Genomic DNA, 46352 nt, shown 5'->3' with positions numbered 1-46352 from the left:
AGCATATCGAACTCGGTAAAACCTAAACGAGGTTCGATTTCTGAGATTTTTTGTATCTTTACCATGTGTTTTTATTTTAGATTACCCCCGTTTTGGCCGTCAAACCGTTTTTTGGGGGGAATGCTTAAAGATACAAAAAAGGCAACTAACTCGCAATGAATTAGTTGCCTTAAATTTTCCTATCTCAGGAATATCCCTAATTAATATGGAACGCGAAGAGCAAGTTTTTATTTTCCATTGAAACTTGCTCTTTTATTAGCTATAAAAACGACAATTACGAACATTATCCAAGTATACCCTATATACGATTGTCCATAAATCGAATTCTGTACCATTACATATCTATTGAAAAGACAACATAGTATTTGTCTTAAAATAATCCATTCGAAGAAGAATATCCGACAGTATCCAACACCTTTCCCGTTGGGTCTTCACCGAATCCGGAATATTAACTCCACCTGCGGAAATCCCTGTTCTATAAGTTGCAAAATCACTAATTTCATTACTAAAGACACTTTCTCCCAAACCTGTAAATGAATAATCTGTACATCCCATCAAATCCAACAAAGAAGGGTATATATCCACTTGACCAATAACCTTATTAGTATGTTCCGAAGTTAATGGAGAATTCAAAATGATAAAAGGCACAAAACAATCTTCTCCTCTTAGCTCTTCACGCCCCTCATATTCATTATAAGGAAGAGCATCATGATCACCTGTTATCACAATAATACTATTATCATATATCCCCCTTTCTTTCAGCTGTAGTACAAATTTCCATATACATTCATCAACATACTGCAATATTATCATATAATTTTTTACATCTTCATTCTTTATTTCCAAATCATCAAGAAGGGTTTTCATATGTGGTGATCTAATCCATGGATGATGAGAGGACATAGTAACGATCTGTGCATAAAATGGCTGTGGCAGGTTTACCAAAAGAGGAAGTGTCTTTTCAAACAACTGTTCGTCAGCCTGCTCAAATTTCTCAGAATCTCGTAGCCGATCATATAAACGTTCAAAATGATAAGCATGAGACATCGCCTCTTGATTCCAATAGTTTTTGTCATCCCACAAAAAGGAAGCAGTCATATAACCTTTTTCTCGCAAAGCCGCAGGAAGAGAAGGAAATGTATTTGCAGCACAGCAAGCAGATGCAGCCCCTGTAAGCAATGGTAGAATTCCTGTATTAATGATCAACTGCGCATCACTAGATCTCCCATCCTTTACCTGAGGCATCTCTTTGGGAAAGTAAACTGTCTTATTTTGCTTTAATAAGAAATTTATATGCGGAGTAATTTCAACCCCATCAATGCACATCCCAATTGGCCACGAATGCAAAGATTCGACCAATATCAAAATTAAATTCCGGCCGCTTTCAACTTTCTTTTTTGCGCAATTATTCCCATTTTCTAAACTACGCATAACCTCCCTCGCGTATTCCTTTTCCTTTTCAGAAACACCTTGAAAAATTCCAATCTGATAAATCCAATAATGAACGAAACCAAACTCCTTAAATGCCCGTACGGGTTCTATCGTATGAAGTCCATTCAACGATTCATAACCGGGAGCTGGATTTTGTTTACAAGCATAATATGTTATAATTCCACCAAATAATAATAAGCCAAACAATGATGTTCTAACCCTTGTCCATAAAAGAAAATTTATCTTTTTATATACAAAACAATAATATATACCCCAAAAAACAGAAGGAAAAACTACAAATATATCCCTAAACCTAGCAAGTCGAAAAATGCTAAGAGATAGTCCATCTAAGTTATAAACCATCAAATAAGATGACAAAGGCATTATTGTAGAATAAACACGATAGTACCAAACAATAGACAGAAAATATAAATTAATCAACAATAAATAAGGGAAAGCAAGAATCTTTTTTCGTACAAATAACAAAGGAAAAGCTATTAACATTGCATCCCCCCATCTACGGAACAGCACATAATCTTTGATATAATGTATTTGAATATTATGGTACACTTCTCCCATACTCAAATAAAGTAACATCACTAATATCAAATAGATAACAGTTCTGTCATACAAAAGAAATAATAATTTTTTTTCTGGAATATTATTCATTATTGTTTATCATAAATTATCTACATATCCCATAGCCGTATCTCCATAAATAAATTTCCGTTAAAAATAACCGAAATATTTCACTGAGCAAAATGCTATTCCTTAATTATCAACATTTCAATATTCTTTTCAAAAATATCCATTGTGAAATTCTCATCATATATTTTTCTGGCAGCCTTCCCCAATATTGGCAACTTCTCCTTATATAATACCATTTTTTCTATAGCTTCTGCCAACGCTACCGGATCACCAGCGGGAACCTTATACCCATTTTTCCCATTCTCAATAAAACTTGCCGTACCAGTATTCTCACTCACAATCACCCCTTTTTCCAAGGCCATTGCCTCTGTACAAACAATGGGCATCGGGTCATCCAATGAAGGAGACAATGCTATATCCACATTAGCAAACAATTGCAATAACTGTTCATGTTCCAATTCGCCGACATACTTTACACATGAATAACGACAATGTTTAATTGCCTTTTCTACTTTCTTCTCTATTGCAGCCCCTGCAATATATATTTCTATCTGTTCACGAACTTTTTTAGATAAAAAGTCCAAAGCCTGCAATAAAATAAGTTGACCTTTTCTATCAGAAAGTGTTCCTGGCAATAAGAACTTAATCTTACTATTATCTAAAGTTTTATTTGCTACCTTCATCTCAACATCAGGTATTCCATACAACAAAATACCCAATTTGCGTTTATCGAAAATATAAGGATCAGCAAAAGATTTAGAATACTCACCTACAGCATAAATTTTATCAAATTTGGAAAATAACATCGACAAGTCTTTAAATCTCGTCCATCCCATATAAGAGTAACGTCCTTCATGCAACCAACAAATTTTTCTTGCCTCAATCTCTGAAAAATGTTCAATAAGCCATACAGTCTCTAATGTATTAAACACTACGACATCAAAAACAGACAAAAAGCGGAAAAGAGCCCTATGTCTTAAACCACAATTCATCATTAGAAAAGGTTCTACCAATAATTTAATATCCAAATCGGCAATTTCCTTTTCCATTGGTCCATGTTTCAAAGAAAGAATTACAGGTTTTATTCCTGATTTTTTTAGCATTATAGCCATATTCACCAAAGCACGTGGCGCCCCCGTCAAAGACAACTCATGACTTATAAGCAAGACCGTTTTAGTATCTTTCTTCCATTCTTTAACAATCTCAATATCTGATTCCTGTACTTCTAAGAGTTCTTCCGTTCCCACAGGAAAGGCTTTCAATTTTTGCTTCTTCCCATAACGCTCATAATGAATCAAAGGATTAACATTATTCAACCACACATCCACATAATTGCTCAAATAAGCATTATTATTAAAAGAAGCCGACGGATTACATCCTTTTTTCCAACCTACTAACAAATAATGTATCATGGGATCGATGCCATTAAGTAAACCAGCATACTTCTCACTGTAGTAAGTAGAGTCAAATAGAAGCGATTTCTTCAAAATCTTTAAATTCTTCAAAATTCGCCGCGACACTTTAAAGCCATTCACCAAATCATTCATGTAAATAAACCAATCGCGTTCAGCTGCATACTTGTCTACATTACTTATACCATTAAATGAGTTGTGCTGTCTCCAATACGTAAGTTTATCTGCTGTATAAAACAAAAGTTCACTTTTCAGCATTTGTCGATATAGCCAAAAATCAATCCAAGCAGGAATTGGCGTATTATAATCTAAATTCTGAAAAACATCTTTTCTGGTCATAACAGCAGAAAGTGTGGGAATATAATTCATTTCCTTATGAGCACCAAGATCAAGCTTATTTCCTCCTACGGATAAAAAAGCATTTAAATCTTCCACATATTTTTTACGGGCATTGACTGCTTTTTCTTCACCGAACAAAGCCACATTATTAGATATAATTTTTACATCTTGATAACGATTTATTATATCCACTTTCTTCTCTAAATGATGTGACTCCCAAATATCATCACTTTCACAAAATGCGATAAATTCTCCTTGCGATTTTGCTAACCCTAACCGTATTGTTTCAGGTAGTCCTTTATTGACATTTCCCGGGTGAGTATAAAGCTTTATATTATTATTTTCAGACAAATACCTTTTTATAATATCTATAGATCCGTCAGTTGAACCATCATCAACAATTACAATTTCAAAATTAGTATAGGTCTGCGACAATAGAGAATCAAGAGTTTGAGGCAAAAATTCCGCGTAATTATAACTTGCTACAATAACACTAATCAATGGCCTAGCATCCGTTTTTTTAGTTTTCTCAATGCCAATCTGACCGACATTAAAACACAACCGACCTCTTTTCTTTCCATGAAATAAATAATGCTCAAGAGGATTCATATTCCTGTATTGTACGTCTGGATAAGCATATAAATATTTACTCGTGGAAAATTTCTCAGATGGATTTTTTCCTTCCAACCATCCTTTTTTCAAATAATGTTTAACAGGATTAACTTTACCAATTTCCGGATATTGACTCAAATACCACTTTTTATCAAAAAGGCGAGAATTAGAAATACTATAATATACAACCTTCTTAACAAAAGACTTTTTTATCTTCTTAAATATTTTCATATATAGTTTAGGAATAAATTAACATCTACTTACAAGCTCTGCATGTCATTTAGTTTCTTATAATATCCGTTTAATGCAATAAGTTCTTCGTGTTTTCCTCGTTCTACAATTTCACCTTCATAAAGCACACATATTTCATCAGCATTCTTTATAGTACTAAGACGATGAGCGATAGCGATAGTTGTACGCGATTTCATCAATCGTTCCAAAGCTTCCTGAACCAAACGTTCAGATTCTGTATCCAATGCAGACGTTGCTTCGTCAAGAATCAATATCGGCGGATTTTTTAAGATCGCACGAGCTATGCTGACACGTTGCCGTTGACCACCAGACAGACGACCACCTCGATCTCCAATCATCGTATCATACCCCTTTTCTGTCTCCATGATAAAATCATGGGCATTTGCAATTTTTGCCGCTTCAATAACCTGCTCCATAGTAGCGTTCTCTACGCCGAATGTAATATTATTATAGAAAGAATCATTGAAAAGAATAGCCTCCTGATTTACATTTCCAATTAATGAACGCAAGCTATGTATTGACACAGAATTTACATTTTTTCCGTCAATCAACAGTTCACCTTCCCCCACATTATGGTATCGAGGTATCAAATCAACCAATGTCGACTTTCCAGATCCGGATTGCCCTACCAAAGCTACTGTTTTACCTTTTGCTACTTCCAAATTGATATGCTTCAACACAGGTCTTCCCTCAACATAGCTGAAGCTGACATTTTTAAAACTTAATTTATCCTCGAAGTTATCCAAAGGCAAAGGACTAACAGGATCTTTAATGTGACTTTCAGCTTTAAGTATCATATCAATACGATCCATGCTAGCAAGTCCTAAAGGTATGTTGTAAAAAGCTTTGGAGAATTCTTTCAAAGGATTAATTATACTATAAAGAATAACCAAATAAAAAATAAAAGTTGCGGCATCCATAGGAGCGTAAGAATTATTTAAGATCAATGCGCCGCCAAACCATAGTACAATGATAATCACACACGTACCCAAGAATTCACTCATAGGATGAGCTGAACTTTGACGTATCACCATTTCATTCATTGCGTCCCTGAATTCATTATTTGTTTTAGTGAAACGAGCTAACATTTTACTTTCAGCTATAAAAGCTTTTATAACCCGTAGCCCTCCCAATGTTTCATCTAATTGAGACATAATATCCCCCCATTGAGATTGAGCAGTAGCCGACTGCCGTTTCAGTTTACGACTGACAACTCCCATAACCCATCCTGCCAAAGGCAATATGACAATTACAAACAATGTCATCTGCCAACTTACCGAAAACAGAGTAATAAAACATACAACCAACGCTATCGGATTACGAATAAGCATATCAATAGAGCTCGTCAAAGAATTTTCAACAGCGGTAACATCCGCACTCATACGAGCGATAATATCACCTTTCCGTTCTTCTGAGAAAAAGCTAAGAGGTAAGCTTAACACCTTGGCATACACCTGAATACGAATATCGCGTACGATACCGGTACGCAGCGGAACCATTATGGCAGAAGATGCAAAATAACCGGCCGTTTTCAAAAGAGTTGCTACGATTAATATACACCCCATGACAATGAGTACAATAAATGCACCATGAGATTCTATAGATTGATTTATCCAATAGGAAGCATTATTCATTAGTACATCCTTATTCAAATGTGCTAAATCCATCGGCTGATATTCATAAACCTTAGTATCAATTTTGAATAATATATTCAAAATTGGGATTATAGCTAAAAAAGAAAACACATTAAGCCATTGGGACAAGAAGTTCAATATCAAAGAGCCCACAAGATATTTACGATATGGTTCAATATATCGCTTCATTAAAGTAAAGAACTGTTTCAGCATAAATTTAGTTATTATATATAGGGTGCAAAATTAACCATTTCTAATTACTCAGCAAAAAAGAATAAGAAAGAAAGATATAAATAGTGTTTTTTTAGCAATCAGACTAATCATATTCACCATTTTAGCAGAGATTTACAGTTAATATATGCCCCCAGAATCATATATTTATAATATCCTGCAAGAAAAGAATTTCTTTTGATACAGTCACTATATATTTAAACCATTTTTATGCAGACATGTACAATTTGACTCTCGATATCAAGACCGACCTCTGAATTTTCTTAATGTATCACGAAAAGCTCTGCACCAACGCCTATACCACTTGTTTCTATATCTATTTATTTTCTGTTTATAATACCCTAGCTCCAAATCGTATTGCTCTCTAAAACTTTTTAGCCTCGATTCAAAATCTTCTGTAGTACATTCTTGTTCCAAATCATAGTGCTCTAATCTGCGTAATCCACTAATTGTTCCGCCATAATACATGAAATATTTATCATGATGTTTCATATAAATATACTCTTCCAGTTCCTCCCTTCTTTTATCGGCCTCAGTAATCATCGAAACCGCTTTTGTTCTATAATAGAACAAGACCTGAGGTATTTTATGCACTACACTACTCTCATCCAAAAAACGTATAAGAAATTCCCAATCTTCATACCCGAAAAGCATTCGCTCATCATAACCACCAATTTGCAAAGCATCTTTTTTCCTATAAATAACTGAACAAAATAAAGAATTTTTAATCAAAAGAGATTTATATCCCTTGTATGACAAGTTCCATAATCCGGTTCTTTCACCAAAAAACTGCCCTAGGCAATATACCAGTTTAGTGTCCGGATTCTTTTGAAATGCATTCACTGCCTCCTCCAAATATTCTGGTTGTATAATATCATCTGCATCCAACGGTAATATAAACTCACCAACAGCCAAACTTATTCCTTTGTTTCTAGCAGAAGAAAGACCGCCATTAGGCTTGTATACATATTTAAAACGTGAATCCTTCTCAACATATTCTAAAGCAACCTGCTTGGTATTATCCGGAGAACCATCATCAACAACAATCCCTTCCCACAAATTATATTTTTGCTTCAACAACGAATCTAATGTTTCAGACAAATAGACAGCCTGATTATAACATGGTATAACAATTGAAACAAGTCCTTCTTTACATTCCATAATCATAGATTATTTATATAATAAATTAACAAACGTCAATTTTACCAAATGCCATCAATAAAATTCATCAATCCACCTGAATAGAAGGCATTTTACAGTATATTTAATTAATGCTTAATCTAAATGTAATTCAACGGAATCACACAGAACAAAAGGTCTAGGACTATTCTTTATAAATACAAAATTAATTATTTCAAACTATTTAGCAAAAAAATGATAGAAAAACAAACTATTAACAATCACATCCATAGGCAGGTTCTCTACTTGCAATATTTAACTTTCAGAATCGGAATAACACCTAATAATTTATAATTCCATTTTCCGTTAAAGCATGTAACATTCAGAATATCAAATATTCCGAATAAACTATAAGTATAAGTATTCTTTTGAAACGACACTTGAAATACAGGGATAAAACCAAATAAATAATACCTTTTCTTCTCCGGTTGCTTTCCACCAAACGGATTACGTTTTTTCAGTTCCGCATATACATAGTCTCGCCCAAACTCCTCCGGAACTTTATGAACAAGCGCCAACTGTTCTTTATACGTTTGCTCGGTAATAAACTTCAGTTGCCAGAGCTGAAAACAATCATCTTCACTCAAGCCTATATGACAACCTATATGATGAAAGAAAGAAGTAGAATGATCCTTACGGGACTGAGCATCATAATGAAAAGAATATCCACCATATCTGTATGTTACAAAGCAATGTGGAACATACTGATGTTTATATCCCAAAGCATAAAGGCGAATCATCAGATCTGAATCTGCAGAAACACGATAAGACAAATCGAAGCCACCCATATCTCTTAAAACTTCCGTTTTAACCAACATGGTCTGGTGGCAATAATGTTCTCCAACAAGTAACTTTGACAAATCTCCTTTCCACTGAAATTTCCGGCCCGACTTCTTAAGAACACGAGCATCCGCATAAGAATAATCAGCATCACTCTCTTCCAACAGTTTAACACTGATTGCAATTCCTTCTGGATCGTGAAAAAAATCATCTGAATTTAGAATACTAATATACTTACCACTAGCCTTTAAAATTCCCTTATTCATGGCATCGTATATACCTGCATCCGGTTCGGAAAATAATTTTATCCAACCTTGACTCTCATATTCTCTAAGTAGTGATAAAGTACCATCATTAGATGCCCCATCAATGACGATATGTTCAATATTTGAGTAATGCTGATTATGTACACTCCCCAAACATTGAATAATAAATTTTGCCCTCTTATTTTCAATCAGGTTATAAGTTGCAGTAATAACTGTAACCAAGGGGGTACTTTCATTCTTCTGCTCCATATGTTTAAGCATATCTCATATATTTTATAATGGCGGAAATACAATTTGTCAAATGCCTCCATGAAAAAGGACGACACAAAAACATCTTAAAAATTTTCCTTTTAAACATAATATCACAGTCTGATTTTAATACCTGTCTCAAAAAATCATAAGATGCCAACTCCTCACATTTACGGATCTTTCTTTCAGATATATTAAGATCTGATGTCTTTATTGGCAATAAATGCTTCCATTTTTTATGTAAGCGTAAAGTTGTGGAGAACCAATTTATATCACTAAAATTTCCTTGTGAAAAATGCTCTATCAACATCTGATTGGAGCAACACACATAATTTTTATAATTTGCAGTTGCTATTTGTAAAGAGAAATCAATATCATAACAATGAAATCCAGTTAACAACTCCTCATCAAACGGATATTTTTCCCAAATATCCTTTCTTACCCAAAAGCCTAGACCATCTAACGTTATTACCTCTTGAAATGGCTGATTCAAATCAGCATTCTCTACCAGAAATAAAGTCTTCCCTTCTTTTATTCTTTGATAGAAATAACTCACTTTACTCATATCGCAAAATTGATACCAACCACTACAACACGAGAATCTTGCCTTGTCTCCAACAAAACCTATAACTCCACATTCGGGTTCGGCTAACTTAGGAATTATAAATTCTCCCCACTTATCAGATAACAGCCTTGTGTCTTCATGCACAAAAAACAAATATGGATATTTTGCTTGCTGTGCCCCATAATTATATGCTTTTGCTATAGGCCAGCGTTTTTCACGATTGTCAATTGCAATAATTTCATATTCCACACCTATAGTTTGTGCTATATTTTGTTTCAAATCTTCTAAAAGCAAAGGAGAAACAGAGCAAATAATAATTGATACCATACTTTCAATATAATAATTATACAGAATCGTTATAATCTATATTATAACTAACCCACAAGGCACATGACAGAGCGTCAATCCTTTTTTATCAAACGAGACCAAAATGGATAATACTCTTTATGATACCAAGCATGACAACCAAAAGGAAGTTGCCGTTTATTATAATTAAACGCCCATTCTGCGCCTACTTCCATTGAAAATTGCAGCGCTTTGTCATATCGAGGAGTTCGCAAACGATACTGTTTCTTCCTAATTTCAACAAAAAGCAAAACATCCTCCGGATAGAAAGGCTTTTCATCATCCAACCATTGAGCAATTTTACTTTTATATTCACGCGTAATTGCTATCATTTTAGATATATTCCGCAATGAAAAGCCACCATTTCCGACTTCATATGTAAAATATTTCCATCGTCTCAATTTTGGACTTCCTATCAACCTATAAAAAAAGCGCTTCAACAAAATACATTTACTATTTCCCATTTTACCTTCCATTTGTTCCGGTAACCACGGAGCACCGATATAATCATACCCTTGTCTCGCCCAATCCAATAATTCATCACGAAACACATACGCATCCAACTGAAAGATAAGCATATACTGATAATTGGCAAACCTCTGATAAAAATCCTCTTCAAGAACCAGTTTATTATAAGCCCTCAAATCTGCGAAACAACTGTTAGAAAAGTTTTCAACTTTCAGCAGCGAATACCGCAACAATAAAGCATTAATATCTAAGCTTACCGGCTTAACTACCACCAAAGGATAATCTGCCAAAACCTTCACACACTGATTTAGAGACATTTCCTCATACTTTGTTAAAGTAGCCTTATAAATAGGAATAACTACAACTATATCCTTTTTTTCCATCATTTCAACAGCCTACTTATACTGATTCGATTGCCTTTTTTAACCGCTCCATTATTACACTCCACGAATAATATGTTTCCACATATACCTTCCCTTTCTTTCCCATCTCCCTACAAAGCTCACTTGAGGTCTCCAAACTTGCCAATTTAGATATAAAATCATTCTTATTCCAATAGGCAAGAGCCGCCTTTTCACTCTTACTACAATGTTCTTTCAAAACTTCGCATTTTCCATTCACCAACATTGGTTTACCAAGTTGCATCCCCTCTAAAAGAATTAACGATAAACTTTCAAATTTTGAAGGATTTACCATAATCTTTGCATGACGAATGATTGCATATTTCTCATTTTCACTAACAAATCCTGTATAAATCAAGTCTGAATGTGAAACTGGTGCAGAGAATAATCCACCAACTAATACAAATTTAAGTTTAGAATTCGCGTATCTTGCTTTATAATGAAGGAAATATTGAACAATATGGTTCAATTTACCTTTATCTATCCTGCCAACATAAAGCAAATATTCTTCGGGCAAATTATATTTTCTTTTAACATCAACCCAATCAGCATCTGCAACCACATTAATGCCAACACTTATAAGTCCATGAGGGGACATTCTCCTACCAAAGATATTTTCTGCAAGGCGTTGTTCTGAAACTGTATTAAATCCAATATAGGCCACACTCGTAAACACCTCAGTATAAATAGCTCGAAATGTAGAACTTTCATAATGCATAGTAGGAACCAAAATCGTTTTATCCGGAGCACACAATGACGTATAATAAGCTAAGGGATAAGATATATTTATAGGAATAATCGCCTTATACTCATTTTTGCACTTTTGTATATGGGCTATTAAACGAGGGGAGTAAAACATATAACTTTGCATCACTCGCTGTTCTATCTCATTCATCTGTCGCCAAATAGGATATACATCAGCTATAAAGCGTAAAATATTCAATTGATAAAGTATCTTTCTAAATTTCCGGATCCATTTGGACTTACGTACATAAAAACGATGTAGCTCCGGATGAATAGGTTCCGCCATAAACCGCCGCACAAGCACCCCATTTATCCATTCGTCTCCAGCAGGTATTTCATTTTCTCCTTTGACATAATTTTGCACACATGTCGACAAGACTTCAACATCATAGTCCGTAACGAGTCGTTCCGCCAGCATTTTACAATGCTGTTCAACGCCACCATTCACTTTTTCTCCATATCCTGTGACAACAAATACAACCTTTGCTTTCATGACAGCTTAGCGGTTTGCTCATCCTTCACTATTCCATTTTCACACCATACAGTTTTTTCCTCGATAACCTTTTTCAGAACTTGTTCATGATATTCTAAATTTTCTCTAGAAGCAAAATTATGATAAAGGTGAAATTGCACCCCCCCCATCTTCAATTGTTTCTTTTGAATGCCAGCATGAATCAATCGATATGAAATTTCCACATCTTCCTGTCCCCACATCTCCAAAGATTCATTATATCCGTTTACACGAAATAAATCTTCTTTCCAAAATGCCATATTACAACCTCTTATCCGCAACATAGTATGTTTTGCATATCGATTAGACAAATAACGTCGAAGTATTCGAGAACGAAAAGCGTTTAACACAAACCTAAGATTCTGTTTTAGAAGAGCCGGATATTTCTCAATTCCTTTTAAAAGACGAGTTGTAGACATCTTTCCCAAAAGCACACGACTACCACAAACAAAATATCCTTTCTCGGCCAACTCTAAATGGTCCGCAATGAAATGCCTGTCCAAGATTATATCTCCATCAATCTGGATAATATAATCCCCCTTCGCCTTTTCTATGGAACGATTGCGAATCGCAGAAAGACGAAAGCCCTTATCCTCATGCCACACATGCACAATAGGAATATCTGTTTTTGCACGCATTTCATCAATCAACTGTCGTGTGTCCTCACGCGAGCCATCGTCTGCAATCAGTATCTCAGCAGGTTTCACTGTTTGCGCAAAAGCACTATAAAGACAAAGAGACAGGGCCTCTTTCCAATTATATGTGGATATTAATAATGAGACTAACATTTCAATAAGATTTAAATTCTACTTTCATTACTTTTTTTCATCTTCCGGCCAGTTATAATCCAACTCAGCCTCCCGTTGCAGCGCAGCCGCAATAATCTCATTTGTACTCTCTATAATTCTCTTCTTAATACCCGTTGTACTAACACCGGGAGTATACGGAAAATATACTACTCTCTTCCCGGGTTGCTGCTTTATCCATTCCAATCCTTCCAAATATTTGTCTTTCCAATCATCTCCTATAGTTACAATATCAATATTTTCTCTCTCTAATTGAGCAATCTCTGTCAATTTCACCTGCTTCACCACTTTTGTCACGCATTTGATAGAGGAAACAATCCGCATACGTTGCTCAAAAGGAATAATCGGCGGCATTCCTTTATAGTGTTGTATCAGTTCATCCGTACTTACCCCTACTATCAATTCATCACCCAATAAGGCTGACTTCTCCAAGATATTCAAATGACCAATATGGAACAAGTCAAAACTGCCGGATGTAAATACTCTAACTTTCTTTTCTTTCATAACTATATAGATTTATCGGTTTTCTATTTCTTTAATTCTCCTTGCCAAATCATCCAGATCTTCATTAGTCTGAACACCCAGATGGGACACACGGAAATAGTTCGGAGTTCCGCCGGGCATAATAAAAATCTCCTGTTTCAGCAATTCCTTAAAAAGAATATCACCATTTCTCCGAACAAAGAATCCTGTTATGCAATTTGAAGGAACTTCGGCCGGTACTTCCCAATTATTCTGTTTACATAGTTCACGAAAATAAAGAGCTTTCGCCCGTACGGATGCAATGATATTGTCCACACCTATCTTCATATCGCTCTGCAAACGTGCATGTAACTGAAGGAATAAGGTAGTAGCAGGACTATAAGGAGTTTGACCACGTTCTAAATTCTTCAGATTCTCTTCAAAATCAAAATAATAAGATTTATGCGAGAAAACTGTCTGAAGCACTCGGGGAGAAAGAAACAAGAATGACAATCCCGGAGCTATGTTCAAACCTTTCTGACTGCTTGTGATACAGATATCAATCCCCCAACCGGACATATCCAAGGTATCAGATAAGAAAGAACTGATGGCATCTACCACCAAAGATACCTCATACTTCTTACAGATAGCAGAAATCTTCTCCATATCATAAAGTTGTCCGGTAGAGGTCTCGTGATGTTGACATAAAAAGACATCAGGACGAGATGCACGTACCCGCTCTTCCAATTGCACATAGTCTATATCACGGGCAAAAGGAACCTCAAATATTTCGTTCGGACAGTGATAATAATCACAAAGATTCTTCCAACGGTGTCCGAACGATCCGCCTACCAGAATAAAAGCTTTCTCACATTGAGAGACATAATTAGCCACCACAGCATCCATCGCTCCCGTTCCTGAGGCCGTATAAAATATCACACGTCCCTCCGGACAGTTTATCAAATGCAACAACATTCTCTCCGAGTCTTTCACAAGCTCAGAGAATTGCGCTGTGCGCATATAAGGAAAAGGCTTCCCTCCTATTTGGAGGATCGAGTCTTCTATATTTCCAGGAAAAACATATGACTTCATATTTCGCTCAATTAAAATTCAACATTTATTCTCTCACCTCTTCTTTATTCTCCCAAATTTCTTTATGCTTGTATACTTCCGCCACAAGTTAAGCTTACGCTTTTCGGGTACTCCATGACGATGAATATAATCGGCTACTGCATCCAGCATTCGCCTGCAAACTTTCCCATCCAAATAAGGATCGTAATTATCTACAATCCAACGACGTTTGGCGATGTCTTCTTCATTATATTGTGCTCTTTCAAACGCTTCCATCAACTGAGTGACATCGGTTATATCAGTCCAATAAATATCTTTTGCAATAGTACGATAGGTAATGACCGGTCGTCCTAGAAGAAGAAATTCATAAACGGTGGAAGAGGTGTCACTTATCATCACATCTGACATCAACTGATACTTCGTGACGTTAAAACCATCCACCCATACAATATGTTCTTCTTGTTCAGCCAGTTGCTTGTATTCATCAATCCATTCCTTCCGTGTCAACGGATGAAATTTCAGAAGCAATACAATATCCCTCATCTTTACTAAATGCAACAAAGCTTCTTTTAATGCAGGAAGAGATGTTAAAGATGGTGAAAACGTCGGTGCATACAACACTATCTGCTTTTTACCATGCTCTCTCAATAGCTTCTCCCGTTCCTGATCAAAATCATGCCAATGGGTTTTAATCCAATCCTGTTTGGGCCATCCTGTCTCCACCACTTCAAAATCACCATACTTTACCGCCAGTTCTTTAAACTTCTTAGTAAAGAAAGGACCTTGCGTAAAATAGGTATCAAAATACCGGCGGATCACCCAATGATCTTTCTTCTCTGCAGCATATCCGTGAAACACCTGCACCTTCACTCCAGGCAAATAATATGGAACAATATTGCCCGGAACAAATATTGCTTCCGGAGAGAAATCATAAACTTCCTGTATAGAATGCGTATAGGTAACTTCTTTCTGCAAAGGGAATACCGGAATCTTCGGAAGATGAATATACCACAACAGTTGGTTATCTTCTGATTTCAATGCTTCCTGATAAATGGGATACAATATATCAATAGCATATTTGTTTTCACAAAACAGAACAATACGCATAATTCTATAGTTCCAATTTATATTTTACCATGTGTTTCTTCGCAAAATAAGTCCAGAATTTCTTCCGACATGCCAAAACACGTTCCACACAATGAGCTTCGTCAGCATGACGGGCTTTCGCATATTCTTTGGCAAGCATTTCGAAAAAAGCTTTCTGTCCCCACAACCGGGCAAAATTAGCGCAACCCATATCGACACTGATCTCTCCAAAAGTCATTCTATTAATATCGACCAACATAAAATGGTATTCTCCGTCGATCTGATCAAACAGGATGTTACCCGGTGAGTAATCGCGATGCATAATACCCGCCTGATGTAAATTGGCCGTGTATTGTGCAAATGCTATAATGAGATCTTTACAACGTTCGACATCTGCATTTCCAAATTCATAGAAATTCCGTTGATAGGGTGACTGCATACTAATAAAGTAAGAGTAATTTATCAACCCGCATTTCCGTTCTTCAATATAAGCAATTGGAGCCGGTGTTTCAACACCTTTCTGAAGCAGCATTTGAGGATATTCAAAAGCACGTTTCCCCTTTGGAGTACGAAAAAAAGAATAGACGATACGGTTAGCCAAAGCCGGAATTCCATAGCGTTTCACATTTATCTCTATCCCGTCGACTTCCATCACTTTTATCAGATTCCTTCCGGAGTAGATGATCCGTCCTTCCCGTTCAAAAGTATCAGGAACACTCTCTATAAACTTGCGCAAATGCTCGTATGTAGGATTCACTACTATTTTCATACCTCATCTTTTATTTTTTATCTCCTGTTCTACCATGAGCAAAGTAATCACAACTTATAATTAAATCTGAAACTCTCCATGCATCCTTTGCATGTTGAATCTCTGCTGTAGAAACACCGACTGTATCACCTATGATTTCCATTTGGGGAGAAATAGCAAAAGCTTTCTTCCCCGAAGACAGTATACTCTCTCCCAACCCTCTCCATGGATAATCATCTGCCCCAAGCAAATCCAACAAAGTAGGATACAAATCGACTTGTCCCATGACTTTCTCGTAACGTAAATGTACTGGGGAATTTAATACAATCAGTGGTGTGAAACGCTCAGGGGATATAATATCTTTTCCTAAAGCATGTTCATAAAGTGGTTTTCTAGTCAAACCAAATCCTTCATGATCACCGGTTATTACAATCATCGTGTTCTCAAATTTCTTCTGAGAACGCAAAAAAGTTATAAATTGACCTATTGCATAATCTGTATAGTTGGCCACAACCATATAATTCCTTAATCGTTCCGGCAGCTTATCCGAAAAACTTATCCGTTTGCTTTCTTCCGGAATAATAAACGGGGAATGGCCTGAGTAGGTAACACACTGCACCAACGTGTGACCACCGGTCGGGAACAATTCTTCCGTAGCTAGCTTTTCTCCGCACTGTCTAAGAAAAGAGACATCTCCCAAACGATGACGTGGTCCCGTCTTTTCATCCAGTACAAAATAGGGTTTGTCCAGAAGTTTATCGTAACCAAAGTCTTGTGCAACAATGGCAACATTCCATACAACTTTCTTATCTACCGTCATGCAGCAGGTTCCGCCTCCTTCATATTTTTCTTTAAAAGCTTTATCTATACTATAATAAGTATGATGAGGAAAGCGAGCACTATAAGCACCATAGTTTATGGGTAGAAGACCGGTATGCAACAGTAATTGCCCATCAATGGAGCGGCTTCCTTTGACCTGTGTCTGGACGTAAGGAGCATATAATACATTCTCTTCTTTCAGCATGCGGTTCAGATTAGGAGTGATTTCTTTTCCTTCCACATTCTTCTCAAGCACCCAACTCTCAAAAGATTCCGCCAAAATAATGATACAATTATCGCGTGCTTCTATCTGAAAGGGAAGTGGCTGCCGTCGGGGATGTTTACTCAACCAATCTTCAATTTCTTTCTTTATCTGTGGGGTGTACTCTATTTTATCTTGTACATGTTCATAATAAAGAGAACCAAAAATAGTGTATATGGGAGTCCCGCATGTCTGATAATCAGTCAAAAGTGCTTCATAAGTTTTTTTGTACCCGCCATAATAAGCTATAATTCCGCCAAGAGCCAGCGATGGAACGCAGATACATCCCGCCAACAGTCTCAAGCTTTTTCTTCTCTGTTCCTTAAGAGTAACCTTTAGGTTTTGTTTGCGGGTTAAGACAAGGAACAGCACCGTCAATAGCGGAAAACCCAGATCTGACCAACGCAAAGAATCAAAAACACTTGCAGTAAAGTCGGAAAGATTGCCGGCAAGGAAATAGCTGTCCCAAGGAATAGAAGTATAATATGTACGAAAATACATCAGATTAACAATTAACAGAAGGTCAATCAATGTACCGACTGTAATCAGATACCATCTGGAGCGTATATAAAGAAACGGAACTGCCAACAGGGAAGCCAGCAGAAACTTCGTCAAATAGGTTTGCGGAAAAGAAAATGATGAGAATGTGGTATTCAGGCTCCAGTCCAAGTCAAACAATATGAACTTAAAGAAAAGACAACCAATGAACAACCATAAGATTTTACGCGATTGCATATGTTTTATCATTTATAGTGCAACATTTATGACAGACTGGCAAAAAGCTTATCGAAATAAGATACATAAGCTTCTACGCTAAACTCATTAATAATACGCTCACGGGATGCCTTAGCCAGTTTCTGCAATTTTGTACGATCATCCATCAATGAGCGCATGGCTTCAGCTATTTTCTCTGCAGAACCCGAAGGAACCAAGATACCTGATTCATTGTCTACTATTAAATCGCAGGCACCAGGTATATCAGTGACAATGCACGGTACTCCGCATGCCATTGCTTCTCGGACAACACGAGGAGAGGCGTCACGCAGAGCCGGTAGGATAAATAAATCCTGTTTAGGCAGAAAAGAAATCGCATCTTCGCGATTCCATAAGAAATGAATACGTTCTGCTCCCACCCCTTGCTGCGCCAGCTCGTAATCACTATTATCATAATCACCGATAACAACAAGATGGGCCTCCGGAGCATTCAATATCTGAAAAGCTTTTATCAGATAAGTGAGCCCTTTAAACGGACGACCTTTGGTTGTACCGATATAAATGCATTTAAAAGCATTATCGGGCACTCCTTCCGCCTGCTTAGGATTCGCACAAGCATCAGCCACCCAGTCTATATCAAACGGCTTCACGCTGACAGACAGTTTATCCTTATCAATGTACCTCGTAAGATATTCTTGTATATCCGCAGTCTCACATACGATATGGTCAACACGAGGATTTAATATTCCCATATAATAGGTAGGATCAAGTTTTTTCACCTTAGCCTGAGTACCCCGATAACCTACATTCTTGACGGAAGTGCCTATTGTCGCAATCAAAGCATTGGATAGTCCGGATGTGCTCGGTGAGAAAATCAAATCTATATCATATTGCTTTACATATCTGCGAAGCGTCTTGATGACTTTCCAGGAAAATTTAGATGTAATAGGAGAAATTGGCAAAGGGATACATTTTCCCTCTACTTTTGCAGCTTCAGAAGCGGAAGGAACCGTTAAATAAATTGTATAAGACTCATTCTTTGACAATTCACCCAACATCTTATAAGTTGCCACATCCACCGCCTTGTGAGTTACCAATATATTCATACATTATCAATTAATATAAATAATCGTGTCCAGCCTCGTGCAAGCATTACAAAAGAAACACACCGCAAAGATAACTAAATCTTATTACATTCCGGCTGAAATAATCTCATTTTATTTCCGGAGATAATTTGGCATAAGCTTTCCGAATGGCTTCTTTGCAATAATATCCTTGAGAAATACGCTCATTCACTTTAGCAACATTCATTCTCAAAGCATTATAAGACTCTTTTGTCATCTGAGTGATGATAGCGTCCAGATCTAATAAAGAAGAGACACAAATACCGATACCATTTTCCTCTACAAATGAAGCCAAAGCTGCTTTTTTCCAAATGATAACGGGAAGTCCGCACCGAATATAGAGAGATAATTTATGTGGAGCATTATACTGAAGATATTCTCCTTCCGGACCGACACCCCCCTCTAGGGAGGAACCATACCACACCAATCCGTATTCCCCTTCGGCTGTGGCAATAAGATCATCCGACCGAGTATATCCCTTATGATCTACTTGCCCCTCAAACTTATCAGGTTCAAAGCCATTACCATAAAGTACCATATCGAACGAACGTGGAGAACGTCCCAATTTATATAAAAAATCACTATGAAAAGTAGATAACGCTCCAACAAACAAAACACGAGGATGAGAAGCTGCTAAATTCTTCCCTGAAGACTGCCTATCTGACAAATAATCAAAGACCCCAAGAACTTCCAGATTTGCCTTTATACCATTCTCATGCAACCAATTCTTCATCCGTTCACTGTGCACAATAATGCTGTCCGAATGGTTCAATCTTGATATTTCGTGAGGTATAGTCAAGCGACGGCGACGAAAACTGTCCAAATCATGAATTAAAGTAATTATCTTACAGCCGCGCAGATGCGCCATACAGCAAACAAATGTATAGTATTTCTTTAACGGATATTGCAGTATCAACACATCACCTTTATGTAAACAGAATACGCTCTTCAACACACCCGACAGCGTCAAAATAAAAGCTATGACAGCATTTGTATAACGGGTCTGCTTAAGCCCGACATTACGATAGCCGCACTGCTCCATGATATATTCAATATCGGTTTTAGCCTTGTTGGCAGCATTATTAACACCCTTATAGTTCCTTGATAAATAGCAAATCATAATTCTTTTTTTAGTTCATTTTTAGCCAGGTTCAATGCAGCCTCCACCGTATCATCCATATCAAAATAAGCATATTGGGCCAAACGCCCACCAAACAAAACATTCGCCGTAGTATTCGCCAAATCTTTATACTTCTTTAAAAGCGTCATATTAGTATCATCATTCACTGGATAATAGGGTTCGTTTTCAGCAGTAAAAGCCGCAGGATATTCACGGGTAATCACTGTACAAGGTTGTGTACCAAACTCAAAATGTTTGTGCTCAATAATACGAGTATAAGGAATCTCCCTTTCACAATAATTTACAACAGCATTACCCTGATAATTATCTATTTCAAGACGTTCATGTTCAAAACAAAGACTACGATACTCCAAACGCCCAAAACGATAATCGTAAAATTCATCTATACAACCGGTAAATAAGACTTTATCTGCCAATGCATCCAGCTCTTCACGCGCGGAAAAATAATTCGTATTCAAACGTACTTCGGCCTTCTCAAGCAACTTGTGTATCAGTTCATTATATCCTCCTTTGGGAATTCCCTGATACTCATCATTGAAGTAATTATTATCATAAGTAAAACGAAAAGGAAGCCTCTTGATGATAAAAGCAGGAAGTTCCGTTGCTGAACGTCCCCATTGTTTTTCTGTATAACCTTTTATCAATTTCTGATAAATATCTTTTCCACAAAGCGTCAAAGCTTGCTCTTCCAGATTGGCCGGAGACTTTATATATGCGTACTCTTTACGTTGCTCTTCAATCTTAGCTTTTGCCTCTTGAGGAGTATTAACGCCCCATAACTTATTAAAGGTATTCATATTAAAAGGCAGATTATATAATTTACCTTTATAATTTGCTAATGGAGAGTTTGTATAGCGATTAAAGGAAACAAAACGGTTTACATAATCCCAGACCTGCTTATTGTCTGTATGAAATATATGAGCTCCATATTGATGCACATGAATACCATCCACATTCTCGCAATAGATATTCCCACCTATATGACTACGTTTATCAATTACAAGACAACGCTTTCCTGCCTCAATCGCCTGCCGGACAAACACAGCAGCGAATAATCCTGCGCCAACCACCAAATAATCATATTCCTTCATACATACAAAGTTTTTTACAATCAACCTACAATCGCCTCTATTTTTTCTATCACCTGTTCAGGAGTAATATTTTTCAGACAAGCATAATCTCTCCTCCAACAAGGCTTCTGCCCGTAAACCGAACAAGGCCGGCAAGGCAAATCCAGCTGTACCGTATTGATGGGTAACTGTTTCCACCCCATAAACCCGGCATATGGATGAGTAGCCCCCCAAATAGAGACGACAGGTATATTGACCAACGACGCCAGATGCATATTGGCAGAGTCCATTGAGAGCATTACATCCAAATGGCTCATCAGATTTAACTCGGTACACATATTCAACTTACCTATCATAGATACGATGGAGGGATATTTGGCTATCCAGGTATCAAACACCTCCTGCTCTTTCTTGCCTCCTCCGAACAGAAAAACCTTCACCGCAGGATCTGCCGCAAAATGGGCAACGACCTGCTCCTGCAGTTCCAACGGATAAATCTTACCGGTATGTTTGGCAAAAGGAGCAATGCCAATCCATTTTTGGCTCCCTTTTGGACCAGTTACAGGCTCTATCTCTGCAAAGTTCCCTTTTCCTTCACCATAAATAGAAGAAAAGTTTAGCAGAACCGGAAGTCCCAGCTTTTCCAACACATCCGCATAACGGCGGAAGGAACTTTTCTGGTTCTCCATCACCTTATGGTGGCGGCGAACCAGTTTCTGTTTACCAGCCCGCCCTTTACAGATAGAAGCCACCGGTACATTAGCAAGCCAAAAACGCAAACATAAATATCTGGAACGGAGCACATGATGAAAGTCCGCCACATAGTCAAACTGCATTGCTTTCAACTCCGAGTAAAGGCTGTTCAATCCCCAAAAGCCTTTATGCTTGCCTGTCAGATCTGCTCCTACAAAACTTACATTCTCCGGCAATTCCTGAAAAAGCGGTTGCCACACGGAACGGCTCAGTACAGTTATCTCATGCTGGGGATATTGTACTGCCAGAGAATGTATTACGGGCACTGTCATTGCGACATCACCAAGAGCTGAAAAACGGATAATGAGAATACGCGCCATTCGTTATTTCTTTGCATAAAGCACCGGATTCAATGCCGGGTCGTTATACATCTTCATCTGTTTATATACTTTCATATATTTCTTTCCGGCTTCGATGTCAGCCAATAACTGATCAATAGCCGACGAAAGATCCTTGCGTTGCTCTAACAAAACATTCAGTTTGGTCTGGCATTGTGTACGATGTTCTTCGCTGGTATCCGTACGTTCCACCTCTTGCTGCATATGGTAGATTTTCAAAGCAAGGATAGACAAGCGGTCTATAGCCCATGCCGGGCTTTCCGTATTGATTGTCGCATCGCCAAGGGGGATTACCTCTTTGTATTTGTCAAGGAAGTAACTATCAATCAGCTCTACCAGATCCGTACGATCCTGATTGGACTTATCGATTCTTCTCTTCAAAGTTAAAGCAGCCACCGGATCAATCTGGGGATCACGGATGATATCTTCGAAATGCCACTGAACGGCATCTATCCAATTTTTCAAATATAAATAATACTCAATCGACTTCAATTCGTAAGGATTGTTCATCTGAGCGTCTACACTATCCGTTACATGGTAATCATTAGTCGATTTCCAAAAAATCTCGTTGCAAAGGTTACTAAATGTCATAATCTTAACTAGCTATTAGATATTATAATAGGGCAAATCTATGTAATATTTCTCAGACAAGCAACCCTTTCTTACTTTTTTATTTAGTACCTTTGTGGATACCAAAGATAAATTGTATATGAAAATCATTATAGACAACAAGATACCTTATATAAAAGAGGCCGTCCAGAGTATAGCAAATGAAGCAATTTACGCTCCCGGAAAGGATTTTACACCAGAACTGATACGGGATGCGGATGCGCTTATTATCCGTACCCGTACACACTGCAACCGTGAATTATTGGAAGGAAGCCGGGTAAAGTTCATAGCGACAGCTACGATTGGCTTCGACCATATCGACACGGAATATTGCAAACAAGCAGGCATAGAATGGACTAATGCGCCGGGATGCAACTCAGCTTCCGTCGCGCAATACGTACAAGCTTCGCTGCTGGTATGGAAAGCGATGAAGAACAAAAAACTGGAGGGACTGACTATAGGTATCATAGGTGTCGGGAATGTAGGAAGTAAGGTAGCAAAAGTAGCAAAAGGCTTTGGGATGCGGGTCCTATTGAACGACCTGCCTCGGGAAGAGAAAGAAGGGAATCGTTTCTTTACCTCTTTAAATGAAATAGCTGAAGAGTGCGACATCATCACCTTTCACGTACCCTTATATAAAGAAGGAAAATACAGAACCTTTCATCTGGCAGATACAAATTTCTTCCGCTCACTAAAACGCAAGCCCGTCATCATCAACACCTCTCGGGGAGAAGTCATTGAAACGGGAGCTCTTCTGGAAGCATTGGACAATAAGTCGATTTCGGATGCCATCATTGATGTATGGGAACACGAACCGGAAATCAATCTCGAACTGCTCAGAAAGGTCATCATAGGCACTCCACACATTGCCGGATATTCTGCCGACGGGAAAGCAAATGCAACACGTATGTCTTTAGATGCTATCTGCAGATTCTTCCGGATAGAGAGGAATTATGAGATTCATGCACCGGTACCGAATTCTCCTGTCATTCATGCAGAAAACTACGAAAATGCACTTCTCCAAATATATAATCCGGCTGAAGACAGCGACCGGTTAAAAAATCAACCAGAGCTATTCGAAACCTTACGTGGAGACTATCCATTAAGAAGAGAAGAGCAAGCTTATATAATTAAATATAAAGAATAAGGCGTACCATCTCCTACGTCTTATTCTCCACACAATACTCTCTCTATAACACGGGGGAAATGTTCATACTCCAAAGCATGTACTTTTTTGGCTACATCCTCAGGTGAGTCGGTCGGAAGTACCGGACAAACGGCTTGAAAAACAATGTTTCCTTCATCATAACGTTCATTTATATAATGTATAGTAATGCCGCTTTTTTTCTCGCCGGCAGCCACCACCGCTTCATGAACACGATTGCCATACATCCCCTTTCCTCCAAACTTAGGCAGAAGAGCCGGATGTATATTTATAATTTTATTGGGATAAGCATGCAAAAGTAAATCCGGAACCCGGACCAGGAAACCCGCCAACACCACAAAATCAATGTGATATTCCTGCAAAACAGCCAGAATCTCATCTCCAGCCACCCAATCTTCCTTTGGAAACACGTTACAAGGTACTCCCAGACGGTGTGCACGTTCCAAAACGTATGCATCACTTCTATTCGAAAGCACCAACGAAACCTGAATGGCTTCGTTTTCTCGGAAATACCGGATAATGTTCTCTGTATTAGAGCCGGAGCCGGAGGCAAAAATTGCGATGTTTTTCTTCATAACTCTCAAATTCAATGCACAAAACAGTGAAAAATGTGCAAAACTTTGCATTTATTTAGTCAAATATTTGCGCAAAACGATAAATATTCATTCCTTTGCACCGCAAATTTAAAGAAATAAAACTAATTATTAATTAAAAACTTAAAGTTATGTCTGAAATTGCATCAAGAGTAAAAGCGATTATCGTTGATAAATTAGGCGTAGAAGAATCAGAAGTTACTAACGAAGCAAGCTTCACTAACGACCTGGGAGCAGATTCTCTTGACACTGTAGAACTTATCATGGAATTCGAAAAAGAATTCGGTATCTCTATTCCTGATGACCAAGCAGAAAAAATTGGTACTGTAGGTGATGCTGTATCTTATATCGAAGAACACGCTAAGTAATCCGATTTCATCAATATGGAATTAAAAAGAGTGGTAGTAACAGGTCTTGGCGCCATTACTCCCGTTGGCAACAGCGTTCCTGAATTTTGGGAAAACATTGTGAACGGGGTTAGTGGAGCAGGACCTATTACTCATTTTGATGCGTCGCTATTCAAGACCCAATTCGCATGTGAAGTGAAAAACTTCGATGCAACAAAATACATCGACCGCAAGGAAGCAAGAAAGATGGATTTGTATACTCAATATGCCATCGTTGTAGCCAAAGAAGCGGTAGAAGATTCTGGTCTTGACATAGAAAAAGAAGACTTAAACAAAATCGGCGTTATCTTTGGTGCCGGTATTGGTGGTATACATACATTTGAAGAGGAAGTGGGCAACTACTATACCCGTCAGGAAATGGGTCCGAAATTCAATCCGTTCTTCATCCCCAAGATGATCTCGGATATTGCTGCCGGACAGATTTCCATCATGTATGGTTTCCACGGTCCTAACTATGCGACTTGTTCAGCATGCGCTACTTCTACCAATGCCATTGCAGATGCTTTCAATCTGATTCGTCTGGGCAAAGCAAATGTAATTGTATCCGGTGGTTCGGAAGCAGCTATCTTCCCGGCAGGCGTAGGCGGTTTTAACGCTATGCATGCATTGTCAACCCGCAACGACGAAGCTTCTAAAGCTTCACGTCCGTTTAGCGCAAGCCGTGACGGCTTCATCATGGGCGAAGGTGGGGGTTGCCTGATTCTGGAAGAACTGGAACACGCAAAGGCTCGCGGTGCAAAAATCTATGCAGAAGTTGCCGGTGTAGGTATGTCTGCAGATGCACATCACTTGACTGCTTCTCATCCGGAAGGTCTGGGAGCTAAACTGGTGATGAAGAATGCATTGGAAGATGCAGGAATGGATCCGAAAGAAGTAGACTATATTAATGTACATGGTACATCTACTCCGGTAGGTGATATTTCAGAAGCAAAAGCAATCAAGGAAGTATTCGGCGATCATGCCTTTGAATTGAACATCAGTTCAACGAAGTCAATGACAGGTCACTTGTTGGGTGCTGCCGGTGCGGTAGAATCTATTGCAAGTATTCTTGCCATCAAGAACGGCATTGTTCCTCCGACTATCAACCACGAAGAAGGTGACAACGACGAGAATATTGACTATAACCTTAATTTCACGTTCAATAAAGCACAAAAACGCGAAGTTAATGTTGCCTTGTCCAATACATTCGGATTTGGCGGTCATAATGCGTGCGTTATCTTCAAGAAATACGCTGAGTAATATCGTGTTACGTAACAAAATAGATAAGATAAGGCTCCTATTCCGCAAGGATAGAGAGTCTTATCTTTGTTTTTACCGGATACTCGGATTCTATCCACGCAATATTCAGCTTTATGAGCAGGCTCTCCTGCATAAATCAACCTCCCTCCGTTCGGAAAAAGGGCGTCCGTTGAATAATGAACGACTGGAGTTTCTGGGGGATGCCATCCTTGACGCTATCGTAGGCGACATCGTCTACAAACATTTTGAAGGAAAGCGGGAAGGATTTCTTACAAACACGCGTTCCAAGATCGTACAACGGGAAACCTTGAACAAGTTAGCCGTAGAAATCGGACTGGATAAACTCATAAAGTATTCCACCCGTTCGTCTTCTCACAACAGTTATATGTACGGAAATGCTTTCGAAGCATTTATCGGGGCTATCTATCTGGATCAAGGATATGAACGCTGCAAGCAGTTTATGGAGGAACGAATCATCAACCGTTACATTGACCTGGACATTTTATCCCGTAAAGAAGTAAACTTCAAATCCAAATTGATTGAGTGGAGCCAAAAGAACAAGATGGAAGTCTCTTTTGAACTAATCGAACAATTCCTTGACCGGGACAGTAATCCTGTATTTCAGACTGAGGTACGGATCGAAGGATTTCCTGCCGGAACCGGAACCGGATATTCCAAAAAAGAGTCTCAACAAAACGCCGCCCAAATGGCAATCAAAAAGGTAAAAGATCCTGTATTCATGGCAACAGTCGATGAAGCTATCCAAAGCAAATCCCCATGCGACGACCTTGAATCACCAGATCATGATCTTCTGTAACTAATTTTAATTTTCCGGCTACTTCAGCGAGAGGAATAGACGATATACCATTTCCTTTCAAAGCTACCATACGTCCGAATTCTCCATTGGCAATCAATTCTGTTGCATGACCACCCATCCGCGTAGAGAGATTACGGTCGAAAGGAGTAGGTGAACCACCACGCTGAATATACCCCAGTACCGTTTCACGGGTTTCGATACCTGTTTCATACTCAATTTCTTGAGCGATATATTCTGCGGCACGCTTACGACCGTCTGTCTGAATCCCTTCGGCCACCACCACGATAGAATAAGGTTTTCCTTTTTTCAGCCTCTCTAAAATCGTATTGCCGATATTCTTAATACTATAAGGAATTTCGGGAACAAGAATCACATCTCCTCCACCTGCCATACCGGAATATAAAGCAATCCAACCTGCTTTATGCCCCATTACTTCAATAACCATTACTCTTTTGTGAGAACTGGCAGTAGAATGCAGGCGGTCGATAGCGTCGGTAGCAATGCTTACGGCCGAATCGAACCCGAAGGAAATATCCGTTCCCCAAATGTCATTGTCAATCGTTTTAGGAACAGAAACAATATTCACCCCCATCGCAGCAAATTTGGCAGCAGTCTTTTGCGTTCCGTTTCCTCCGATGCAGACAATACAATCCAGCCCCATTTCACGAATATTCCGGAGAATCAGGGCAGGCTTGTCCACATCGGATACAACACCCCCTTTTTTGAATGGCTTTTCGCGGGAAGTACCCAGCATGGTTCCTCCAAGATTCAGTAACCCGGAGAGAGATTTATCCGTAAAAGATTCCACATCTTTAGTCAACAACCCTTGAAAACCACTATGAATACCTATCACTTCCATCCCATAATAATTGATGGCAGTCTTACATACGCCACGAATGGTGGCATTAATACCGGGACAGTCCCCACCGGAGGTTAAGATTCCAATTCTCATTGTCTTATTTATTAGTCAAAAACTCGGAGATTTAGTGAAACTCGAAGATTTTAACGATTATTTCCGTCGTAAAGATAGAAAAAAAAGATAAATAAGGTTACTTTTGCACGAATAAACATTATCATGTTAAAGCAGAAATGAATATTACAAAAATTATCAGCAAGACTTTCGACTCCCGTTTAAAACAAATAGATTTATATGCCAGTGAAGCCAGCGAGATACAACACCGCGTATTAAACCGCCTAGTGCAACAGGCTTCCCAGACTGAATGGGGGAAAAAGTACGACTACTCCTCCATCCGCAGCTATGAAGATTTCAGAAAACGTCTCCCCATTCAGACATACGAAGAAATAAAACCATACGTGGAACGTTTACGAGCGGGAGAGCAGAACCTGCTTTGGCCATCGGAGATACGCTGGTTTGCCAAATCATCCGGAACGACGAATGACAAAAGTAAATTTCTTCCTGTCAGCAAAGAAGCATTGGAGGATATTCATTACAGGGGAGGAAAAGACGCGGTAGCTCTTTATTTCCGTATCAATCCGGACAGTCACTTTTTCTCCGGAAAAGGACTGATACTGGGAGGCAGCCACAGCCCGAATCTGAACTCCAACCACAGTCTGGTCGGCGATTTGTCGGCCATCTTGATTCAAAATGTAAATCCACTTGTTAATTTCATTCGTGTTCCAAGCAAAAAGATTGCATTGATGAGCGAATGGGAAACAAAAATAGAAGCAATTGCCAACAGTACCATTCCGGCAAATGTAACCAGCCTTTCCGGTGTTCCATCGTGGATGCTAGTGCTTATCAAACGGATTCTCGAAAAGACCGGAAAACAGACTTTAGAAGAGGTATGGCCGAATTTGGAAGTATTTTTCCATGGCGGAGTGGCCTTCACACCTTACCGTGAGCAATACAAGCAGGTGATACATTCACCGAATATGCATTATGTAGAGACGTATAACGCTTCCGAAGGATACTTCGGCACGCAAAACGATCTTTCTGATCCTGCCATGCTGCTGATGATTGATTACGGAATCTTTTATGAGTTTGTTCCATTGGAGGAAGTGGGAAAAGAAAATCCGCAGGCGTATTGTCTTGAGGAAGTAGAATTAGGCAAGAATTATGCTATGGTGATTTCTACTTCTTGCGGTTTATGGAGATATATGATTGGTGACACGGTGAAATTCACCAGCAAAAATCCTTATAAATTCGTTATCACAGGAAGAACGAAGCATTTCATTAATGCATTCGGTGAAGAACTTATTGTCGATAATGCCGAGAAAGGACTGGCTAAGGCTTGTGCGGAAACCGGAGCACAGGTCAGCGAATATTCTGCCGCACCGGTATTTATGGACGAAAACGCCAAATGCCGTCACCAGTGGCTGATTGAGTTTGCCAAAATGCCTGATTCGGTTGAGAAATTCGCAGCGATATTAGATGCGACTCTGAAGGAGGTTAATTCCGATTATGAAGCAAAACGCTGGAAAGATATTGCATTGCAACCGTTGGAGGTGATCGTTGCCCGTCAGGGATTGTTCCATGACTGGTTAGCCCAAAAAGGAAAATTGGGAGGACAGCATAAAATTCCCAGATTAAGTAATACACGGGAATACATAGAGACAATGCTATTGCTAAACCAATAATAAATCACTCTAGCTTGATACCCAGGTGTCGGTATGTCCAACACCGGGTATCAGGTATATCGGCACCTGGGTATCAGCCGCATCCTCTTTCCTACGAAATTAGCGGGCATTCACTATTATCCCCCCTCCCAGCAGTAAACCATCTCTATAAAACGCAGCAGCTTGTCCTGCCGCAATTGCAGTTAAGGGCTCATGAAGTTGTATATGAAGTAAATTATCTGGTGTAACAGTGACCGTGCAATGGTTCTCTTGCTTACGATATCGTATTTTCACGATGACATCATTGTAGCCCAGAATCTTTTGGGGATTTACAAGATTCCAATCTTTCAGCTGCATTTCTGTTTTTTCCAAAGCAGAAAGAGAAGACAACACAACTTCGTTCTTTTCGGGATATATCTCTTTTACAAAAACAGGCCGGTTCAGATGAATGCCTAAGCCACGCCTCTGACCGATGGTGTAAAAAGGGTATCCTTCATGCCAACCTATAAAATTTCCCTTTTCATCGACGAATCTCCCCCGTCTGACCATTTCGGACCAACAGCTGACATTTTCGGACCGCAACTGACCATTTCGGGCCAACCACTCTTTCAGGAAGCTCCGATAGTCCATCGGACAGAAACAGACTCCTATACTATCTTTTTTTGTCGCTACTTTTTGGAAACCGCGTTCGGCAGCCCAAACACGAGCCTCAACTTTTGTAATATTCCCCATCGGCAACAGTATCCGCCGAAGTATATCTTGCTTCAACCCCCATAGAAAAAAAGACTGGTCCTTATCCGGATCAGTGGCATGGGTTATATAATAGGTACCTTCCAACTTTACTTTCTGAACATAATGTCCGGTCGCTATATAAAAAATACCCATTTCATCGGCAACTTTAGCAAGCAAAGGCCACTTCAGACAGTTATTGCAGAGTGTACAAGGGACCGGTGTACGACCTTCCATATATTCCTGTACAAAGTATTCTATGATTTGCTTACGAAAAACATCACGGGCATCATATGTGATATGGCGAATACCCAAACGCTCCGCCAAACTACGTGCATCTTCCAGATATTCTGTCGAGTCGTTCAACTCATAGAAACGGAAAGTAATTCCGGTTACTTCATAACCGCCCTCCAATAGCCGCATGGCAGCAACGGAACTATCCGTACCACCGCTCATACCCAACAGTACTCGTCTATTTTCTTCTATCATACTGCAAAATTAAGGATTTTCCCGTATCTTTGTCAGTTAAAGCCTAAAGAGAATGAAAGAGAAAACATCTGACGGACAAATTATCATCGTATTGACAGAGCATCCCGTACTCGGTATATTGCTCATACCCTATATAGCTGAAAGATTAAGTGACAACACATTACAATTAGTAGAACAGGCATTTCACGCCTCTGCCGAAGCTATGAACCGGATGAGTGAAGCGGAAAGGCAGGCTATTGACATCGCGTCACACTATACGGAAAAGTATTTGATGGGAGTATACTCCCGAGAGAAAACAGTCTCCCGCTTCCTACATAAATTATCCGAAGACCCCGAACGGATAAAAAACAACGTCCGTCCATTTATTGAAAAGAAGTTGCAGGAAATGCTAGCTCTGATACGTGAAAAGAAGTTAGCGCTTTATCAGAAACAAGGGGGAAGTAAACTGCTGTATGCCCATCATGCCTACCACGTACATCCACATGACGCTGAGATTCGTTTCATATTTCAGATAGATGAAAATATTTTCCGCTACCAACTGCAATGTTATTATAAAGGCGAGCCATTCTCTCTCAGTGAGCAAAAACCCGTCAATGTGTTAACATCCATGCCGACCACCTTATCATTGGGAATGGAGCTGTATTTCTTTCCAAACATCGAAAGTAGCCGACTTTTGCCTTTTACCAAAAAAGAAGTTATCAGCGTAACAACTTCCGAGACCGAAAAGTATATTGACAACATTCTCATTCCCATAGCCCGTTATCATGACATCAAGACTGAGGGTCTGAACCTGATCGAGAAGAGGCGAAATTGCGAGGCTATGTTAATCATCGAAAATACGATTTACGATAAACAGTTGCTACAGCTTAGTTTTCGTTATGGCGACCAAACCTTCACTCCGGAAGACAACAATACCGGCATGAAGAGAATTATTTACCGAAACGAATCCGGAGAAATATACTGTTTTCGGCGAAATGCCAATGCAGAGAAAAGAGCGATACAGTTCTTGACAAATGCCGGATTGCAACGTATCAGCGATGTTCACTTTCAGTTATCACCCGATATTCCCGAAAGAACACTCTCCGAATGGATAAGCAGCCACCGGGAAATATTACAACAATCTTTTATATTATCCGGTAATATGAGTAATACGCCTTATTGCTTGGACGAGATACATACCGAACAAAGTTGCGATGATAATCCCGATTGGTTTGAACTGCATATTACTGTCGTTATCGGTGACTTACGTATTCCCTTCACACGTTTCCGAAAACATATCCTTGAAGAGAAGAGGGAATTCCTGCTACCGGACGGACGAATGATTTTATTACCGGAAGAGTGGTTCAGCAAATACACGAATATGCTGGAAATGGGAGTCCAGACAGAAAAAGGATTCCGCTTAAAGCATACATTCATAGGCGTAGTAGAGACTATCTTGAATACACCTGCATCCAAGACTCCCACATTCAAGAAAGAAATACGTAGCATTCATCCGCCCGAAGGACTAAAAGCACAGCTGCGTCCCTATCAGCAAAAAGGATTCTCGTGGATGGTACATCTCAACAAAGAAGGATTCGGCGGATGCCTGGCAGACGACATGGGATTGGGAAAGACACTTCAGACACTTACCCTGCTACAATATATCTATAAGCCAATATCCCCAACCGCCCGTCAGACTGCGGATATCACCGTCTCTTCTCCCGCCATCCGGGAAGCAAAAGCGGATATCGACGGACAGTTCTCTTTATTCTCTTTCGACTCCGAAGATGAGTTACTGCCCCAACCAAACGAGATTCGTGGAAAAGAAATGAATCCGGAAAATGTATCACAAGCACGAAAGCCACGAAAGCCCGCTACACTTATTGTGGTCCCCACGTCGTTACTTCATAATTGGCGTCGGGAAGCAAAACGTTTTACCACGCTTTCAATGGTAGAATACACGAGTACCAGTATTCTCAGCAAGACACATCCGGAGAAGTTTTTCAGACGTTTTCATTTAGTGTTCACAACTTACGGGACAATGAGAAAGAATATTGACATACTCCGCTCCTACTGTTTTGAATACATCGTACTCGATGAGAGCCAGAATATCAAGAATAGCGAATCGCTCACCTTCCATTCGGCTATCCAACTGCAAAGCAAGTACAAACTAGTACTTACCGGTACTCCGATTGAGAATTCCCTTAAAGACCTGTGGGCGCAATTCCACTTCATACAACCGGACTTGCTAGGTTCGGAAAGCAGTTTTCAAAAGCGATTTATGTTACCAATCCGTCAAGGGAATACCCGCATAGAAGCACAACTGCAACAGTTGATCGCTCCATTCATTCTCCGCAGAAGTAAAGGAGAGGTTGCTCCGGAACTTCCTCCGCTTACGGAAGAGACAATCTATTGTGATATGACGGAAGAACAAAACACCTGGTATAAGCAAGAGAAAAACAGCTTGCGTAATATTCTGCTTCAACATCCTCAAAGTACGGACAAACTGCACTCATTCAGTGTATTGAACGGAATTCTACGCTTACGCCAATTGGCGTGTCATCCTCAACTAATCTTTCCTGATTTCACGGGATCTTCCGGGAAAACCGCACAAATCATTGAGACTTTCGACACCCTACGGAGTGAAGGACACAAAGTATTAATATTTTCTTCATTCGTCAAACATCTGGAAGTACTGGCAGAGGCCTTTCAGGAGCGTGGCTGGAAGTACGCCTTACTGACAGGAGCTACCAACGACCGACCTTCCGAAATAGCCCATTTCACCGAACAAAAAGATGTGCAGGCTTTCCTTATTTCTTTGAAAGCGGGAGGAGTAGGACTTAATCTGACACAGGCCGACTACGTATTTATCATCGACCCATGGTGGAATCCTGCCGCTGAATCACAGGCTATAGCCCGTGCCCATCGCATCGGGCAGGATAAACAAGTGATTGCCTATCGTTTCATTACTCAAGGCAGTATAGAGGAAAAAATCCTTCAACTTCAAGACGAAAAACGAAAACTGGCAGAGACATTCGTTACTGATAGCGAAACATTGCCAGCATTGAGTAGTGAACAATGGGTGGACTTGCTAAAATGATTTTTTATTATATCTTTGTATCCAAAACCATACAGCATGAAATACAAACTTATCGTGCTCGATCTTGACGGCACACTGACCAACTCCAAGAAAGAAATCACCCTCCGCAACAAAGAGGCATTGATACGTGTACAAGAACAAGGTGTACGACTTGTCTTAGCCTCCGGACGACCAACCTATGGTATCGTACCTCTAGCCAATGAATTGCGGATGAACGAGTTCGGCGGATTCATCTTGTCCTATAACGGAGGAGAAATCATCAACTGGGAAACGCATGAAATGATATACGAGAACGTGTTGCCTAATGATATCATTCCCCGACTTTATGAAGCTGCCCGCACATACCATCTGACTATATTGACTTACGACGGAGCAGAGATTGTGACTGAGAATTCCCATGACCCATACGTAGAAAAAGAAGCGTTTCTGAATAAAATGGCGATTCGTGAAACCAACGATTTTCTTACTGATATCACCCTGCCGGTAGCCAAATGTCTGATTGTGGGAGATCCGGACCGACTCATTCCTTTGGAATCAGAACTATGTCTTCAGCTACAAGGACGTATCAATGTCTTCCGTTCAGAACCTTATTTTCTTGAATTAGTTCCACAAGGTATTGATAAAGCACTGTCTCTTGGTGTTCTATTAGAAGAGACAGGTGTAAAACGTGAAGAAATAATAGCAATGGGGGATGGCTACAATGACCTTTCCATGATAAAATTCGCAGGACTGGGTATTGCTATGGGGAACGCTCAGGAACCGGTGAAAAAAGCGGCTGACTACATTACCTTAAGCAATGAGGAAGATGGCGTTGCCGAAGCCATTGAGAAGTTTATCTATCAACAATAGCCTACATATCCGGATTTTATACTAACTTTGCGATTCCAATAAAACAAATATAAAAGGTTATGGAACATCAACTTACAATTTACAACACTTTAAATAGAAAGAAAGAGTTGTTCGTACCGCTTCACGCTCCTCATGTAGGAATGTACGTATGCGGGCCGACGGTCTACGGTGATGCCCATCTCGGACACGCGCGACCCTCTATTACATTCGACGTTCTTTTCCGATATCTCACTCATCTAGGATACAAAGTACGTTATGTACGCAATATTACCGACGTAGGTCATTTGGAGCATGATGCCGACGACGGTGAGGACAAGATCGAAAAGAAAGCGCGTTTGGAAGAGCTGGAGCCAATGGAAGTTGTACAGTATTATCTGAACCGCTACCACAAAGCAATGGAAGCGCTCAACGTACTTTCGCCAAGTATCGAGCCGCACGCTTCAGGGCATATCATCGAACAAATCGAACTGGTACAGAAGATTCTCGATGCCGGTTACGCTTATGAAAGCGAAGGTTCCGTATATTTCGATGTAGCCAAGTACAACAAAGACCACCATTACGGAAGGCTTTCCGGCCGCAATCTGGACGATGTACTGAATACGACCCGTGAACTGGACGGACAAAGTGAAAAGCGCAATCCCGCCGACTTTGCCCTTTGGAAGAAAGCGCAACCCGAGCATATCATGCGCTGGCCGTCTCCGTGGAGTGACGGTTTTCCCGGATGGCATGCCGAATGTACCGCTATGGGACGCAAATATTTGGGCGAACACTTCGATATTCACGGAGGAGGAATGGATTTGGTTTTCCCTCACCACGAATGTGAAATTGCACAGTCGGTCGCTTCTCAGGGGGACGATATGGTTCACTATTGGATGCACAATAACATGATTACCATCAACGGAACAAAGATGGGCAAATCACTCGGCAACTTTATCACGTTGGATGAGTTTTTCAACGGTACCCATAAGTTGTTGGCGCAAGCCTATACGCCCATGACTATCCGTTTCTTTATTCTGCAAGCGCACTACCGCAGTACGGTGGACTTCAGCAACGAAGCATTGCAAGCATCTGAAAAAGGATTACAACGCCTGATGGAAGCCATCGACGCATTGGAGAAAATAACTCCAGCCGCCACTACTTCAGAAGGAATCAACGTTAAAGAACTACGTGCCAAATGCTACGAAGCAATGAATGACGATTTGAACACTCCTATCGTCATCGCACAACTTTTCGAAGGTGCCCGTATCATAAATAATATCATTGCCGGCAATGCCACAATCTCTGCCGAAGACTTGAAAGATCTGAAAGAGACTTTCCATCTGTTCAGTTTTGACATTATGGGATTGAAAGAGGAGAAAGGTTCTTCCGATGGCCGTGAGGCGGCATACGGGAAAGTAGTAGATATGCTGCTGGAACAACGTATGAAAGCAAAAGCCAATAAAGACTGGGCGACATCCGACGAGATTCGCAACACGCTGACAGCACTCGGGTTCGAAATCAAAGATACCAAAGATGGTTTCGAATGGAGATTGAATAAATAAAAAATACAGAAGACCGGTCCACCACGAACCGGTCTTCTCTTCTTTCATAGAAACTAAAGCAACTAATACCCTTTCTTAATATTCACTAATCACTTATTTTCCATGAGCATCTCAACAGGTTGCCCATGTTGGCAAATCACTGTCAATACGGTATTTTCTCCCTGTTGCCGCAATGTTACATTTTCCATCGGACTCTTTAGCGTCCAACGCCCCTTAAGGCATATCTCTTTACGAATGGGGCGGCTAGGCTCTTTCGTTGTATATGTTTTCTCTTCTATGTTTAAGTTAGGATCACATACGCTCAGGCGAATACTCTTGTCCGACTCTTGTGCAACCATCACCATCGTTTCGGCCGGAATGGAAGCAACCACTTTGTCATTTGCAGATTGATAGGTTTCAAAAGCAGCATAACCCGTAATACCCGTTCCCTTATCATAAACAACGTGAGCTGTTTGATCACGTTGCAAGACTTTATATGGCAGGGTCTTACGAAGTTCCTCCAAATCGGAAGAAGAAGGTTGTATAAGAATCATATATTCGTATGTTCCATCTTTCGGAGCCTTGCCATGTGCTATCCAGGCAGAAGAGAATTTTCCTTTCGTCACCGTTCGGGTCTTCTCATGGCGCGATTCCTGTTCCGCCACTTGCGAACGGACTGCTCCGTCTACTACATGATAATAATTATCATAACCATCATGCAGCCAATAGCCATCATCTCCCACCTTACTGTCTTTACCATTATATTTCGTCTGAAAAAGGGTAGTTTCCGTTGGGTACTCAGTATTACTGTTCGTGATACCCGTTCCCAGGCAAACCATTCTGTTATCGAAACAGAAAACAGACTTACGGGCTACAAAGTCGGGCGTAAAGTTCTCATAATCACGTTCCATCAACTTCATAGCGAACATTCCGTTTTTACCGTCCAAAGAAGTACTTCCGGAGAAGTTCTCTTTGGAACGCGCCATAGTAGTTCCCTTCAACGGACTATCAAGCAACTCAAAGGGTAAATGAATGGTAGTCGTACCCGGTAAACGATTCCAGTCCCATCCTTCCTGCACAAAACCACTTCCGGCACGGGAAACAGGATTCCCTTTACCCATAATCTGCACAGAGCCATAACTCTGATAACGCCCGTAGCGATTATCTTTCGCATAAATCTCGGCTCCCCAGACATCAGTTGTATATCCTTTCAATGTCACCATCCAATCCGCACGACGGAATATTCCCGCTGAACCATAGTTGTAAACAAAGAATCCTTGTGGAGCTTGAGCTGCCTTGACACCCTCTTTCTTAAAGAAACGTGCATTCGGAGTATCTTTGCCATGTACCAAGCGCAAATAATCAGCAGCCAAATTACGGTCGAACGCATTCCCTTGACCGGACAAGTCACCAGACAGAGCAATATTAGCAAACGCTTCAATATCATCACTACCCATCTTTCCACCGAAAGGATGACGTCCACTGATACCGATTCCCCATTCATAAAGATTACAATAATTACGCATGGCGATAAAAGCAGACTTTATATGCTGGCGGGCTTCTTCCGTCAACTCGAAACTCGTTCCATTCGTGAAAGCGATGAATTCTCCTACTGTTGCCAATACTCCGGTGGTATAGCCGGGATAAAAACCTCCGTGATGGAAAGTAGTCCCATCCACTTTTATACCGCCAATTGTTCCGGAGGTATAGCGTAACGAAGAAGACAGCCAACGGGACAAGCCGCTCAACGCCTGTTCCTGTTCTCTTGCATCCGGGAACATCATGGCCGAAACGAATTTCGCCATCAGCAGTGTATGCCAGGAGTCTAATAGTTCGTCCCGAGTGGGCGAACATGGCTGGCGGGTTTCCTGCAAAGCAGCCCAGAAACGCAATGTAGAGAGATAAGCATCCCGATGAGGATGTTTATAAATCGCATCACGCATCAGCCAGGCAGTCGTATATATCTTACGAATCTGATAACCATAATGATGATTGGTTCCCATACCGCTACCAAAGGCAAATCCCTGGTCAATAGCATAATCGAATACCGTAAAGTAATTCTTCTTTGAAGCCTCGTTCTGATTACAGAGATAATCGTATGCAAAACCTGCAAGCATGGTCTCAATATCATTCCATGACATTTCCCCTTTCTTCTTATTCTGCTCGTCGGGAGCGACAATAGGAGTTCCCACAAATCCCGTTCCGGCAGCAGAAGGTGTGATAGCTGCTTTTTCAAATGTCTTATAAGCTGCATTAATCTGCCCTTGCGGAGCTTTTTTCACTTCCAGAAAATCCGTTAAACGCTGTTCTATCGTTTTCAATTCTTTCTTTCGCTTATCGGTCAACTTAGTTGTTAACGGGATATCATACGACTGCTGTTCCCATTTCCACACAAGGCACCAGTGCCAAAGGTCACGATTGGACAAACCGTTATTAGCCGGTAACTGTTGATCGGGAGTCGTCCTCAGGTTCATTTTCTTCTCCGGGAAAATCAAACGGTCAAGAAAGACACGTCCTTTCCGTCCGGGAGCAACAAGCCGATACCCAACAATATTCTTATCCTTCTTATTACCTTGCATATATGCGAAAGAAATCCAGCAAGCACGCCAACCGGCTGCTTTCAAGTGATACGAAAACCAATAGGAGACCTCACCCGCTTTATTCAGGAACTCAAAACGAATAGAATCCTGCTGCGGTTTCTCATTATAAATCCACAACGTAATACCAAACTGCTGTTCTTTTTTCGCATTCAGAGACAACGGATTGATTTGGACATCCAATGTAGAACCGGGGTGAAAATCCCATTCCAGGCTATTCTCCCCTTCTTTGTAGAAAAGAGAAGAAACCTTGGCATCTCCCTTCCCTGAAACTTTAAACGTTTCGGGAACTCCGTCTTCGAAACCGATAAGTTGAGCAAAAGCAGAAGAAATTCCTCCGAAAAGGAAGAATAATATCAGAGTTATATTTTTCATTGCTATTCTTAACTTAAACGCAGATTAACGCAAATTATCGTAAACTTAAGGGTTCAATCTCTGCGATAATCTGTGTTAATCTGCGTTTTATAATTACTAGTCATTTAATAAGGAATCCGATCCGACAAAATTTTCTCTGTGTACCAAGGATCATTTATTTCTTTCAGCATGGCTCCCATTTCACGATAGAGTTGCTCCACCACTTCCTTATTTTCTTCCAAAGACAAATTGTGCAATTGATAAGGGTCTTTTACATCATCAAACAAAAGGCTCTTTTTCAACTGTTTCGTATTACGGTCGATATATAAAGCTAGTGTATACTGCGCAGTTTTAATACCTCTTGAAGAAGGGAAGTAGGTTTGTACCAATCCGTTCTCATCTTTTTCGCCATCCAAATTCTGAATATAGAGTGCACCGGTGGGACGTACGATCTCCGCTTTCTCATCAAAGAAAAGAGGAGCGAAATTACGGCCTTGTACTTCGGCAGGGATTGAATCCCCCAATCCGCACAGTCCAAGAACAGTAGGCATAATATCCGGTGACGATAACAGCAGATCATCCACTCTCGGCTGAATTTTACCGGGGAAACGTACCAAAAAAGGTATATTCATAGATTCCGAGTAAGGAGAATTCTTCGGATCTTCCGTACGTTGGCTACACATGGTCTCGCCATGATCGGAAGCAAAGATAACAACCGTATTCTTATCCAATCCCAAGTCTTTCAAAGTCTCCAAGATCTGGCCGAAAGCACGGTCTACTCCCGTCACAGACGCAAAATAATAACGGACAGACTCTGCCTTCTTCATTTTCAGATCCACGTTCGGACGAACCAGCAGGCTATCCAACGGTTGGCTACGGTAAAGGTTGAAATCCTCTTCCTCGCAATCATCCAAAGAACGATACGGACTGTGAGGCGGATTCATTCCTACCATAATGAAGAACGGTTTCTTTGTATCGCGTACATTCCCTTCATTTCTCAGATAAGAAACGACCTTGCCTGATTCATGCAAAGGCGACCACTCCTTCGGATCATGTCTTTTACCGTCCGTATCCCAATAATGCGGATTCTTATGTTCATCGAAAGTTCCATAAGAATACCAGTAATTAAAACCATGACGACGGTCTTTCGGTGTATAGGCGTCCCATACCGGACGCTTAGTCTCTACATATTGTCCCGGATGTTCGGGATCGTTCGGAGTCGGGAAGTCAGCATGGAGCTTGCCGAAATACGCACAATCATAACCAGCTTTGCTGAATACGTCACCAATACATTCCGCATCTTCACGCAATGAACTGATAGGCCGTGTAGAATTACAATTCAAAGGTATACCGCTACGGTTCGGATACATACCTGTCAGCAGCATTCCACGATGCGGACTACTTAACGGACAGTTACTTTGTGCCGAAGTCAATACTATTGATTCACGTGCAAAGGCATCCAGATTGGGAGTATGCACGGGATCACCCTTAAAGTTTACCTTATCCTGAAACCCGTTCTGACTCCAAATTCCCAATGCTTGGTTACGGTATTGATCAGGGAATACATAGATAATATTCGGATGTTCGACTTGCTCTGCTACCTGTTTCGGAGCTTTGCATCCCTGTGCGGCAAACAGCGTCAAGCCGCCGACCAGAAGGTTGATAGGTTTATTCATATTCATTTCTCCAAATCTCTTTTACGCATCAATGCTTCCAAGAAATAATAGTCGGCATAGTTCAGGGGAACATCTATTTCCTGACCGTGAGGAATACTACCTACCGAGTGCATCAGGATGAAGTTCCCGTTTGTACCCACTTCGGCACGATAAGCAGGAGAGCCCAAACTTTCCATGATCTTATCAGCAATTTCTTTATAATGATTGCCCGGTCGATAACCATCCAATTCGTAGAGTGCAGAAGCTGTACATGCAGCAGCGGAGGCATCACGAGGTTCGTTCGGAATATTCGGAGCATCGTAATCCCAATAAGGAACGAGATCTTCCGGCATATTCTTATTGTTAAAGATGAAATTATATACTTTTTGTGCTTGGTCGAGGTACTTTTCGTCTTTCGTATAACGGTAGCAAGTAGTATATCCATAGAGAGCCCAAGCTTGTCCGCGAGCCCACGATGATTCGTCCGCATATCCCTGTGCTGTCTGTCTCTTGCGTACTTCACCGGTCTCCGGGTCATAGTCTACTACATGATAGCAACTGTTATCCGGACGGAAATGGTGTGCCATCGTCGTATCGGCGTGTTTCACAGCGATATCATAGAAAGTGGAATCTCCGGAAAAGGCTGTTGCCTCAAACAGCAGTTCAAGATTCATCATATTGTCTATAATCACCGGACACTTCCATCCACGCGTTCCTTGCCAACCTCTATCAGCATCCCATGACTGGATCACACCTGCTCCGGGACGGAAACGGGTAGATAAGGATTTGGCGGCCTCCACCACTACATCTTTATATTCTTTCTTATCTGCCAGGCGATATCCGTTCAGATAACTACAACCAATCATGAAACCTACATCATGATGCCATTTCAAATGTTTCACAGAGTCTAATGCTTCTGTATATTTTTCAGCCAATGGTAACCATTTTTTGTCTCCGGTCAAATTATAAGTCAACCACATACTACCGGGGAAGAAACCGGAACACCAGTCATCAATAGGGATATAAGAAATACTACCATCTTTGTTAATTGTTCTCGGATTCAGAATCTTACCGGATTTCTCGATAATATCTGTTTGAATAGTGTTTTGTGCTACCGCGTTGTCAATGTTGTCCTGAATAAAGTCTACTTCAGCTTTTTTTTGTCCACCGCAACTCGTAAAAACCAAAAGGGAAAGTCCTAATGCGCTAAGAATTGTTTTCATAATACACGGGTTATTTGTTAAGTGATTAATTTTCTTGATGGCAAAAGTAGTGCATTTAAATAGAATTGACCGACCTAAATAATCCAAATGAAGGACAAATTTGGTACATTTGCAAAAGAAATATACATATCAAATTAAAAAAAAACAAATTATGACACCACAAGAGTTTTTCAAGAATGACATATTCGCCACAAAGGCAGGTATAGTACTACTGGAAGTGCGAAAAGGATACAGCAAAGCCAAATTAGATATCAAACCGGAACATCTGAATGCGGGAGCACGCACACAAGGAGGAGCTATCTTTACTTTGGCAGATCTGGCACTTGCCGCAGCCGCCAATTCACACGGCACACTCGCTTTCTCTCTTTCATCTACCATTACTTTCGTTCGTGCAAGCGGTCCGGGAGATACTCTTTATGCTGAAGCACACGAACGTTACATCGGTCGGAGTACAGGTTGCTATCAAGTAGATATCACCAATCAAAATGGAGACTTAATTGCGACCTTCGAATCCAGCGTGTTCCGAAAAGAGCAAAAAGTTCCTTTTGAGATAGAAAAAGAAAAATAAAATCCCTTTGAGAGTTATTATTTCCCCACCTATCTCATTTTACAATAGAAGTCAGCGGATGACGGTTACCTCTAACGTCGTTTAGGAATGCTTTGGCAGAACCGAAGTTCAAATACAAATCCAGACGTACGGGAAGATGATTCAGGTCATCTGTTATAAAAAAGGTAATCACCTCTTTCTCCTTACCTTTCTTATCATATTCCACTAATGAGAAGATCAGACAGCGATAGGTTGTTCCATTCTCCGCCTTTACATTCTCCTTTCCACGATAAATAAGCGTCTGTTCTTCTACCTTTCTTCCGGTAGCCATCGGAAACTTGATTTTATCCCCTATCTTATAATCCGCAGGATCGTAAGAACGCGCCTGTGCCAGAATACTCAACATATCATATATACAACGGCTATCACTTGCAACTGCCTCATCAAAATTTCCATCCCGATATGTGCGCTTCTGATTGACAAAACAAAGACCATCCTTATAAGAGAACCAAGCCTCATCTACCGTATACCGTTTCCCTTCTTCAGCACCTTTGCGAAAATAACGAGGTTCCAACTTCTCTCCAATCACACAAGTCAGCGTGTCACGCATCTTGAAAAAGAAGTCCGCCCGTTTACTGCCTAGAGCAAGCAGATTGATCCGGAACGCAGGTTCCGAATGATAAGTTGTCGCATTTGTTGTCAAACTGGCAAGCCCGGCTTTCACCCAAACAAATTTCCAGTTAAAATACAAATCATACATTACATGTTCGCCGGTCTGAAACGCATCATTTTTCGCCTCACATTGGGCACTTGCAGAAAGGGCAAAAGCGCCCGTCATTAATGCCACTAATCCAATAATGAGTTTGCGTCGGACGTTAACGACGCCGGTTCTGATTATTTCGTTCTTTTTTCTTCTTATCTTCATCTGGTTTTTGTTTTTTAAGTTCATCCGGTTTCTGCTTATCAACAGGAGTCGCATGAATATCCCATGGTTGCGTTACATCCCACAATGCTTTATATTCCAAGATAGTAGGGTAATAGAAAACTTCTTCCGGTTGTATGCCCTTTTCAAAGTCTCCCGTATCCCACTCGCCATTTCCATTCCTATCATTAATCAACCGAGCAGCATACTTTCCAGGATTCAAGAAATAGAAATCAACCATTCCATCCTCCTCTACTCTCCGTTTACGAACGACTTTATCTTGGGCATCAAGTAATTCTACAAAAGCCAACGAATCCGCTCCACTAACATTGAAATGAAGTGTGAAATACTCATCTTCGCTGCGAACCTTGAACTCTTGTTTTATTTTATCAGTAAACAATCCGTATATACCATGAAAAGCAGTCGAATCTACCGAAAACTCGTACTCCAGAGTCGGCTCCCAATCATAATAAAAATTGAACTTTTTCAGATTTATCGAATCCTGCTCAAACTCGAACGGTATATCCTTCCAAAGCGTATCGACTTTCTGCCGCAAATGAATTGCCGCACTATCAAAGCTGGCTATCGGCTCTTCAAAATCCAAAGAAATGTACCCATACACATCCATTGATGAAGAGACATTGACTTTTACAGGTAAGAACTTTGTAGGTTCCGGTTCTTCTTCCTCATCTTTCTTTTTCTTCTTTTTCTTTTTGGGCTTTTCCGGTTCTTCTTTCTTATATTTCTGCTTCGACACCAAATTCAAAGTATCCGTACGAGACACCAATTGATTCAACGTATCTGTATAAAGATAAGTAAGACTCATAGCAAGGGTATCCTGCTTGAAGAGCAGAGAATCTTTCACCCAATAATGAATCGTATCGTTCCGTTGATTCTTCTCGATAACAAAAGCATCCTTTTCATCGAAGTTCAACCCTTTCATCACAGGCAAGGTGTCCGCCTTACCGGCAAAATAGAACGTAAACTTGTGTGGGATAAGCCGTTCGGACTTAATCAGATACTGTGAATAATTAAATTCCTTAAAAGCACGGAGAATTACATCATCCGGCAAATAATGCATATATTTCTTTTCAACAATCGTATCATACGTCAGAGAATCCACCCAAGCTGTGTCCATACGGGTACGTTCTTCCATACGGGGAATAATCAGAGAATCATGAAAAGCAATCATTTCACTCTTCTGATTAAAAGTAAAGTTCTGGTCTGCATCCATCAATCCGTAAATACGGTATTTGCCGGGAGCCACACCACGAATAGAAAAACGCCCACGACTGTCTGTACGTGCCACACGTTCGAAAGGTAATTTGTTGAAAGCCGAATCGTTCAAATTGGAATGTAACCCGACAAGCATACCTTTAATCGGTTCCAAATTAGAAGCATCAAGCAGAGTTCCTGCAACTTCCATCGTATCGATTTCCGTACCCGTAGAAAAGGTAAAAGCGAAATTACCCAACGGATTACCTTCATTATTGTCGACGATAGCATCCGAAAAGTCGATTGTATAAGTAGTATTAGGCTTCAAAGAGTCAAGCAGATTCACTTGTATCCTCTTGCCGGAAGCCTTTATTTCAGGCTGCTGTATCTGAGGAGGGGAAACAACCACCTTTTCAGTCGCCTTTTCCAGTTTTATAAATTCGTCAAACACCAGAGAGACTTTAGTCCTCTTATTATTTAAAGCACCTGCAGCAGGAGTGCTACCTACAAAACGGGGTGGCGTCTCGTCAATAGGACCACCGTCCGGTCGTCCGATACTGGCACAGGAATATAGCATCACTACCAGTGTTACTACCGGAAGTACCTTGCGTACTATTTGTTTTATCTTTTGATTCTCAAACTGTAACATGGTGCAAAAATAAGTGTTCTTTACCAATAAATACCATACTTCTAGCTAATTTATTAAAAAACGAAGCGATGGATTCCTGTAGAAATCATTATCTATGCTGTTTTTATTTCTTTTTCTCACTAATCTTACTACCTTTGTTAGCTGATATTATTTCATATAACTATAGTTATGCGTAAAGTAGACTATAGTTATCCTTACGCATAACTATAGTCATACGCAAAGGAAACTATAGTCAAACGAAATAAAAACAGCAAACGAAACACATCCGAACAGGCAAACGGATATTAAATATGCCTACATAATATAATTACGCAAATGAGCATACGTTACGACCTTTACGAAACTCCTGATATTCAACAGACAGGCGAACAACAACCACTTCACCCCCGTGTAGTTATCAATGGAACCGTCGACCAGAACGAATTTCTGGATCGCGTACACAAATTCACCGGAATAAGCCGCAGTTTATTGTCAGGTGCCATGCAGTCTTTCCAAAACGAGTTAAGAGATTTACTCGCTAACGGATGGAATGTGGAACTGGGGGATATCGGTTACTTTTCCGTTTCTCTGCAAGGCCCTCCCATCATGAAGAAAGAAGAGGTACGTGCACAATCTATCAAACTGAAGAATATCAATTTCCGCCCAAGCGCTCAATT

The 46352-nt window shown here is 40.1% G+C and carries 37 protein-coding genes and 1 pseudogene (1 of these 38 cut by a window edge); 10 read left to right on the top strand and 28 right to left on the bottom strand.

The genetic code is table 11. The features are described from left to right. The 20 genes and pseudogenes from H8S63_RS20380 to H8S63_RS13525 form a co-directional block, all read right to left on the bottom strand. Window positions 1-65, bottom strand: a pseudogene (locus H8S63_RS20380) (transposase); the annotation flags it as partial. A gap of 277 nt (window positions 66-342) precedes the next feature. Then, window positions 343-2100 (bottom strand): LTA synthase family protein, encoded by a 1758-nt coding sequence (locus H8S63_RS13615; protein WP_186927100.1) that lies wholly within the window; start codon window positions 2098-2100, stop codon window positions 343-345. Between the two features lie 95 nt (window positions 2101-2195). Next, window positions 2196-4673: a glycosyltransferase gene (locus tag H8S63_RS13610; protein WP_186927099.1), complete on the bottom strand. Its 2478-nt coding sequence runs from the start codon at window positions 4671-4673 to the stop codon at window positions 2196-2198. A 29-nt stretch (window positions 4674-4702) separates the two neighbouring features. Next, the gene (locus H8S63_RS13605; RefSeq protein WP_186927098.1) at window positions 4703-6541 is read right to left on the bottom strand and encodes an ABC transporter ATP-binding protein; all 1839 of its coding nucleotides are present in this window, start codon (window positions 6539-6541) and stop codon (window positions 4703-4705) included. Window positions 6542-6799: 258 nt separating this feature from the next. Next, entirely contained in the window at window positions 6800-7720 is a 921-nt protein-coding gene (locus H8S63_RS13600; RefSeq protein WP_255467667.1) for a glycosyltransferase family A protein, read from the bottom strand. A 260-nt stretch (window positions 7721-7980) separates the two neighbouring features. Continuing rightward, window positions 7981-9033 (bottom strand): glycosyltransferase family 2 protein, encoded by a 1053-nt coding sequence (locus H8S63_RS13595; RefSeq protein ID WP_255467666.1) that lies wholly within the window; start codon window positions 9031-9033, stop codon window positions 7981-7983. A 4-nt stretch (window positions 9034-9037) separates the two neighbouring features. Continuing rightward, window positions 9038-9925 carry a glycosyltransferase gene (locus tag H8S63_RS13590; RefSeq protein WP_186927095.1) on the bottom strand — a complete coding sequence of 296 codons (888 nt, stop codon included), beginning with the start codon at window positions 9923-9925 and terminating at the stop codon, window positions 9038-9040. Between the two features lie 74 nt (window positions 9926-9999). After that, a complete protein-coding gene (locus H8S63_RS13585) occupies window positions 10000-10797 on the bottom strand; it encodes a DUF5672 family protein (RefSeq protein WP_186927094.1) in 798 nt (265 codons plus the stop codon). A gap of 13 nt (window positions 10798-10810) precedes the next feature. Beyond that, on the bottom strand, window positions 10811-12049 hold the full coding sequence (locus H8S63_RS13580; protein ID WP_186927093.1) for a glycosyltransferase family 4 protein: 1239 nt from the start codon (window positions 12047-12049) through the stop codon (window positions 10811-10813). Then, window positions 12046-12855, bottom strand: a complete 810-nt coding sequence (locus H8S63_RS13575; protein ID WP_186927092.1) for a glycosyltransferase family 2 protein — start codon at window positions 12853-12855, stop codon at window positions 12046-12048. The genes H8S63_RS13580 and H8S63_RS13575 overlap by 4 nt, the downstream gene beginning before the upstream one ends. Before the next feature lie 27 nt (window positions 12856-12882). Next, on the bottom strand, window positions 12883-13377 hold the full coding sequence (locus tag H8S63_RS13570) for an adenylyltransferase/cytidyltransferase family protein (protein WP_022274936.1): 495 nt from the start codon (window positions 13375-13377) through the stop codon (window positions 12883-12885). 12 nt (window positions 13378-13389) lie between these two features. Continuing rightward, entirely contained in the window at window positions 13390-14427 is a 1038-nt protein-coding gene (locus H8S63_RS13565; RefSeq protein WP_055278582.1) for an alanine--glyoxylate aminotransferase family protein, read from the bottom strand. Between the two features lie 33 nt (window positions 14428-14460). After that, window positions 14461-15513, bottom strand: a complete 1053-nt coding sequence (locus H8S63_RS13560) for a CDP-glycerol glycerophosphotransferase family protein (protein WP_007756371.1) — start codon at window positions 15511-15513, stop codon at window positions 14461-14463. Between the two features lie 4 nt (window positions 15514-15517). Beyond that, on the bottom strand, window positions 15518-16261 hold the full coding sequence (locus tag H8S63_RS13555) for a lipopolysaccharide kinase InaA family protein (protein WP_007763093.1): 744 nt from the start codon (window positions 16259-16261) through the stop codon (window positions 15518-15520). A gap of 10 nt (window positions 16262-16271) precedes the next feature. Then, window positions 16272-18068: an LTA synthase family protein gene (locus tag H8S63_RS13550; RefSeq protein ID WP_255467665.1), complete on the bottom strand. Its 1797-nt coding sequence runs from the start codon at window positions 18066-18068 to the stop codon at window positions 16272-16274. Between the two features lie 14 nt (window positions 18069-18082). Continuing rightward, window positions 18083-19141 (bottom strand): glycosyltransferase, encoded by a 1059-nt coding sequence (locus tag H8S63_RS13545; protein WP_186927091.1) that lies wholly within the window; start codon window positions 19139-19141, stop codon window positions 18083-18085. Window positions 19142-19247: 106 nt separating this feature from the next. After that, window positions 19248-20279, bottom strand: a complete 1032-nt coding sequence (locus H8S63_RS13540) for a galactofuranosyltransferase (RefSeq protein WP_022274940.1) — start codon at window positions 20277-20279, stop codon at window positions 19248-19250. After that, window positions 20276-21391: a UDP-galactopyranose mutase gene (gene glf, locus H8S63_RS13535; RefSeq protein ID WP_022274941.1), complete on the bottom strand. Its 1116-nt coding sequence runs from the start codon at window positions 21389-21391 to the stop codon at window positions 20276-20278. The genes H8S63_RS13540 and glf overlap by 4 nt, the downstream gene beginning before the upstream one ends. A 20-nt stretch (window positions 21392-21411) precedes the next feature. After that, on the bottom strand, window positions 21412-22443 hold the full coding sequence (locus H8S63_RS13530) for a glycosyltransferase family 9 protein (protein WP_186927090.1): 1032 nt from the start codon (window positions 22441-22443) through the stop codon (window positions 21412-21414). Between the two features lie 3 nt (window positions 22444-22446). Continuing rightward, entirely contained in the window at window positions 22447-23052 is a 606-nt protein-coding gene (locus tag H8S63_RS13525; protein ID WP_007756356.1) for a DUF4254 domain-containing protein, read from the bottom strand. A gap of 118 nt (window positions 23053-23170) precedes the next feature. Here H8S63_RS13525 and pdxB point away from each other — a divergent pair, with 118 nt between their 5' ends. Continuing rightward, entirely contained in the window at window positions 23171-24217 is a 1047-nt protein-coding gene (gene pdxB, locus H8S63_RS13520) for a 4-phosphoerythronate dehydrogenase PdxB (RefSeq protein WP_186927089.1), read from the top strand. 20 nt (window positions 24218-24237) lie between these two features. On the opposite strand, the gene purN is transcribed toward pdxB, so the two are convergent. After that, window positions 24238-24861, bottom strand: coding sequence for a phosphoribosylglycinamide formyltransferase (purN, locus tag H8S63_RS13515; protein WP_186927088.1), 624 nt, complete (start codon window positions 24859-24861; stop codon window positions 24238-24240). A gap of 98 nt (window positions 24862-24959) precedes the next feature. Between purN and H8S63_RS13510 the strand changes: the two genes are divergently transcribed. From H8S63_RS13510 to rnc, 3 genes are read left to right on the top strand one after another with little or no spacing between them, the layout of a single operon-like run. Next, entirely contained in the window at window positions 24960-25196 is a 237-nt protein-coding gene (locus tag H8S63_RS13510; protein WP_004291965.1) for an acyl carrier protein, read from the top strand. A gap of 15 nt (window positions 25197-25211) precedes the next feature. Next, entirely contained in the window at window positions 25212-26474 is a 1263-nt protein-coding gene (gene fabF / locus H8S63_RS13505) for a beta-ketoacyl-ACP synthase II (protein WP_007756352.1), read from the top strand. Next, the gene (gene rnc / locus H8S63_RS13500; protein ID WP_022274816.1) at window positions 26440-27291 is read left to right on the top strand and encodes a ribonuclease III; all 852 of its coding nucleotides are present in this window, start codon (window positions 26440-26442) and stop codon (window positions 27289-27291) included. The genes fabF and rnc overlap by 35 nt, the downstream gene beginning before the upstream one ends. Here rnc and H8S63_RS13495 read toward each other — a convergent pair. Next, window positions 27233-28243, bottom strand: a complete 1011-nt coding sequence (locus H8S63_RS13495; protein WP_186927087.1) for an ATP-dependent 6-phosphofructokinase — start codon at window positions 28241-28243, stop codon at window positions 27233-27235. The two genes, rnc and H8S63_RS13495, sit on opposite strands and share 59 nt — an antisense overlap. A 137-nt stretch (window positions 28244-28380) precedes the next feature. Here H8S63_RS13495 and H8S63_RS13490 point away from each other — a divergent pair, with 137 nt between their 5' ends. Beyond that, window positions 28381-29889: a GH3 auxin-responsive promoter family protein gene (locus H8S63_RS13490; protein ID WP_055278577.1), complete on the top strand. Its 1509-nt coding sequence runs from the start codon at window positions 28381-28383 to the stop codon at window positions 29887-29889. Between the two features lie 99 nt (window positions 29890-29988). Here H8S63_RS13490 and mnmA read toward each other — a convergent pair whose 3' ends face one another. Continuing rightward, window positions 29989-31086 carry a tRNA 2-thiouridine(34) synthase MnmA gene (gene mnmA, locus H8S63_RS13485; RefSeq protein ID WP_186927086.1) on the bottom strand — a complete coding sequence of 366 codons (1098 nt, stop codon included), beginning with the start codon at window positions 31084-31086 and terminating at the stop codon, window positions 29989-29991. A 52-nt stretch (window positions 31087-31138) separates the two neighbouring features. Between mnmA and H8S63_RS13480 the strand changes: the two genes are divergently transcribed. From H8S63_RS13480 to cysS, 3 genes are read left to right on the top strand one after another with little or no spacing between them, the layout of a single operon-like run. After that, on the top strand, window positions 31139-34165 hold the full coding sequence (locus tag H8S63_RS13480; protein WP_186927085.1) for a DEAD/DEAH box helicase: 3027 nt from the start codon (window positions 31139-31141) through the stop codon (window positions 34163-34165). 36 nt (window positions 34166-34201) lie between these two features. Next, entirely contained in the window at window positions 34202-35014 is an 813-nt protein-coding gene (locus tag H8S63_RS13475; RefSeq protein ID WP_007756337.1) for a Cof-type HAD-IIB family hydrolase, read from the top strand. 59 nt (window positions 35015-35073) lie between these two features. After that, window positions 35074-36555 carry a cysteine--tRNA ligase gene (gene cysS / locus H8S63_RS13470; RefSeq protein WP_007756334.1) on the top strand — a complete coding sequence of 494 codons (1482 nt, stop codon included), beginning with the start codon at window positions 35074-35076 and terminating at the stop codon, window positions 36553-36555. An 89-nt stretch (window positions 36556-36644) separates the two neighbouring features. On the opposite strand, the gene H8S63_RS13465 is transcribed toward cysS, so the two are convergent. From H8S63_RS13465 to H8S63_RS13455, 3 genes are all read right to left on the bottom strand, one after another. Beyond that, window positions 36645-39506, bottom strand: a complete 2862-nt coding sequence (locus H8S63_RS13465) for a chondroitinase family polysaccharide lyase (protein ID WP_186927084.1) — start codon at window positions 39504-39506, stop codon at window positions 36645-36647. Window positions 39507-39610: 104 nt separating this feature from the next. Then, complete coding sequence (locus H8S63_RS13460; RefSeq protein ID WP_186927105.1) at window positions 39611-41161, bottom strand: sulfatase; 1551 nt, start codon at window positions 41159-41161, stop codon at window positions 39611-39613. Window positions 41162-41163: 2 nt separating this feature from the next. Beyond that, window positions 41164-42363, bottom strand: coding sequence for a glycoside hydrolase family 88 protein (locus tag H8S63_RS13455; RefSeq protein ID WP_007756326.1), 1200 nt, complete (start codon window positions 42361-42363; stop codon window positions 41164-41166). Between the two features lie 151 nt (window positions 42364-42514). Between H8S63_RS13455 and H8S63_RS13450 the strand changes: the two genes are divergently transcribed. Next, on the top strand, window positions 42515-42931 hold the full coding sequence (locus H8S63_RS13450) for a PaaI family thioesterase (protein WP_007756322.1): 417 nt from the start codon (window positions 42515-42517) through the stop codon (window positions 42929-42931). Between the two features lie 34 nt (window positions 42932-42965). Here H8S63_RS13450 and H8S63_RS13445 read toward each other — a convergent pair whose 3' ends face one another. Both H8S63_RS13445 and H8S63_RS13440 read right to left on the bottom strand, forming a co-directional pair. Beyond that, window positions 42966-43835, bottom strand: a complete 870-nt coding sequence (locus H8S63_RS13445; RefSeq protein ID WP_186927083.1) for a DUF3108 domain-containing protein — start codon at window positions 43833-43835, stop codon at window positions 42966-42968. Next, window positions 43786-45696 carry an Ig-like domain-containing protein gene (locus H8S63_RS13440; RefSeq protein ID WP_186927082.1) on the bottom strand — a complete coding sequence of 637 codons (1911 nt, stop codon included), beginning with the start codon at window positions 45694-45696 and terminating at the stop codon, window positions 43786-43788. Before H8S63_RS13440 ends, H8S63_RS13445 begins: the two co-directional genes overlap by 50 nt. Before the next feature lie 315 nt (window positions 45697-46011). Between H8S63_RS13440 and H8S63_RS13435 the strand changes: the two genes are divergently transcribed. Next, on the top strand, window positions 46012-46352 hold the 5' portion of the coding sequence (locus H8S63_RS13435) for a DsbA family protein (RefSeq protein WP_007756315.1). It continues 277 nt past the right edge of the window; 341 of the gene's 618 nt are visible here — the first part of the coding sequence; it begins with the start codon at window positions 46012-46014; its stop codon lies beyond the right edge, outside the window.

The sequence above is a fragment of the Bacteroides sp. NSJ-39 genome, from assembly GCF_014287315.1.
Taxonomy (GTDB): domain Bacteria; phylum Bacteroidota; class Bacteroidia; order Bacteroidales; family Bacteroidaceae; genus Bacteroides; species Bacteroides finegoldii.
This window is presented reverse-complemented; position numbering and strand designations above follow the sequence as displayed.

Excerpts from the sequence above, each read along its gene's own strand:
- H8S63_RS13565 (WP_055278582.1), bottom strand. The coding sequence starts at position 14,427 with ATGAAGTCATATGTTTTTCCTGGAAATATAGAAGACTCGATCCTCCAA.
- H8S63_RS13530 (WP_186927090.1), bottom strand. The coding sequence starts at position 22,443 with ATGGCGCGTATTCTCATTATCCGTTTTTCAGCTCTTGGTGATGTCGCA.
- H8S63_RS13475 (WP_007756337.1), top strand. The coding sequence starts at position 34,202 with ATGAAATACAAACTTATCGTGCTCGATCTTGACGGCACACTGACCAAC.
- glf (WP_022274941.1), bottom strand. The coding sequence starts at position 21,391 with ATGAAGGAATATGATTATTTGGTGGTTGGCGCAGGATTATTCGCTGCT.
- H8S63_RS13460 (WP_186927105.1), bottom strand. The coding sequence starts at position 41,161 with ATGAATAAACCTATCAACCTTCTGGTCGGCGGCTTGACGCTGTTTGCC.
- rnc (WP_022274816.1), top strand. The coding sequence starts at position 26,440 with ATGCGTGCGTTATCTTCAAGAAATACGCTGAGTAATATCGTGTTACGT.
- H8S63_RS13450 (WP_007756322.1), top strand. The coding sequence starts at position 42,515 with ATGACACCACAAGAGTTTTTCAAGAATGACATATTCGCCACAAAGGCA.
- cysS (WP_007756334.1), top strand. The coding sequence starts at position 35,074 with ATGGAACATCAACTTACAATTTACAACACTTTAAATAGAAAGAAAGAG.
- H8S63_RS13600 (WP_255467667.1), bottom strand. The coding sequence starts at position 7,720 with ATGGAATGTAAAGAAGGACTTGTTTCAATTGTTATACCATGTTATAAT.
- H8S63_RS13615 (WP_186927100.1), bottom strand. The coding sequence starts at position 2,100 with ATGAATAATATTCCAGAAAAAAAATTATTATTTCTTTTGTATGACAGA.
- H8S63_RS13605 (WP_186927098.1), bottom strand. The coding sequence starts at position 6,541 with ATGCTGAAACAGTTCTTTACTTTAATGAAGCGATATATTGAACCATAT.
- H8S63_RS13555 (WP_007763093.1), bottom strand. The coding sequence starts at position 16,261 with ATGAAAATAGTAGTGAATCCTACATACGAGCATTTGCGCAAGTTTATA.
- H8S63_RS13490 (WP_055278577.1), top strand. The coding sequence starts at position 28,381 with ATGAATATTACAAAAATTATCAGCAAGACTTTCGACTCCCGTTTAAAA.
- H8S63_RS13590 (WP_186927095.1), bottom strand. The coding sequence starts at position 9,925 with ATGGTATCAATTATTATTTGCTCTGTTTCTCCTTTGCTTTTAGAAGAT.
- H8S63_RS13455 (WP_007756326.1), bottom strand. The coding sequence starts at position 42,363 with ATGAAAACAATTCTTAGCGCATTAGGACTTTCCCTTTTGGTTTTTACG.
- H8S63_RS13480 (WP_186927085.1), top strand. The coding sequence starts at position 31,139 with ATGAAAGAGAAAACATCTGACGGACAAATTATCATCGTATTGACAGAG.
- H8S63_RS13570 (WP_022274936.1), bottom strand. The coding sequence starts at position 13,377 with ATGAAAGAAAAGAAAGTTAGAGTATTTACATCCGGCAGTTTTGACTTG.
- H8S63_RS13550 (WP_255467665.1), bottom strand. The coding sequence starts at position 18,068 with ATGATAAAACATATGCAATCGCGTAAAATCTTATGGTTGTTCATTGGT.
- purN (WP_186927088.1), bottom strand. The coding sequence starts at position 24,861 with ATGCAAAGTTTTGCACATTTTTCACTGTTTTGTGCATTGAATTTGAGA.
- H8S63_RS13495 (WP_186927087.1), bottom strand. The coding sequence starts at position 28,243 with ATGAGAATTGGAATCTTAACCTCCGGTGGGGACTGTCCCGGTATTAAT.
- fabF (WP_007756352.1), top strand. The coding sequence starts at position 25,212 with ATGGAATTAAAAAGAGTGGTAGTAACAGGTCTTGGCGCCATTACTCCC.
- H8S63_RS13545 (WP_186927091.1), bottom strand. The coding sequence starts at position 19,141 with ATGAATATATTGGTAACTCACAAGGCGGTGGATGTGGCAACTTATAAG.
- H8S63_RS13525 (WP_007756356.1), bottom strand. The coding sequence starts at position 23,052 with ATGACATTTAGTAACCTTTGCAACGAGATTTTTTGGAAATCGACTAAT.
- H8S63_RS13445 (WP_186927083.1), bottom strand. The coding sequence starts at position 43,835 with ATGAAGATAAGAAGAAAAAAGAACGAAATAATCAGAACCGGCGTCGTT.
- H8S63_RS13560 (WP_007756371.1), bottom strand. The coding sequence starts at position 15,513 with ATGCGTATTGTTCTGTTTTGTGAAAACAAATATGCTATTGATATATTG.
- H8S63_RS13575 (WP_186927092.1), bottom strand. The coding sequence starts at position 12,855 with ATGTTAGTCTCATTATTAATATCCACATATAATTGGAAAGAGGCCCTG.
- pdxB (WP_186927089.1), top strand. The coding sequence starts at position 23,171 with ATGAAAATCATTATAGACAACAAGATACCTTATATAAAAGAGGCCGTC.
- H8S63_RS13610 (WP_186927099.1), bottom strand. The coding sequence starts at position 4,673 with ATGAAAATATTTAAGAAGATAAAAAAGTCTTTTGTTAAGAAGGTTGTA.
- H8S63_RS13465 (WP_186927084.1), bottom strand. The coding sequence starts at position 39,506 with ATGAAAAATATAACTCTGATATTATTCTTCCTTTTCGGAGGAATTTCT.
- H8S63_RS13595 (WP_255467666.1), bottom strand. The coding sequence starts at position 9,033 with ATGGAGCAGAAGAATGAAAGTACCCCCTTGGTTACAGTTATTACTGCA.
- mnmA (WP_186927086.1), bottom strand. The coding sequence starts at position 31,086 with ATGATAGAAGAAAATAGACGAGTACTGTTGGGTATGAGCGGTGGTACG.
- H8S63_RS13580 (WP_186927093.1), bottom strand. The coding sequence starts at position 12,049 with ATGAAAGCAAAGGTTGTATTTGTTGTCACAGGATATGGAGAAAAAGTG.
- H8S63_RS13585 (WP_186927094.1), bottom strand. The coding sequence starts at position 10,797 with ATGATGGAAAAAAAGGATATAGTTGTAGTTATTCCTATTTATAAGGCT.
- H8S63_RS13510 (WP_004291965.1), top strand. The coding sequence starts at position 24,960 with ATGTCTGAAATTGCATCAAGAGTAAAAGCGATTATCGTTGATAAATTA.
- H8S63_RS13440 (WP_186927082.1), bottom strand. The coding sequence starts at position 45,696 with ATGTTACAGTTTGAGAATCAAAAGATAAAACAAATAGTACGCAAGGTA.
- H8S63_RS13540 (WP_022274940.1), bottom strand. The coding sequence starts at position 20,279 with ATGATTTGCTATTTATCAAGGAACTATAAGGGTGTTAATAATGCTGCC.